At 42.2% G+C, this 57671-nt stretch carries 55 protein-coding genes, 1 pseudogene and 1 riboswitch (1 of these 57 running past the window's edge); of the genes and pseudogenes, 38 read left to right on the top strand and 18 right to left on the bottom strand.

The window, feature by feature from the left end; genetic code table 11:
• The first annotated feature begins 134 nt into the window (after positions 1-134).
• The 8 genes and pseudogenes from argC (at position 135) to L1D51_RS02430 (ending at position 8093) form a co-directional block, all read left to right on the top strand.
• Positions 135-1145, top strand: a complete 1011-nt coding sequence (argC, locus tag L1D51_RS02395; RefSeq protein WP_054560943.1) for an N-acetyl-gamma-glutamyl-phosphate reductase — start codon at positions 135-137, stop codon at positions 1143-1145.
• The gene (argB, locus tag L1D51_RS02400) at positions 1145-1906 is read left to right on the top strand and encodes an acetylglutamate kinase (protein WP_239962459.1); all 762 of its coding nucleotides are present in this window, start codon (positions 1145-1147) and stop codon (positions 1904-1906) included. The genes argC and argB overlap by 1 nt, the downstream gene beginning before the upstream one ends.
• Positions 1907-1913: 7 nt before the next feature.
• Positions 1914-2834, top strand: a complete 921-nt coding sequence (locus L1D51_RS02405) for an ornithine carbamoyltransferase (RefSeq protein WP_054560941.1) — start codon at positions 1914-1916, stop codon at positions 2832-2834.
• Positions 2835-2843: 9 nt separating this feature from the next.
• The gene (locus L1D51_RS02410) at positions 2844-4046 is read left to right on the top strand and encodes an argininosuccinate synthase (protein ID WP_054551091.1); all 1203 of its coding nucleotides are present in this window, start codon (positions 2844-2846) and stop codon (positions 4044-4046) included.
• A 53-nt stretch (positions 4047-4099) separates the two neighbouring features.
• Positions 4100-5964: pseudogene (gene argH / locus L1D51_RS02415) on the top strand (argininosuccinate lyase).
• A 251-nt stretch (positions 5965-6215) separates the two neighbouring features.
• Entirely contained in the window at positions 6216-6422 is a 207-nt protein-coding gene (locus tag L1D51_RS02420) for a hypothetical protein (protein ID WP_239962461.1), read from the top strand.
• Positions 6423-6440: 18 nt separating this feature from the next.
• Entirely contained in the window at positions 6441-6971 is a 531-nt protein-coding gene (locus L1D51_RS02425) for a hypothetical protein (protein ID WP_138599670.1), read from the top strand.
• Positions 6972-7622: 651 nt separating this feature from the next.
• Positions 7623-8093, top strand: coding sequence for a hypothetical protein (locus tag L1D51_RS02430; protein WP_239962463.1), 471 nt, complete (start codon positions 7623-7625; stop codon positions 8091-8093).
• A 10-nt stretch (positions 8094-8103) separates the two neighbouring features.
• Here L1D51_RS02430 and L1D51_RS02435 read toward each other — a convergent pair whose 3' ends face one another.
• Positions 8104-9480 (bottom strand): capsule assembly Wzi family protein, encoded by a 1377-nt coding sequence (locus tag L1D51_RS02435; protein ID WP_239962465.1) that lies wholly within the window; start codon positions 9478-9480, stop codon positions 8104-8106.
• Positions 9477-9959, bottom strand: a complete 483-nt coding sequence (coaD, locus tag L1D51_RS02440) for a pantetheine-phosphate adenylyltransferase (RefSeq protein WP_054551099.1) — start codon at positions 9957-9959, stop codon at positions 9477-9479. The genes L1D51_RS02435 and coaD overlap by 4 nt, the downstream gene beginning before the upstream one ends.
• Positions 9960-10177: 218 nt before the next feature.
• On the opposite strand from coaD, the gene L1D51_RS02445 reads away from it, so the two are divergent.
• Positions 10178-10831 carry a TetR/AcrR family transcriptional regulator gene (locus L1D51_RS02445; protein ID WP_054560933.1) on the top strand — a complete coding sequence of 218 codons (654 nt, stop codon included), beginning with the start codon at positions 10178-10180 and terminating at the stop codon, positions 10829-10831.
• Between the two features lie 108 nt (positions 10832-10939).
• Complete coding sequence (gene thiI / locus L1D51_RS02450; RefSeq protein ID WP_239962473.1) at positions 10940-12397, top strand: tRNA uracil 4-sulfurtransferase ThiI; 1458 nt, start codon at positions 10940-10942, stop codon at positions 12395-12397.
• A gap of 171 nt (positions 12398-12568) precedes the next feature.
• On the opposite strand, the gene L1D51_RS02455 is transcribed toward thiI, so the two are convergent.
• Positions 12569-13462, bottom strand: a complete 894-nt coding sequence (locus tag L1D51_RS02455; protein ID WP_239962475.1) for a ketopantoate reductase family protein — start codon at positions 13460-13462, stop codon at positions 12569-12571.
• Positions 13455-13805 carry a VanZ family protein gene (locus tag L1D51_RS02460; RefSeq protein ID WP_055021578.1) on the bottom strand — a complete coding sequence of 117 codons (351 nt, stop codon included), beginning with the start codon at positions 13803-13805 and terminating at the stop codon, positions 13455-13457. The genes L1D51_RS02455 and L1D51_RS02460 overlap by 8 nt, the downstream gene beginning before the upstream one ends.
• 158 nt (positions 13806-13963) lie before the next feature.
• Here L1D51_RS02460 and L1D51_RS02465 point away from each other — a divergent pair, with 158 nt between their 5' ends.
• From L1D51_RS02465 to L1D51_RS02475, 3 genes are all read left to right on the top strand, one after another.
• A complete protein-coding gene (locus L1D51_RS02465; protein WP_054551104.1) occupies positions 13964-14446 on the top strand; it encodes a YajQ family cyclic di-GMP-binding protein in 483 nt (160 codons plus the stop codon).
• A gap of 143 nt (positions 14447-14589) precedes the next feature.
• The gene (locus L1D51_RS02470) at positions 14590-14829 is read left to right on the top strand and encodes a hypothetical protein (protein ID WP_054551105.1); all 240 of its coding nucleotides are present in this window, start codon (positions 14590-14592) and stop codon (positions 14827-14829) included.
• A 162-nt stretch (positions 14830-14991) separates the two neighbouring features.
• Positions 14992-15147, top strand: a riboswitch (cobalamin riboswitch).
• 34 nt (positions 15148-15181) lie between these two features.
• Positions 15182-17035, top strand: coding sequence for a TonB-dependent receptor domain-containing protein (locus L1D51_RS02475; protein WP_239962477.1), 1854 nt, complete (start codon positions 15182-15184; stop codon positions 17033-17035).
• A gap of 148 nt (positions 17036-17183) precedes the next feature.
• Here the strand turns inward: L1D51_RS02475 and msrA are convergent, their stop codons facing one another.
• From msrA to L1D51_RS02490, 3 genes are all read right to left on the bottom strand, one after another.
• Complete coding sequence (msrA, locus tag L1D51_RS02480) at positions 17184-17717, bottom strand: peptide-methionine (S)-S-oxide reductase MsrA (RefSeq protein WP_239962485.1); 534 nt, start codon at positions 17715-17717, stop codon at positions 17184-17186.
• Between the two features lie 84 nt (positions 17718-17801).
• Positions 17802-20900 carry an efflux RND transporter permease subunit gene (locus L1D51_RS02485; RefSeq protein WP_239962494.1) on the bottom strand — a complete coding sequence of 1033 codons (3099 nt, stop codon included), beginning with the start codon at positions 20898-20900 and terminating at the stop codon, positions 17802-17804.
• Positions 20901-20902: 2 nt separating this feature from the next.
• Entirely contained in the window at positions 20903-21955 is a 1053-nt protein-coding gene (locus L1D51_RS02490) for an efflux RND transporter periplasmic adaptor subunit (RefSeq protein WP_054561193.1), read from the bottom strand.
• A 241-nt stretch (positions 21956-22196) separates the two neighbouring features.
• Here L1D51_RS02490 and L1D51_RS02495 point away from each other — a divergent pair, with 241 nt between their 5' ends.
• From L1D51_RS02495 to L1D51_RS02510, 4 genes are all read left to right on the top strand, one after another.
• The gene (locus L1D51_RS02495) at positions 22197-22904 is read left to right on the top strand and encodes a DUF2982 domain-containing protein (RefSeq protein ID WP_239962496.1); all 708 of its coding nucleotides are present in this window, start codon (positions 22197-22199) and stop codon (positions 22902-22904) included.
• A gap of 33 nt (positions 22905-22937) precedes the next feature.
• The gene (locus tag L1D51_RS02500) at positions 22938-23270 is read left to right on the top strand and encodes a hypothetical protein (protein WP_054560926.1); all 333 of its coding nucleotides are present in this window, start codon (positions 22938-22940) and stop codon (positions 23268-23270) included.
• Between the two features lie 83 nt (positions 23271-23353).
• Positions 23354-25030 (top strand): Lcl C-terminal domain-containing protein, encoded by a 1677-nt coding sequence (locus tag L1D51_RS02505; protein ID WP_239962498.1) that lies wholly within the window; start codon positions 23354-23356, stop codon positions 25028-25030.
• 3 nt (positions 25031-25033) lie between these two features.
• Positions 25034-25555, top strand: a complete 522-nt coding sequence (locus L1D51_RS02510; protein ID WP_239962500.1) for an Lcl C-terminal domain-containing protein — start codon at positions 25034-25036, stop codon at positions 25553-25555.
• On the opposite strand, the gene L1D51_RS02515 is transcribed toward L1D51_RS02510, so the two are convergent.
• On the bottom strand, positions 25543-26652 hold the full coding sequence (locus tag L1D51_RS02515; protein WP_239962502.1) for a tRNA nucleotidyltransferase/poly(A) polymerase-related protein: 1110 nt from the start codon (positions 26650-26652) through the stop codon (positions 25543-25545). The two genes, L1D51_RS02510 and L1D51_RS02515, sit on opposite strands and share 13 nt — an antisense overlap.
• A gap of 125 nt (positions 26653-26777) precedes the next feature.
• On the opposite strand from L1D51_RS02515, the gene L1D51_RS02520 reads away from it, so the two are divergent.
• Entirely contained in the window at positions 26778-27695 is a 918-nt protein-coding gene (locus L1D51_RS02520; protein ID WP_054560922.1) for an ExeA family protein, read from the top strand.
• A gap of 13 nt (positions 27696-27708) precedes the next feature.
• The gene (locus L1D51_RS02525) at positions 27709-28761 is read left to right on the top strand and encodes a general secretion pathway protein GspB (protein ID WP_239962503.1); all 1053 of its coding nucleotides are present in this window, start codon (positions 27709-27711) and stop codon (positions 28759-28761) included.
• An 18-nt stretch (positions 28762-28779) separates the two neighbouring features.
• Here the strand turns inward: L1D51_RS02525 and L1D51_RS02530 are convergent, their stop codons facing one another.
• Positions 28780-29988, bottom strand: a complete 1209-nt coding sequence (locus tag L1D51_RS02530) for a cyclic di-GMP phosphodiesterase (protein ID WP_055198241.1) — start codon at positions 29986-29988, stop codon at positions 28780-28782.
• 161 nt (positions 29989-30149) lie between these two features.
• Positions 30150-33953: a bifunctional proline dehydrogenase/L-glutamate gamma-semialdehyde dehydrogenase PutA gene (gene putA / locus L1D51_RS02535; protein ID WP_055198234.1), complete on the bottom strand. Its 3804-nt coding sequence runs from the start codon at positions 33951-33953 to the stop codon at positions 30150-30152.
• A gap of 167 nt (positions 33954-34120) precedes the next feature.
• Between putA and L1D51_RS02540 the strand changes: the two genes are divergently transcribed.
• Entirely contained in the window at positions 34121-34603 is a 483-nt protein-coding gene (locus tag L1D51_RS02540) for a winged helix-turn-helix transcriptional regulator (RefSeq protein WP_054551119.1), read from the top strand.
• A gap of 48 nt (positions 34604-34651) precedes the next feature.
• Here L1D51_RS02540 and L1D51_RS02545 read toward each other — a convergent pair whose 3' ends face one another.
• Positions 34652-35251, bottom strand: a complete 600-nt coding sequence (locus tag L1D51_RS02545) for a TIGR04211 family SH3 domain-containing protein (RefSeq protein WP_239962505.1) — start codon at positions 35249-35251, stop codon at positions 34652-34654.
• Positions 35252-35464: 213 nt separating this feature from the next.
• On the opposite strand from L1D51_RS02545, the gene L1D51_RS02550 reads away from it, so the two are divergent.
• The 3 genes from L1D51_RS02550 (at position 35465) to L1D51_RS02560 (ending at position 38115) form a co-directional block, all read left to right on the top strand.
• On the top strand, positions 35465-36985 hold the full coding sequence (locus L1D51_RS02550) for a CYTH and CHAD domain-containing protein (RefSeq protein ID WP_239962516.1): 1521 nt from the start codon (positions 35465-35467) through the stop codon (positions 36983-36985).
• 37 nt (positions 36986-37022) lie between these two features.
• Entirely contained in the window at positions 37023-37631 is a 609-nt protein-coding gene (locus L1D51_RS02555; protein WP_055021548.1) for an START domain-containing protein, read from the top strand.
• Positions 37632-37710: 79 nt separating this feature from the next.
• A complete protein-coding gene (locus L1D51_RS02560) occupies positions 37711-38115 on the top strand; it encodes a diacylglycerol kinase (RefSeq protein ID WP_239962518.1) in 405 nt (134 codons plus the stop codon).
• A 52-nt stretch (positions 38116-38167) separates the two neighbouring features.
• Here L1D51_RS02560 and metK read toward each other — a convergent pair whose 3' ends face one another.
• On the bottom strand, positions 38168-39319 hold the full coding sequence (metK, locus tag L1D51_RS02565; RefSeq protein ID WP_054551125.1) for a methionine adenosyltransferase: 1152 nt from the start codon (positions 39317-39319) through the stop codon (positions 38168-38170).
• Positions 39320-39585: 266 nt separating this feature from the next.
• Between metK and tkt the strand changes: the two genes are divergently transcribed.
• Positions 39586-41577: a transketolase gene (gene tkt, locus L1D51_RS02570; protein WP_239962520.1), complete on the top strand. Its 1992-nt coding sequence runs from the start codon at positions 39586-39588 to the stop codon at positions 41575-41577.
• A 295-nt stretch (positions 41578-41872) separates the two neighbouring features.
• Here tkt and L1D51_RS02575 read toward each other — a convergent pair whose 3' ends face one another.
• On the bottom strand, positions 41873-42109 hold the full coding sequence (locus tag L1D51_RS02575) for a type II toxin-antitoxin system RelE/ParE family toxin (RefSeq protein WP_345779047.1): 237 nt from the start codon (positions 42107-42109) through the stop codon (positions 41873-41875).
• Positions 42106-42348, bottom strand: a complete 243-nt coding sequence (locus L1D51_RS02580; RefSeq protein WP_054560911.1) for a type II toxin-antitoxin system ParD family antitoxin — start codon at positions 42346-42348, stop codon at positions 42106-42108. Before L1D51_RS02580 ends, L1D51_RS02575 begins: the two co-directional genes overlap by 4 nt.
• A gap of 291 nt (positions 42349-42639) precedes the next feature.
• Between L1D51_RS02580 and ppnP the strand changes: the two genes are divergently transcribed.
• The 3 genes from ppnP (at position 42640) to L1D51_RS02595 (ending at position 45295) form a co-directional block, all read left to right on the top strand.
• A complete protein-coding gene (gene ppnP / locus L1D51_RS02585) occupies positions 42640-42951 on the top strand; it encodes a pyrimidine/purine nucleoside phosphorylase (RefSeq protein ID WP_055198221.1) in 312 nt (103 codons plus the stop codon).
• 182 nt (positions 42952-43133) lie between these two features.
• Entirely contained in the window at positions 43134-43490 is a 357-nt protein-coding gene (gene hpf, locus L1D51_RS02590) for a ribosome hibernation-promoting factor, HPF/YfiA family (RefSeq protein WP_054551132.1), read from the top strand.
• 632 nt (positions 43491-44122) lie between these two features.
• Entirely contained in the window at positions 44123-45295 is a 1173-nt protein-coding gene (locus L1D51_RS02595) for an NRAMP family divalent metal transporter (protein WP_425605530.1), read from the top strand.
• Positions 45296-45422: 127 nt separating this feature from the next.
• On the opposite strand, the gene L1D51_RS02600 is transcribed toward L1D51_RS02595, so the two are convergent.
• Genes L1D51_RS02600 through L1D51_RS02610 form a run of 3 tightly spaced genes read right to left on the bottom strand, consistent with a single transcriptional unit; the run spans position 45423 to position 47746 of the window.
• On the bottom strand, positions 45423-46610 hold the full coding sequence (locus L1D51_RS02600; protein ID WP_054560908.1) for a vWA domain-containing protein: 1188 nt from the start codon (positions 46608-46610) through the stop codon (positions 45423-45425).
• A gap of 1 nt (position 46611) precedes the next feature.
• A complete protein-coding gene (locus tag L1D51_RS02605) occupies positions 46612-47460 on the bottom strand; it encodes an AAA family ATPase (protein ID WP_055021018.1) in 849 nt (282 codons plus the stop codon).
• A 52-nt stretch (positions 47461-47512) separates the two neighbouring features.
• Complete coding sequence (locus L1D51_RS02610; RefSeq protein ID WP_371319660.1) at positions 47513-47746, bottom strand: DUF1653 domain-containing protein; 234 nt, start codon at positions 47744-47746, stop codon at positions 47513-47515.
• A gap of 63 nt (positions 47747-47809) precedes the next feature.
• Between L1D51_RS02610 and L1D51_RS02615 the strand changes: the two genes are divergently transcribed.
• Genes L1D51_RS02615 through rpoS form a run of 11 tightly spaced genes read left to right on the top strand, consistent with a single transcriptional unit; the run spans position 47810 to position 55386 of the window.
• A complete protein-coding gene (locus L1D51_RS02615; protein WP_054560905.1) occupies positions 47810-48292 on the top strand; it encodes a DUF2947 domain-containing protein in 483 nt (160 codons plus the stop codon).
• A 59-nt stretch (positions 48293-48351) separates the two neighbouring features.
• Positions 48352-48984 carry a hypothetical protein gene (locus tag L1D51_RS02620; RefSeq protein ID WP_239962524.1) on the top strand — a complete coding sequence of 211 codons (633 nt, stop codon included), beginning with the start codon at positions 48352-48354 and terminating at the stop codon, positions 48982-48984.
• Between the two features lie 22 nt (positions 48985-49006).
• On the top strand, positions 49007-49297 hold the full coding sequence (gene ftsB / locus L1D51_RS02625) for a cell division protein FtsB (protein ID WP_054560903.1): 291 nt from the start codon (positions 49007-49009) through the stop codon (positions 49295-49297).
• Positions 49287-49988, top strand: coding sequence for a 2-C-methyl-D-erythritol 4-phosphate cytidylyltransferase (gene ispD / locus L1D51_RS02630; RefSeq protein WP_239962526.1), 702 nt, complete (start codon positions 49287-49289; stop codon positions 49986-49988). The genes ftsB and ispD overlap by 11 nt, the downstream gene beginning before the upstream one ends.
• The gene (ispF, locus tag L1D51_RS02635; protein ID WP_054560901.1) at positions 49985-50467 is read left to right on the top strand and encodes a 2-C-methyl-D-erythritol 2,4-cyclodiphosphate synthase; all 483 of its coding nucleotides are present in this window, start codon (positions 49985-49987) and stop codon (positions 50465-50467) included. The genes ispD and ispF overlap by 4 nt, the downstream gene beginning before the upstream one ends.
• Positions 50464-51492: a tRNA pseudouridine(13) synthase TruD gene (gene truD / locus L1D51_RS02640; protein ID WP_239962528.1), complete on the top strand. Its 1029-nt coding sequence runs from the start codon at positions 50464-50466 to the stop codon at positions 51490-51492. Before ispF ends, truD begins: the two co-directional genes overlap by 4 nt.
• Positions 51493-52257 carry a 5'/3'-nucleotidase SurE gene (gene surE, locus L1D51_RS02645; protein ID WP_054560899.1) on the top strand — a complete coding sequence of 255 codons (765 nt, stop codon included), beginning with the start codon at positions 51493-51495 and terminating at the stop codon, positions 52255-52257.
• Entirely contained in the window at positions 52247-52885 is a 639-nt protein-coding gene (locus L1D51_RS02650; RefSeq protein ID WP_239962530.1) for a protein-L-isoaspartate(D-aspartate) O-methyltransferase, read from the top strand. Before surE ends, L1D51_RS02650 begins: the two co-directional genes overlap by 11 nt.
• An 11-nt stretch (positions 52886-52896) precedes the next feature.
• Positions 52897-53475 (top strand): YqaA family protein, encoded by a 579-nt coding sequence (locus tag L1D51_RS02655; RefSeq protein WP_054551145.1) that lies wholly within the window; start codon positions 52897-52899, stop codon positions 53473-53475.
• A gap of 42 nt (positions 53476-53517) precedes the next feature.
• The gene (locus L1D51_RS02660; RefSeq protein WP_055021015.1) at positions 53518-54342 is read left to right on the top strand and encodes a peptidoglycan DD-metalloendopeptidase family protein; all 825 of its coding nucleotides are present in this window, start codon (positions 53518-53520) and stop codon (positions 54340-54342) included.
• A gap of 60 nt (positions 54343-54402) precedes the next feature.
• Positions 54403-55386 (top strand): RNA polymerase sigma factor RpoS, encoded by a 984-nt coding sequence (gene rpoS, locus L1D51_RS02665; protein ID WP_054551147.1) that lies wholly within the window; start codon positions 54403-54405, stop codon positions 55384-55386.
• Positions 55387-55489: 103 nt separating this feature from the next.
• On the opposite strand, the gene mutS is transcribed toward rpoS, so the two are convergent.
• Positions 55490-57671, bottom strand: the 3' portion of a protein-coding gene (gene mutS / locus L1D51_RS02670) for a DNA mismatch repair protein MutS (RefSeq protein ID WP_239962532.1). 392 nt of this gene lie beyond the right edge of the window; 2182 of the gene's 2574 nt are visible here — the last part of the coding sequence; the start codon falls outside the window, past its right edge — the gene reads right to left on this strand; its stop codon occupies positions 55490-55492.

Consider the following 57671-nt stretch of genomic DNA (forward strand, 5'->3'; position numbering starts at 1 on the left):
ATATTAGTAAAGCTGTACGATGAACACGAAACGACGATAACCTGATTTCATTACTTTAGACAGTGTTTTTATTCGCAATTGAGCGAGTAATTTTAGGCGTATCGATAAACAGATTTAATAGGTAAAAGTAAGCAATGAATGTAGTGATTATTGGCGCAAGTGGTTATAGCGGCGCAGAGCTAGCAAGTTTAGTTGCTAAGCACCCAAAACTGACCCTACAAGCATGTTATGTGTCTGAAGGGAGTTTAGATAAAGGTAAATTATTAAGCGATTTATACCCTGAGCACCTTGGATTGTTAGAGTACCCACTACAACCTCTAACTTCTGAAGCGTACAAAGATATCGAAAGCAATGCTGACTATGTATGCCTGTGTACAGATCACAAGGTCAGTGTTGATCTTGCGCCGCAATTTTTAGCCATGGGTAAAAAAGTATTCGACCTATCTGGTGGTTTCCGTTTAGCTGGGAATGAGGATTACCTGACTTATTACGGTTTCGCACATGAACACCCTGATCTTTTAGAGCAAGCAGCATATGGTTTAGCTGAATGGAATGGCGATGCGATTAGTAAAGCGAACCTTGTAGCTGTAGCGGGTTGTTACCCTACAGCAGCACTTAATTCTTTAAAACCACTTAAAGAAGCAGGGCTATTAGCTGATCAAGCCATTATTGTTAATGCAGTGTCAGGTGTTACAGGCGCTGGCAGAAAAGCCAGTGTTAACACGCATTTTTGCGAAGTGTCACTTGCTCCTTATGGCTTGTTTAACCACAGACACACACCTGAGATTGAGCAGCACCTTGGTCACCCTGTGCTATTCACGCCACATTTGGGTAACTTCCCCCGTGGAATTTTAGAAACTATTTATGTGCAATTAAAACCAGGCGTAACTGCAGAGCAAGTGAATGCGGCTTATCAAGTATTAGCTAACGAGCCGTTAATTCGTTTACTTGGCAATAAAATTCCAAGCATTAAAGGCGTGGCTAAGCAACCATTTGTTGATATTGCATGGCAACAAAAAGGTGAGCAACTCATCGTTATGTCAGCGATTGATAACCTTCTAAAAGGTGCAGCTGGGCAAGCATTACAGTGCATTAATTTAGCCATGGGTGAACCTCACCATACTGGCTTAGTAGGAGCGCTGTAATGAAAACTTGGATCATTAAAGTCGGTGGTGCTGTGTTAAATAGCGCAGATGCCGCAAAAGCGCTTTTTGATGTTTTAGCCTCTGAGCAACAAGATAACTTTGTGATTGTTCATGGTGGTGGAGCCTTGGTTGATGCTTGGCTTAAAGACGCCGGATTTGTAACTGCAAAACATCAAGGCTTACGTATTAGCCCAAATGAGCAAATGCCATATATTGTTGGTGCTCTTGCCGGTTGTGCCAATAAACAATTGATGAGCCAAGCAATCAGCGCTGGCCACAAACCTGTGGGTTTAAGCCTTTATGAAGCGGGTGTACTGGTATCTGAAAAACTTAAAGTATTGGCGCAAGTAGGTCAGTGCTCAGGTAGTTGTGACAGCGTGCTACCTAGCATGCTTGAACAAGGTCGTTTACCCCTAGTGAGCTCTATTGGCTTTGGAGAAGATGGCCAATGGTACAACGTCAATGCAGATGAAGCTGCAGCGGCTATCGCTAAAGAGCTTAATGCAGAACTTATTTTTATGACAGACGTAGAAGCTGTGCTTGATGCCAATAAGCAGCCTCTACATCAACTTGATACGCAGCAAATCGAAACACTTATCCTTGAAGGAGTCATTCAGGGCGGGATGGAGGTCAAAGTAAAGACCAGCCTTCTTGCTGCCCAACATTTACGACGTGGTGTGTATATCTCAAGCTGGCTGAAGCCAGAGAACTTAGTCGCTTTATTAAAAGGCGAACATGTAGGAACGAAAATTACACCATAGGTATTTCATGTTAAAGAATTTCTTAAATGGTCTTGAGTTAGACCAAAAAGGCGCACTTAAATTACTAAACTTAGCGCAAAAAATTAAAGCAAACCCAACAGACTTCAGCCAAGCATTAGCGGGCAAATCAGTGGTTACATTGTTTGAAAAGCCAAGTTTACGTACTCGTTTATCATTTGATATTGGTATTAATAAACTGGGTGGTCACGCAGTTTATTTAGATTCACAAAATGGTGCCATGGGCGCTCGTGAATCGGTTAAAGACTTTGCTCTTAATATCTCAACTTGGGCTGATGGCATTGTTGCTCGCGTGAATGCACACAAAACACTAACCACGCTTGCTGAATATTCATCGGTGCCAGTTGTTAATAGCTTATGTGACTTATATCACCCGTGCCAAGCGCTTGCTGACTTTTTAACGCTGCAAGAAGTGCATGGCGATGTTAGCAAACTAAAGCTTGCTTACTTAGGTGAAGGTAACAACGTTACACACTCTCTAATGTTATTAGCCGCTACTTTAGGCACTGATTTTGTTGCAGTTTGTCCTAAAGGTAGCTCGCCAGATTCGCAAATTCTTAAGCAAGCAGAGCAAATTGCAGCAATGAATGGTGCCTCTGTCATGGTGAGTGACAGAATTGAGGCGGCAGTTGGCGCAAATGCAGTCTATGCTGATACCTGGGTTTCAATGGGTGATAAAACACCGCTTGAGCAGGTTAAAGCTAAATATATGCCTTATCAGCTTAACCAAGCCCTACTAGAGAAAACCGGTGCGCAAACTGTACTGCATTGTCAGCCAGCGCATCGTGAGTTTGAAATTACCTCTGAGGTAATGGATGGCCCAGCATCAAAAATTATTCAACAAGCAGAGAATCGTATGCACGCGCAAAATGCTCTACTTGTCACATTATTAAATCCAAATTTTGTTTAAGGAACACCAATGAGTTCAATTAAAAAAGTCGTACTAGCCTATTCTGGTGGTCTTGATACATCGGCAATCGTGCCATGGTTAAAAGAAAACTACGGCTGTGAAGTAATCGCGTTTGTTGCTGATGTTGGCCAAGGTGCAGAAGAGCTTGAAGGCGTTGAAGAAAAAGCCATTGCTTCAGGTGCATCGGAATGTCATATCGTTGACTTAAAAGACGAAATGGTCAGTGACTATATTTACCCAACTTTAAAAACGGGTTCTATTTACGAAGGCACTTATTTACTAGGTACGTCTATGGCGCGTCCAATCATTGCTAAAGCGCAGGTTGAAATTGCCCGTAAAGTAGGTGCTGATGCGCTTTCGCATGGTTGTACTGGTAAAGGTAACGATCAGGTGCGTTTTGAGTCATGTTTCGCAGCCCTTGCACCAGATCTAAAAGTGATTGCACCATGGCGTGAGTGGGACTTATCAAGCCGTGAATCATTACTTGATTACTTAGCTGAGCGTAATATCCCGTGTTCTGCATCAGCAACAAAAATTTATAGCCGTGATGCGAATGCTTGGCACATTTCTCACGAAGGTGGTGAGCTTGAAGATCCATGGTGCCAACCTAGTGATCAAGTATGGACTTGGACTAACTCGCCAGAGCAAGCACCCAATGAAGCAGAATATGTAACATTAAACGTTGTTGAAGGTGAAGTGGTTGCTGTAAATGGTGAATCACTTAAACCATATGACTGCCTAGTTAAATTAAATGACATTGCTGCGCCGCATGGTGTAGGTCGTGTTGATATCGTAGAAAACCGTTTAGTGGGTATGAAGTCGCGTGGCTGTTATGAAACACCAGGGGGCACTGTGATCATGGCTGCTCTTCAAGCTATTGACGAGTTAGTGCTAGATAAATCAAGCCGTAAATGGAAAGAAGTACTTGGTGGCGAGTTCTCTCACTTAGTCTATGACGGTCGTTGGTTTACGCCATTAAAAGACTCGATTCTAGCTGGTGCTGAATCACTGTCTAAGTTAGCAACGGGTGAAGTAGTGCTTAAGCTTTATAAAGGCCAAGTCACTGCGGTACAGAAAAAATCACCAAATAGCTTATACAGCGAAGACTTTGCAACCTTCGGTGAAGATGATGTATATGACCAATCACATGCAGAAGGATTCATTCGTTTATTCTCGCTATCTAGCAGAATCTCAGCACTAACGAAAAAGTAATTTAATTATTGCCCTGCAATAGCAGGGCAATAGCCGAATTTGGAGACAGTTCAATGGCACTATGGGGCGGACGTTTTTCTACGGGTCCAGATGAAGCGTTTAAACAATTCAACGATTCACTTCCTTTTGATTATCAACTTGCAGAGCAAGATATTATTGGTTCAGTTGCTTGGGCGGGGGCGTTAAAACAAGTAAACGTTCTAAACCAGCAAGAATACGATGACTTAGTTGCAGCACTTAATAAGCTGTTAGATGAGGTTAAAGCGAACCCACAAGCAGTGGCTGTAGCAGGGCATGAAGATATTCATTCTTATGTTGAATCAGCACTGATTGATAAAGTGGGTGACCTTGCTAAAAAGTTACACACTGGTCGTAGTCGTAATGACCAAGTAGCAACAGATTTCCGATTATGGTGTCGTGATACTGCTGAGCATATTCTTGAAGCAATCGCAGAGCTTAAAGGTGAGTTTATTGCCTTAGCTGAGCGTGAACTAGGTACTATTTTACCGGGTTACACGCACTTACAGCGCGCACAACCTGTGTTATTTAGTCATTGGTGTATGGCCTATGTTGAAATGCTTGAACGTGATGAAAGCCGTTTAAGTGATGCCAAAAACCGTATGAATTATTGCCCACTTGGTAGCGGTGCATTGGCAGGAACTGCGTACCCGATTGATAGGCAAACTCTTGCCGAAGGGTTAGGTTTTACCGGTGCCACACGCAATAGCCTTGATGCCGTATCTGACCGTGATTTTGTGGTTGAGCTATTAAGCTGTGCATCGATCTCGATGATCCACTTATCACGCATGGCCGAAGATTTAATTTTCTATAATTCGGGTGAAGCGGGCTTTATTGAGCTCTCTGATGGGGTAACATCAGGCTCTTCACTAATGCCGCAAAAGAAAAACCCAGACGCACTAGAGTTAATTCGTGGTAAAACTGGCCGCGTTTTTGGCGCATTCAGTGCCATGATGATGACACTTAAAGCGCTACCACTTGCTTACAATAAAGATATGCAAGAGGACAAAGAGGGCTTATTTGATGCGATGCCAACTTGGCTGGCATGTATTCATATGGCGCAAGCGTGTATCAAAGGCATTAAAGTTAATGCAGATAAAACATTAGCAGCTGCAAAAGGAGGTCACTCAAATGCGACTGAACTTGCTGACTATTTAGTGGCAAAAGGTATTCCATTTAGAGAAGGTCACCACATTGTTGGTACGCTCGTGCAAATGGCTATTGCACAAGGGAATAACTTAGAAGATTTAAGTTTAGAGCAATTTAAGTCAGTGCATAGCATTTTCGAATCAGATGTATATCCTGTATTAGAAATAGATGCCTGTATTAAAGCAAGACAAGCGCAGGGTGGTACCTCTCTTGAGCAAGTAACAAGTGCCATCAAATACGCAAAAAAAAACAGCAAATAGCGGTACGTGACGCAACCTTAAATGATGTTGAGTCCATCGCTAAGCTTATTCAGCATTGGGCTACGGTAGGTGAAAACCTACCACGCGCTAAGAGCGACATGATTCACTCAATTAATGAGTTTGCTGTCACAGAAGTTGAAAACCAAGTTGCTGGCTGTGCCTCGCTGTATATTTACGACACTGGCCTTGCTGAAATTCGCTCGCTCGGGGTAGACCCCGAATCACGAATTGCCGGGCAGGGGCGTCAACTTGTTGAACATTTGCTAAAAAAAGCCAAAAGCTTGGCGCTTAGTCGGGTAATTGTCCTGACAAGAGTGCCAGAGTTTTTTGCAAGCCAAGGTTTCAGCTTTTGTAGCAAAGACAGTTTGCCAGAAAAAGTGATCAAAGATTGTGAGCTTTGCCTTCGCAAAGAGAACTGCGATGAAGTGGCAATGGAATATATTTTAAAGCCAAGTAATAGCGCGGTGATCCCGTGTAAACACGTGGCTTAAATTCCCTGGATGAGAAAAACGCACGGTTACCCCTGTGCGTTTTTTTATGCCTGAAATTTAGATTTGCTGACTTTTATGATCAAAAAGATCAAAATTTATAAAAGTTGGATCGTTAATTGCTTTTATTATCAGCGCGGTGGCAACGTCGCGATGAAGTATAAAAAAGCGTCAAAAATATGAGAACGCTTAACTCAGCTTACAAGCTATTGTAAGCTGTACTGAAAAAACAATTAACTTAAAGGAATTAACTTATGCAAATTTCAAACAATAGCCAATTGCAAATGCAAGCATACAGCCAAATGCAACAAACAAAGCCTGCTTTGGAACAAACTACTAGTAATAAAACCCTGCAATCTGATACAGTAACTTTATCAAGTGAAGCGCTGGCTTTATCTGGTGGTGCTGAGATCCAACGCGGTGGTATCATTGTATTAGATCCGGATAAACGCCCAAATTAATTACACTATGAGTAAAAGATGTATTTAACAGAACATTTTGGTTTATCTCTTCCTGCAATGGTTGTATGGGGATTAATGATGGCATTTTTCTTTAATGCCTTTCTCTGGATTGCAAATGCTAAAAGAAATAATGTTCTGTTAATGCTATCGCTCGTGGTTTTTGCATCTTACTTTACAAGTGATCATTTATTCTCTTGGTTCGATAATTCAAGTGTTTACCTAAGTTGGGCTATCTATGATGTAATTACCTTAGCTGTAATTTTTAGTTGTACCTACTTCATTAAGGGTGTTAAGTCACCAGCATTTACCTATGTAATTTTTGTACTTTGCTCAAATACGATTCTTCAATTATTGATGTATTATGACTTACATATTACTGGTAATGTTAACCCTTGGTTTCTATGGGATTTTTACTCTTTCACTGTCTACTTACTCGATTTTACTATGATCATCGCACTCATAGTTGATAGAGATATCTTGGGTCTAAATACCTTAAAGAATCGTTTTTTACGTACAAGTAAGTCAAAACACCTTCAAAAGCAGTTATAGAATTTAAAGATGTATATAGATGCTTTTTTGGGGGACTTATTAGGGGCCTTCATAGAGTGGGGCTTTTTGATGGCCTTCTTATTTAACTTAGCTATTAATATCAATAAAACAGATAGTCGAGTTCTTGTTATATCTTTTATTATGATGATTTCATACTTCATCAGTGGCTTCGTTAAGCTTTCTATCTATAGCTATTTGAATTGGTTGTATTTTGACTTATTAACGATTTTTGTAATCTTGGCTTGGATGTATTTTGCTAAAGTAGTTAACTTTTGTGGAACAACATATATCCTCTTCGGGCTCACTCTCAATTCCATTCTAATGTTATCGATATACATCGATATTTTTATATACGAAAACAAGTCAGAGTGGTTTCTTTGGACGTTGTACTCATTTGGCGTAAATACTGTAGATGTCTCGATGATTCTCGTATTACTAGTTAATAAAGATTTTCTATATCTTCACAAAGCATACACAAGAATGTTTGAAAAATTTTCAAACATTAATTCAATGAATGAACGACACTTACTTAAAAATAAATAAGGCTGTGTTCTACCTACTTCTCTTCAAATCTAAGGTCTTCAAATGTTAGCTCTCATACAACAAAATTTCGGCTTTTATGTTGCCACCTTAGTTATGTGGGGATTTTTAATGGCATTTCTTTTTAATTTAGTGAAAAAGTCTGCGGCAGCAAAAAGTGACACAACACTTATGCTCATGTCCCTTGCGCTATTTTTATCATATTTACTGGCAGATCCTTTATTGAGCTTAACTCTAGGCTTTGAGATATTCGCGACAAGTGACGGGTATTTAGTTTGGGCTCTATTTGATTTTTTAACTGTACTTGTAATTTTCTTCATTAGTAAGAATAGAACCTTGCAAGAAGTACCTGCAAAACTTTATGTGTTCACTGGGTTATCGACAAACATGGCAATTTTTTTAGTTATGTATGTAGACATTCAATACTCTGAACCTTACGTGTATTGGTGGTTTTGGGACTTCTATACAGTTACTGTCAACTTAATTGATATCATGATGCTCATCGCACTTTTCAGTAATAAAGACTTTTTAGGGCTTGTGAAGCTTTATAGGCGAATTCGAGGTCAAGCTGAACCAACTTGACCTCAATTAGTTAAAAGCGGTATTCCCAACTGGTTCTAAGTGCTGTTTTTGTTTCTGACTCATCACCAATTTCATCCTTTGAAATAAGCCCTGTCACTTTCCACAGGCCGTTAAACACAGATTGCTGATAACCGAGTTCTAACTGCAGCTGACTCATATCTGACGCGAGCTCAGCGTGTGTGGTTTCGCTTTCAATCCAACGAAGCTTAGCATGGCCACCATAACCGTTTAGAGTGTGGTAATAGGCGCCAAGGATAGCCGATTTACTTTGTAGCGGTGTTGAACTGCCAATTAAGCGCGAGCGTTGTGTATAGCTACCAGAGCCATATACGCAATCGCTAATTTGCTCACAAGTTTGCTCTGTATTTGAATATTCAAAGTAACTTTTTAGTAGGCTCTCTTTCGAGCCAAAATAGCTTTCAACACCCAACGTATAAAATGGCTCGCTTGGTGCTAAGCCACTTTCATTTCGACCCATTACTTCAGCATAAAATGCCACTGGTTGAGCTGCTAAAGTGGTTGAGTACTTAACATCTAAACTCGTTAAACGGTGTGTTGATTCATTGCTTTCGAGTGTAACAGGGTCAATTTCTAGGTTAGTTAAATAATCAGAGCCTGCACTGTTAATTGCTATTTCAAGGCCTGTTAATGGGGTACTTGCAAATCGGAGCGCCCAAAAGTCACCGTCATCTGAGTTATTTAGATATGGCTTTTGTTTGGCGTAAATACCCGTTAACTGCCAGTTACCGATAAATGATAACCAACTTGGGCCGACATATTGTGTATTTGCTCTGGTAAAGCGCACGCCTTTCATTGGCGCCGCATTATTTGATAGTAGTAGGGCGTTATCGTTACTTGGCCCCCACCTATGGCTTACTTGCTCCGCACTAAGTGACCAATTACCCAGGAGTACGGCTAAATAGCTATCTTGGTAAGTAACATGCTGCTTATCAAGGGCGTCATCGGCGTAATTTACACTGACTTTAGCGCTAACACGCTTCCCTGTGATTGAACCATAACTATTTATACCGCTTTCTTGCTGGTGGCGTTTACCAAACCCTTGCTGAGCGAGAGGTTCGCTGTTGTAGTTTAGGCGAATACCTGAGCTGCTTTTTTGTTTAGCATTATCAAGGGCATGCTTAATATGCTGGTAGGCAAATAAGCTTTGCTCATCTAGTTGGCTTGTATTGGCAACGTCTAGGTCGCGTGCGATACCTTGCCACATTAATGGGTAGCTATTAATAGGCTGTTTAATAATGCCTTGGTTAAATAGCATTTCGATTGAAGCGCGAAGTAACGGGTCGTCACTTTCTATCCATGGCCCAGCAACACTTGGTGCAGAGATCATTAGTAATGCAGTTAAGCTAATGAACTTTTTTAATTTCATCCGTGAATTTTATCCTGTAAGGCTTTAGCTACAATAGGGTCAACAAACTCGCTCACATCGCCATTGTGGCGTGCGACTTCTTTGACGAGAGTCGATGAAATAAATGAATTTTTTTCTGCCGGTGTTAAAAATACACTTTCTAGATCTGGATTCAGGCGACGATTCATGTTCGCTAACTGAAATTCATAGTCGAAGTCAGACACCGCACGAATACCACGAATAAGCACTTCGGCTTTATGGTCCCGAGCTAAATCAGCTAATAAGCCTGAAAAACCAATTACACTCACATTATCAAGATGCGCCAAAATTTTATTAGCAAGCTCAACGCGCTCATCAAGAGTAAAGCAGGGTTGCTTACTTGGGTTATGCGCAATGGCAACAATTACTTTATCGAACATTTTTGCCGCGCGATGAATTAAGTCTGTATGGCCATTTGTAAGTGGGTCGAAAGTGCCCGGATAGATTGCAGTAACGTTCATAACTATCAGCGATTTATAAATTTGCCTGCTATATTAACAGTGTTTTCTCGACTATGCAGCTTAGAAAATACGCGTATCGGATTAGGAGCATTCACCTATATAAGGTACTAAGCCGATTGAGGTTAATATTTTTCAAGGTAGTATTTAATTGTCGCGCATTTGTTTATACTGCTCGGCTGGGGACCGTAATAATCATAAAAAAACAGAGTAATTAGGCTATGAGCACAAAGGACAAGATCATACACACCAGCATCGAGTTATTTAATCGCCACGGTGAGCGTGCCATAACAACCAATCATATCGCTTCGCATATGGGGATAAGCCCAGGTAACTTGTATTATCACTTTAAAAATAAAGAAGATATTATTCGTCACATATTTGCTTTGTATAGCGACCACTTACACACACACTTTAAGCCTTTGACGCCTGATGATGATGCGCTAGAGAATCTAGCCGGTTATCTAGATTCACTGTTTGAATTAATGTGGCGTTTTCAGTTTTTCTACGACAACTTAGGCGATATTTTATCTCGTGATGAAGAGCTGAAAAAAGGCTACATTGCGTTTCAAGCTGAGCTTTTAGAGCAAGTCAAAGATGTGCTGTTTGCATTACGTGAAGGTGGTGTTATTTGCATTGAAGACGAAGATGTTACAGAACTTGCGCATATGCTTAAAATGACCGTGAGCTTTTGGACGCCTTACATCAAAGCTCGTCGCTTAAGTGGTGAACTTGCCAGAGCTGATATTTATAACGGTATTTTAAAAGTATTACTGCTTTTAAAAGCTCATTGCACTGAGCAACACCTAGAGCAAGTTAACCAATTAAGAGCTAAGTATTTAGCCCTTGCTGAAACAGAGCAAAGCGAACAATAATCCCGCAAAGCAGTTTATTTCCTAGACGCTATAATTTTTGTTATAATCGCGCGCCCTTGAGGTTGCTATACCTCAGGGCGTGTGAAATCCACAGTCTAAGAGTGAACTATGCTTAAATTTATCGTCAAATTACACCCTGAAATCGCGATCAAGAGTAAATCTGTTCGTAAGCGTTTTACCAAGTTATTAGAAAATAACATTAAGATCGTTTTGCGTCGTGTTGACGAAAAAGTTCAGGTAAGAAACAACTGGGACAATATCTCTGTTGTTAGCTTGCTAGAATCTGAGCAAGTTCGCTTAGATATTATCGATGGCTTAAAACGCATTCCAGGTATCGTACAGTTTATTGAAGTAACAGAAACAGACTTCGACTCAATCGACGATATTTACCAAAAAGCACTTGAACTAATCGGCCATACGATTGCGGGCAAAACCTTCTGTGTGCGTTGTAAACGTTCTGGTAAGCATGATTTCACATCGAGCGATGTAGAGCGCTACGTAGGTGGTGGTTTAAACCAGCATGTTGAAGGTGCGCGCGTTAAATTATCTCACCCTGAAGTGACTGTTCGCTTAGAAGTACGTGATGATAAAGCATACATTGTTACTCAAACTCACTTAGGTATGGCGGGCTTCCCGCTGCCAACACAAGAAGATGTATTGTCGCTTATGTCGGGTGGTTTTGACTCTGGTGTTGCAAGCTACCAAATGATCCGTAAAGGTGCACGTACTCACTTCTTGTTCTTTAACTTAGGTGGTGCTGCGCACGAAATCGGTGTTAAGCAGGCGAGTTATTATATCTGGAAACAGTTCAGCTCTACTCATAAAGTGAAGTTTGTTACTGTTGATTTTGAACCTGTTGTAGCAGAAATCTTAGAGAACGTTGAAAACAGCCAAATGGGTGTTGTGCTTAAGCGAATGATGATGCGTGCCGGTAGCCAAGTTGCAGAAAAACTAGGTGTACAAGCACTAGTAACTGGCGAAAGTATTGGTCAGGTATCAAGCCAAACATTGGCTAATTTGAGTGTGATTGACCGTGTGACGGAAACTTTAATCATTCGCCCGTTAATCCAACACGACAAGCAAGATATAATCAATATTGCGCGTCAAATCGGCACGGCTGAGATGGCAGAAAGCATGCCTGAATACTGTGGTGTGATTTCTAAAAAGCCAACAGTTAAAGCTAAAATAAAAACGATTCTTGCTGAAGAAGCTAAGTTTGACTTCGACGTGCTAAATACAGTTGTTGAAAATGCGCGTGTGATGGATATTCGTGATATCGACACCGAAGCAAAAGAAGAAGTGAAAGAAGCTGAGTCTGTATCTGATTTACCAAAAGGAGCGGTTGTTGTTGATATTCGCTCACCTGATGAAGAAGATGCAAACCCACTAGAGCTTGAAGGTATTGAAGTTGTGCATTTACCTTTCTTCCGCTTAGCGACTAAATTTGGTGACTTACCAAAAGATAAAGAATATTACTTATACTGCGCTAAAGGTGTGATGAGTCAGCTTCAAGCGCTGATCTTGCACGAAGAAGGCTTTAGCAACGTAAAAGTGTATCGCCCGTAAGAGATACTGATAAAAGCGCGACATGTTCGCGCTTTTTTAATGTCTGAAATAATTACGAGAAACGAGAAACGAGAAACGAGAAACGAGAAACGAGAAGCTAGTAACTTTACTCTTTCTCCTTTCCCCTTGTAGCTTAACTTTTTACTCTTTCCCCTAGTAACTAGCAGCTAATTAACTTTTTATTTTTATCATGCTCAGCATGGCCTGATTATAGGGAGTTTTTACCCCTAACTTAGCGCCTTGCTCGCACACATAACCACAAATTGCATCAATTTCAGATTCTCGATTATGGCTGATGTCTTGCTGCATAGAAGAAAAGTTTTCAGCGGTGGCTGTCATCACAGAATAGGCTTGATCCAGCGCCTCGCTGAGTTTTACTTTAACCCCTTGTTTATTGGCGACTAGGCACGCTTCATTAAGTAAATTAATAATGCGCGTGCTAAATTGCGGTGCACGTAGCTGGCCATTTTTTACGTTATGAATCGCTGTTAACGGGTTAATAGCAATATTCACTAACAGTTTTTGCCATCGTAATGAGTGAATATCATCGCTCACATAAAAGTGTGGTAAGTAACTAAACTGCTGCTTAAGCTCACCGAGATTTTTGCTTGCAGCTGCATTACATGCACCTAACACACTTTCGCCATTACCTGTATGGCTCACACTATAAGGCGTTGTTTTAAAACCAGCTAAACGCGTTGTTAAAAACGCTAACCCTTGCGTTTTTAAAAGCAGAGCATTCAGTTCATCAACATTCCCCATGCCATTGTGAGAAAGAACTATTTGGCATGTTTTACTGAGGTAAGGTTTTACTTGTCCAAAGGCAGTTTGCACCTGAAATGCTTTTACTGTTATTAACACCAAGTCAAAGGGGGCGGATTGACTTAGCTCTTTGTGATTAATGATACGGGCTTTGATAGGGTGTGATTTACCATTACTCGCTTGATAAAAACGCGTGGTCAGGGTCGGCTTACGGGTCAGTAATGTAATGTCATGTTGCGCAGATAAAAAATGACTAAACAACAAGCCAATCGCACCGTCGCCAACAATTAAAATGTTAGCCATTACGTTGTTTACTACCTAAATGAAAACCAAGTTTAATGATAAAGTAGCTAACTGCACCGATAAAATCAGCGACAAAATCCCCAACCGAAGCTTGACGGTAAGGCAGCATATCTTGCATAAACTCTATGGCTGCACCATATCCGGCTAACAGTAAAATTTGCACCATAAGTGGCAATTTAAAGGCTTTGTCCATCACCATGGCCAGTACAAAGAAAATACCAAAATGCGCCACTTTATCAACGTGTGGAAATAGGTTGCTCACCCCTTTAATTTCTTTGGCAAATAAAATTGTAAAGCCAATAATGCTGGCTAAAAAGATAACTTGGTAAACACGCCTTGTCACAATAAACCCTAAAAAATGCCGAAATTGAATGGCCAGTATATCAAACAATTTTTGCATCGCACCTGAACAAGCCGGATAAAAATAGAAAGAATCGACAAATAAGCGTTATAATTGCCAACCATAAATGAATTTAAAAAAGACTATGTTAGGAGAACCCCATGCCTTCATTTGATATTGTTTCTGAAGTAGAAATGAACGAAGCGCAGAATGCAGTAGATAATGCAAAGCGTGAACTAGAGACGCGTTTTGATTTTCGTGGTGTTGATGCATCAATCGAACTAAGTGACAAGGTAATCAAGTTAAAAGCAGAAGCACCACAACAAGTTATGCAACTTTTTGACATTCTTGCTGCGAAAATTTCAAAGCGTGGCTTAGATGTATCTAGCCTTGAGCTTAAAGATGAGTCGCGTAGCGGTAAATACGTAATGCGTGACGTTGCTCTCAAGCAAGGTATCGAAAAAGACGTAGCGAAGAAAATCGTTAAGTTAATCAAAGATTCAAAGATCAAAGTACAAGCTGCCATTCAAGGTGAAGAATTACGTGTAACTGGTAAAAAGCGTGATGATTTACAAGAAGCAATGCAAGTTGTTCGTACTGCTGATTTAGGTCAACCATTCCAGTTCAAAAACTTCCGCGATTAATACTCTATGTTTTTAGCTTTAAGCTGTAAGTTTTAAGCTATAAGCCTACAAGTTTCTGAACTTTACAAGGAGCGTATTTTGAGACAAATATTAGGTTACAGAGAAAAAGATATCTTCTAGCTATTTTCAGCTAGAGGATATTTATGTCAGTAAAAAACAAAGCAATAGATCGTAATAAACACGGTAAAATAAACAGAAAATACACCGGCCCACACAGTACTTATTTTTACCAACAAACACCAAGTTGGTGGGTGAAAATGACGATGACCAAGCCAAGAAGACGTTTAAATAAAGCTCTTTGTAAGCTTGTGCTGAATGGTGCTGACCCAGAAGGAATTGTTTTTCCGTTAGGAAACTCGAAACCTCATGAGTATTTCTGGTAATCATTGTTTTAAAAAGCCAATCAGCCATGCTGATTGGCTTTTTTACTTTCGGCTTACAGGTTAAAGCTTAAAATTTCATTTTAGCAGTATAGCCGTCCATTGACTTTCTTCCCCAAAATCATCACAATAACGGCCTATTTTCGAGGTGCTTGCTGTATCTTCAGATACGTTTTATTTCAAAGGGTGAAATAGTCGCAAGATAATCGGGAAGTCGGTGCGTTTTCAGGGAGAAAACAATGCCAACACTGCCCCCGCAACGGTAATGTATATGCCATGCATTTACAGAGTCCGGAGACCGGCCTTGAAGTAACTTACTATTCGCGTGTGCGGTGGGCACAGGCTAGGGGATATCATGCTAAATAAATCTGCGTTAGGCGTAGCGGTTGCTGCTGCGTTGTCTTTTTCTGTATCTGCTGACGAGCAATCGATCGAGCATATCACAGTTACTGCCAATAAATTCGAACAATCAATTAATGATGTATTAGCCAGCGTTACTGTTATAGACCGTGCTGATATTGAAGCAAGCTATGTTCGTGACTTACCAAGCTTACTAGCCACTCAGGCAGGCTTTCAAATTAATGCCAATGGTGGTTTTGGGCAAAGCTCAGGTGTTTCATTACGTGGTGCAAGTTCTCGTCACACGCTTATTTTAATTGATGGTGTGCGTACAGGTTCTGCAACACTTGGCTATAAAAGTATTAGCAATATTCCTTTAAACAGTATTGAGCGTGTTGAAGTAATTAAAGGCTCACGTGCTGCTGTATATGGTTCTGATGCGCTAGCTGGTGTGATAAATATCATTACCCGTAAAGCACAAAACACGACCTTAGATGTTACTTTTGGCTCAGATTCTTACCAAGAGTACCAAGTGGCGACAGGTGGTCAGGTTGCGGGTGTTGATGTTGCCGTTAATGCCGGTTATGAAAAAACAGATGGGTTTGATGTCCTTCAAGGCTTAGCGCCAGATGAAGACGGCTACGAGAACAAAAACCTTGGCTTTAATCTAGGTTATCAAAATGAGCAGTTAGGTGAGTTTTTAGCGCAAGCACAATACTCAGAAGGCGAAGCAAAATACGATAGCGCTTATAGCCCTGCAGACAGCACCGTAGAAAAAGGCGAGTTCGAAAATTACCAAGCTTCATTAGGTTGGAAAAAGGCTTTCGAAAAACACAGCCATGCCATTGATATTGCTATATCAAGTGACAGTTCAGATGACTCACGCATTGATTACACGGGCGCAACGGTGGTTGATAAGTTTGAAACTGAGCGTGAGCAAATTGATTACAATGGCCAATACTTTTTCAATCAAGCGCTGACTCTTAGTGGCGGTTTGAATTGGTATAAAGATGAAGTGAATACTAACTCAGGTACTTATTTAAAAGATAGCCGTGAAGTATTCGCTGCGTTTGTTGGCGCTTATTATGACGACGAACACGTGCTGGCAAACCTAACCGTTCGCCAAGATGATGATCAGCAGTTTGGTGATGAAACAACTTACACCGCAGCTGTTGGCTATCACTTAAATGACATCGCTACATTTCGCGTAAGTCAAAGTACGGGTTTTAAATCTCCAACATTTAATGACCTATATTACCCTGGCTCAGGTAACCCAGAGTTAAACCCTGAAACATCAGATAACCAAGAGCTTGGCTTATCACTCAATGTGAATGATATCAGCCTTGATATTGCGATTTTCCGCAGCGAAATCGACAACAAAATCGCTTGGGCACCAAATGCATCAGGGCAGTGGATCCCAACCAATATAAACGAAGCTCGCCACGAAGGTGTTGAGTTTAGCTTTAAAAACCAAGTGTTTGGCTTTGATCACAGCTTTAACTTTACCTATCTTTCAGCGGAAGATACTGAGACAGGTCAGTCACTAACCTATGTGTCAAATCACAGTGTGAATTGGTCATTAAACAAAGCATGGGGGGATTTTGATGCCGGTATCGATATGCAATACCGTGGTGACCGTGATGGCAAGTTAACGCACTTACCTTCGTATACGTTATGGAATTTAGTAGGTCACTACCAAGCAACTGACAACTTAACTGTGTCACTACGTGTAGAAAACCTATTCGATAAAGAGTACAACGCCGTTGATGCCTATGGTACAGACCTAGATGGTGATTACATCAACGACGAATTTTATTACTACAACACGGCCGAGCGTCGCCTGTTTGTAGGTGCCCGCTATCAGTTCTAATAACTCTTAAAGTCAGCTGAGTTGTTTACTTATAGCTAGTAATTGACATTAATTTGCCCGTTGATGTCATTAGTCTTAAGTTAAAACAAACTCAGCGTTATTATTAGTTCTGCGTCTAAAAGCTCGCTACCTACTTAGCGGGCTTTTTTCATTTTAGTTTATCTGCGTAATACTGTTCGAACTTTGCAAGCTTAGGGGCAATAAGAATACTGCAATAACCTTGATTTGGGTTTTCATTGTAATAGTCTTGATGGTACTGCTCTGCAGGGTAAAAGTTTGTAAGCGGGCTAAGCTCGGTGACAATCGGCTCATGAATTTGCTTTTGTAAGGCATCAATCATGGCTTGAGATTCTGCTTTTTGCTTTTCATCATGATAGTAAATAACACTTCGATACTGGGTGCCGACATCATTACCTTGGCGGTTTAACTGTGTGGCATCGTGTAAAGTGAAGAACATTTCAAGTAGGGTGTTATAGCTTACAATACTGCTGTCAAAATCGAGCTGAACCACTTCAGCGTGACCCGTTAAGCCAGTACAAATTTGCTGATAACTTGGGTTTTCAATCTCACCGCCGGCATAGCCAGAGCTGACATTAAGCACGCCTTTTACACGTCTAAATGCAGCATCAATACACCAAAAGCAGCCGCCGCCAAAAGTGGCGATTTGTATGTTGTTATCCATATTTCACTCCCTTACCGTTTTGCTGACTATAGCCGAAAAAACAAAACGCCGTAAAGACGGCGTTTTGTTAAAGCTTAAGCTCGTTTAAATTTCTTCTAACGGCTTGTCTTTTGCTTGTTGTTCTAACTTGCTCTGCAAGTACTCAGGCGACTGGGTATTTCTAGCAAGTGCGCTGTATGCTGCAGGTACTACGAACAAGGTTAGTAAGGTTGCAACAATAACACCTGTAAATACCACCACACCAATTACCATGCGACTTTCTGCACCTGGGCCACTTGCAAGAACTAGCGGTACCGAGCTCATCACTGTGGTCAGTGAAGTCATAATAATTGGGCGTAAACGTTGTGTCGCAGCTTGGCTAATCGCTTCGTTAAACTCAACGCCTTTATCGCGCAGCTGGTTGGCGAACTCAACAATCAAGATACCGTTTTTCGCACTTAAACCTATCAGCATTACGATACCAATTTGGCTGTAAATATTTAGAGTAAGTCCGGTGTACCACAAGCCAAATAACGCACCCACTAAACCAAGTGGCACAGTAAGCATGATCACAAATGGGTGAATAAAGCTTTCAAATTGTGCTGCAAGTACTAAGAAGGTCACAGTCAGTGCCAGTATGAATACATAGGTCATTGCCGATGCACCTTCATAGAACAGCTGCGATTCACCCTTGTAGTCGATTGCACCGTCGATGTCGTTTTCTTCTGCTGCCACTTGATTTAAGAAGTTAAGCGCTTCTTCTAGGGTATAACCATCTGCTAAGTTAGCACTTAACGTAATTGCGCGCATACGGTTATAACGGTTTAAACGCGATGCGGTGGCTTCTTCTTTTAAGCTAATTAAGCTATCAAGCGGTACTAATTCGCCACTACGTGATTTTAAATAGATATTTGAGATATCAGTCGGGTTAGCAAAGTCTTCTTTGGTGCCTTTTAAAATCACATCGTATTCTTCACCACGATCGATAAAGGTCGTTACGCGGCGTTGCCCTAACATGGTTTCTAGCGTGCGACCCACATCCGATACAGAAACCCCTAAATCAGCGGCTTTGTTTTTATCAATGTTGATTAAAAACTGCGGGAATGTTTCTTTGTAATCATGATCGATTCTTACCAAGCCTGGGTTTTTCTCAGCACGCTTAATAATACGGTCTCGCCAATCGGCTAGCTGGTCGTAATCGTTACCTTGCAGTACAAATTCAATCGGACGAGATGAACCGCCGCCACCAATACCACGGCGCATAATGGCAAACGCACGCACATCGGTCACTTCAGTCATTTTACCGCTGATTTCGTCCATTACTTCCCATGTAGAGCGCTTACGCTTATCCCAGTCAGCCATACCAATGATAGCAACACCACCTTGGCCTCCCCAGCCAGGTACACGAACAAGCACTCGGCTCAATTCACCAGACTCAGAGTAAGGCATTAAACGTTCTTCAATTTTTGCCATGTTTGCAGCGTTATTTTCATAACTTGCGCCCTCAGGGCCACTCATCATGATAAAGAAAGTACCGCGGTCTTCTTTTGGCGTAAGCTCTGAAGGCACTTTTTGAAACAGCATAAAGCTGGCAACACCAGCCAAAATCATAGTCAGTAGTAAGCTCCACTTACGACCCATATTTGAAGCCAGCGAGTTACGATAGGCATTTTCGATTTTGTTAAAGGTTCTATCCATCCACTGGCTAAACTTACTTTCTTTTTCTGAAGCTTTTAACACTTTAGAGCAAAGCGCCGGAGAAAGCGTTAACGCCGTAATACTCGAGAAGAACACCGCGGCGCTTACTGCCATCGCAAATTCGGTAAAGAGGGCACCGATACGGCCATCCATAAACACCAGCGGTACGAATACCGCAATCAATACGAGGGTAGTGGCAATAATTGCAAAGCCAACTTCACGGGCACCACGGAACGCAGCAAGCAGTGGCGGCTCACCCAACTCTATACGACGATGAATATTCTCAAGCATTACAATCGCATCATCTACCACTAAACCGATAGCAAGCACGAGTGCCAGAAGAGTTAACAAGTTGATTGAGTAACCCATAGCCAGCAAGAACATAAAGCTGCCTACTAACGCCACTGGTACGGTTACAGCAGGTACTAGGGTTGCGCGGATATTGCCTAAAAATAGGTAAATAACCAAGACAACTAGCGCCATTGAAATCCCAAGGGTTCTATACACTTCATCAATAGACTCTTTGATGAAAATTGATGAGTCATAGCTGTCTTGAATGGTGGTGCCTTCTGGCAGGTTACGCTTAATTTTTTCAAGCTCTGCGCGGGCATTATCAACCACGGTTAGGGTATTGGCTTTGGCTTGTTTTACAATACCCAAACCAATCATATTACGGCCATTACCACGGAATAAGCTTTCGTCGTCAGCAGCTTCTAAGTGAACATCAGCCACTTCACCTAAACGTACTAAATAGCCATCATTGCCACGTTTGATTACTAGGTTTCGAAAGTCTCGCTGATCTTTATAACTACGCGCGGTACGTACTGTAAAATCACGGTCGATAGATTCGATTTCACCGGCAGGTAATTCAACGTTTTCAGTGCGTAAGGTGTTTTCAATATCGCTACTGGTAATACCGCGTGCTGCCATCGCTTTACGGTTTAACCAGATTTTCATTGCGTATTTACGCTCGCCACCAACGCGTACGTTAGAGACACCATCAACAACGGCTAATCGGTCAACAATAAAGCGCTGTGCGTAATCAGATAACTGCAATGAATCCATAGTGGTACTGTTTAGTACAAACCAGGCAATTGGGCTTTCATCACTATTTGACTTAGAGACCTCTGGTGGGCGAACTTGCTCTGGTAAGCTATCAAGGGCACGGGCTACACGTTCGCGTACATCGTTTGATGCGGCATCGATATCGCGGCTGATATTAAACTCAATGGTGATATTTGAGCGACCATTTCGGCTTGATGAGTTAATACTTTTAATGCCTTCGATACCCGAAATGCGGTTTTCGAGTACTTGGGTGATTTTCGTTTCAATAATCTCTGCGCTGGCACCTGTGTAATCAGTGCTAACGCTGACAATCGGTGTTTCAATATCTGGGTATTCGCGCAGTGGCAGCATAGAAAATGCCACTAAACCAAAGGTAAGTAACAACAGGTTTATTACGATCGCAAAGACCGGGCGTTTAACACTAGTATCAGTAATTTTCATGTTTAGCCCTTGATACTTACTTTGCTGCCAGTACGGATTTTAATGATGCCTTCAGTCACGACTTGCTGACCATTTTCAAGGCCTTTATCAATAGCTACCCAGCCATTGTGACGACCCGCCACATGTACTTCGACTTTGTTAGCAACGCCATCTTCAATTTGGAACACGTAGTGTTTGTCTTGCTGAGGGATGACGGCTTTCTCTGGTACCATAAGCGCTTGGTTTGAACTTAACTCTAATGCGGTGTTTAACAGCATACCTGGGCGTAATAGGCCTTTTTCATTGATAAAGCTTGCTGTCACTTCAACGCTACGAGTGACTGAATCGATACGCGAGCTAATATGCGTCACTTTACCGTTAAAGGTTTTATCTGGGTAAGCATCGTTTTGGGTCATCACTTTCATTCCTAGCTGTAACTGCGCTAGGTATTTTTCTGGTACTTTAAAGTCGACTTTAATGATGCTGATATCATCAAGGGTGGTGATGTTTGTAGTATTGCTAACATAAGTACCAATTGAAATTTCACGCTTACCAAGTAAGCCAGAAAAGGGGGCTTTAATCGTCATTTCGGCAAGTTTTGTTTTAGCGCTTTCAAGTTGTGCTTCGGTTGCGTCTACGCGTGATAGCTGCTCTTCTAGTAACGATTTAGCCGTAGCCTGTGAGCGAGATAGCTCAGTAAGGCGTTCAAGTTGACGGCGTTCTTCACGTAAATTAATGCTTAGCTCTTTCACTGCTAACTCTTCTTCTTGAGATTGCAATTGAACCAGTTTTTGACCTTTACTTACTAAGTCGCCATCATTGAAAAAGATATCGGTAACATAATCGCTTTGTGCACTGCGAATATAAATAGCTTGGTTAGCACGAGCACTACCAATTGCTTCTATTAGCACAGCATTTTCTTCGGCTGTAACAGTGTGCGCTGTCACTTGAGTTGCACGGTCGCCAAAGTTGCTTTGCTCACCTTGGCTTGAAGGTAAATACAAATAAATACATAACCCTAGTAAAAGGGTAATAATAAAAGGAAAAAGTGCTTTACCAGATTGTGTAGAATACATCATCGTGTTACCAGAAAATTAGTTGAGTGTAGTGTACAAAATTAGTACGTGCCCCGTATGTCAGGTATCTCATAAATTTGTGCATTTGGCGTAAAAGTTAAAAGTTCGGCTAGTTTGTTCCTTTATTGTGACTAAAAGAGAGGTTTTAGTATGGGTAAAGAGCCAAAATGTAATTATTGTTTAACGCTTAGAAAGATAGTTTTGGTCACAATTGTGATGTTTATTTTTTACTTTTCTGTTTATGGATAAGAAACCTCCTGCACTTAGAGTGCGCGCACAAGCATCCCGCCATGGTAGTGAGTTTTTAATTGTGGGCGGTATTGGGTTAATCATTATTATGCTAGTTAACCTATTGAGGCCCGGTGAAATTAGCATTGTTGAGATTTTTTTAGCCACAACCTGCATAGCGGCAATTTTTGTTGGCTTTTTAAAAACTCAAGAACCATACTTTAGCCTAACATTTACTCAGAATTTACTTATTTATCATCATAAAGTTGGGAATTGGCAGCTAAATCATGCTAATTTTCATCATAGTGGTATACCAAAAGTGGAACAGGGCTTAGAATACCTTGAGTTAAATGCAGTTGGTATTAAACTCAATAACATAGATGAATTTTTAACACAGATTCACCCAAGAGTTGCCGGACGATTACTAATGGAGCAGCGCCATTTATTTATGCAAGTTATTCAAAAGCATTGCAAAAATGGTGATTGCCCATCAAAATGGTTAATAGAAGAGACGGACTACACTGCCCCAAGTGGTCAGCTTTACAAAGGATTGATTGCCATGTTTGCCAATCGTACGCAGCATTTAAGGCAGTTGACAGGATACGACTTATTATTGCCTGCCAATGTACTTGATGTTGATATTTGGCAATTTAGTGCTGATTTGAATCGTTGGAAACTGAATCCTAGTGAGTTTATAGAGACTCGCTTACTTAAAAAGTAAGCTATAGGTGGCAGTAAGTAGTAGGAAAAGGCTATGAGTCAAGAACGTTCTTTTATTAAAAGCGGTCGAAACACAATTATACATAAAGATAAAAAACTCGACTTAGTGGTTGTGAATGGTGAGAACCATCCACGCATTAAAGTTACTCAAAACGGTTTAGAGCCGTTTAAAGAAGATCTGCCAAAAAACCGTCGTGAAGCCAAAGAACGCTACTTAGAGATGGTGTATGTATCAAGCCCAGATGTATTTGCAGAAGAAAAACGTTTGTTGTTTATTCAAGCCCTTGATGGCAGAGAGTACAAAGTTGATTACAGTAAAATAGGCACTAAGCTCTTCGTACGTATTCACCAAGATAGTTATTTATAATTCCTAGTCTGGCACTTTAATTGCTTGTTATTAGCTTATTTGGCAGTCGGCCATGACCGACTTTGCATTTTAAGGTGGTAAACATGAGATTAGTGCCTCTTACCCTAGTTGCATTAACGACATTAACAGCCTGTGGCGGCGGTGGTGGTTCGAGTGATTCGAACCCAGTCGCAGCAACAGTTAATGCAGGCTCAGATCAGCAAATTATTGAAAAAAGTGAATTTACTGTCTCTGCCCAAGGCTCCCCAGCTGATGGCACCTTTACTTGGGAGCGAGTCAGTGGCCCCGCACTAGAAGGTTTTCCTGCAGAGGGCGCAGAACAAACCATTACCGCGCCTGATATTAAACTCGACTCTGAACTTGTTTTAAAAGTGAATTATCAAACCGATGGGCAACTTGTTTCCGATCAGGTCAGTATTTTTATTACATCAAATAATCAACTGCCTGTTGCAGTGATCACGCAAACAGCTCCAGAAGAATTGCCATCACAATATAATGATGTGATCACATTAAGTGGCGAGGAGTCTGCTGATATTGATGAAAATGGCTCAGTTGACAGTTACTTGTGGACTCAACTTGATGGCCCAGATTTAACGGCTGACAGTTACAACAATCAAACCATTAGCTTCACTCACCCACTACTTGAATCAAATACAGCGATGACATGGCGTTTAACTGTAACGGATGATGAAGGTGGCTCAGCAAGCACTGAAGCATCGTTTACCTTAAACAAAACCGTTGAGGTAATTATTGCGGATGCAGGTGAAGATCAGCAGGTTATTGAGTTTGATACCGTAACCCTTGATGCCAGCAATAGTGAAATTGTGACGGCAACAAAGTCATGTTTTTGGGAACAATTAACAGGCGAAACTGTGACCTTGGCAAACCAGAACCAGTGTACCACGACGTTTGTAGCCCCAGATGTTGATACCGATTCAGAGCTGAGTTTTGAAGTTACCGTGACTGACAGTAAATCGCGAAGCGACACAGATACTGTGATAATTGATATTAGCCCAAAACCACTTGGTTTAATTAACGATACAGGCATGAGTGATTGCTATAACAACTCACAAAAAATAAATTGTGACAGCGAAGACTTCCCAAGCCAAGACGCCGATGTAGGTCGTGATAGTGTCGCAAACCAACTAGATAAAGTAGGTCAGGGCGACTTAGCGTTTGATTTTACTAAAATGAATGAATTTGCCGACGAACTCCCTGATGATGCTACCAGCTTTAGTTGTGTTCGAGATAATGTGACGGGCCTTATTTGGGAAGTAAAAGAAGCCAGTTCAACATTACCACCGTCGACAGCTGATCGTGCAGCAACAAACCATTATACCTGGTATTTAAATGGTTCAAGTGGTGTGCAAACGGGTAGTGTGCAAGGGGCTGCCGGCTCTACTTGCCCAAGCACCAGTGACTGTGGCCTGCAAACTTACATTAATGATGTGAACAGCAGCGATTTTTGCGGTGGTACAAATTGGCGTGTGCCAACTTACACCGAATTATTAGGGTTATTAGATTATGCCAAGCAAGGTGAGCCTACATTGCTTAATAGTGATTTCTTCCCTAATCAACCAAGTGATACTCAGCTAAGCAGTGATAGTAGCTCATTCATGCCTTATTGGACTTCACAAACAGCGGCAGATGGTACGAGTTTATCGCAAGCTTATATTATCGATATGAGTAGTGCTAATGACTTAGCATATCCAAAAAGTAATACCGCCTTTGTGCGCTTAGTTAGAACGCCGGGAGAGTAAAATATGCGAAAGTTACCTTTAATCACAGTAGTTACCGGTATTGCTCTGCAATCGGGTTTTGCTGCTGCGCAAGTATGTTACAGCGCCGTCAATGAGACGACCCCTGATAGCCGTTTTGTAATTAACGAAGATGGCACTGTGAGTGATAGCGAAACGGGTCTTATGTGGCAACGTTGTACGTTTGGTCAAAGTTATGATAGTGACACGGATACTTGCGAGGGCACGAGCCAGCAGCTTACATGGGGCGAAGCTTTACGCGGGGCTGAAAATGCAACCTTTGCTGATTACAGTGATTGGCATGTGCCAAATGTTAAAGAATTAGCAAGTATTTTAGAGCATAGTTGTGTGCAGCCTAGTATTAACGAAAACGCATTTTTATCGACTAAGCTGCAAAACTACTGGAGTAGCACTTCAGGGATCAGTCGCACTGATCTAGCTTGGGTGTATCAATTTGATAAAGGCATCAACAGCCTTCACGCAAAAACGTCCGATGTTTATTTGCGTTTAGTGCGCTACGAAAAGTAGCCTTTAATAATCTCTAACCGCGCTTGCTCAAGCGCGGTTTTTATTTCTGCGCCTTTAATACCTTGTGCAATAAACTGTTGCGGGTTGACAGCTCGTGCTTGCGTGGCTGCATTTACTAAAGAGTCATAGCTGGCTACTGGCTGTTGCTGGCTTATCTCTAACACCTTTAATACTTGCTCAAAACGTTCAGGACGACGCCATAAATCAAGTTGGTTAAAGCAAGCAAAAACGGCCTCGCTAGATGGTTTTTCTGCACTTAACGTTGTTTGGTGTGTTTGGCTAAATAGCGCTAAATCGCGCACTTCATTAGGTATGCGTATCTTACTAGCCATCGCTTTTATCTCGTCGCTTGAAAGCGCTAAGGTAACTTGGCTAAATAATAACGCAGTGTCACTAACTTGCAGTTTATTCGCATAGGCAAAGCGAGCTTGTAAAGTATGGTAAAGCTCATCACACCATTTACTTTCAAGCTCAGAGCTAATTACATGCAGGCCGCCAATGCTGGCAAGTACATTTAAAAACTCGCAAAATGCGCCATCGCTTAGAGATTTTTCGCATTCTAACCAAACGCGTTCAGCTGTTAGTGTGTTTAGCTCTTTGGCTTTGACCATATCAATTAAAAGCGCCTTGGTTTCTGGCGCAATAGTAAAGCCGAGGTAATGGTAACGAGCAGCAAAACGGGCTACGCGTAATATGCGTAGAGGGTCTTCACTAAAGGCATCGGAGACATGACGTAACACACGATTCTCAAGGTCTTGTTGGCCAGAAAAAGGGTCAACTAAGCTGCCATCTTGAGCTTGAGCAATGGCATTTACGGTGAGATCTCGACGAATTAAGTCTTGCTCTAATGTGACATCTGGCGTGAAATCACAAATGAAGCCGGTGTAACCTTGGCCTTGCTTTCGCTCGGTGCGCGCTAGCGCATATTCTTCTTTACTTTGTGGGTGTAAAAATACCGGAAAATCTTTACCAACTTGTTGATAGCCTTGGCTGATCAGTTGCTCAGGCGTTGCACCAACTACCACATAGTCGCGCTCTTTAACGTCACGACCAAGTAGGGCGTCTCTAACTGCGCCACCGACTAAATAAACCTGCATAAAACACCTATAATTTTGCCTTTTCGCTATTTTACGTTATTTAGCCAATAAAATGTAAACAAGGTTTTAAGTAGCGATGTTTTTTGCCATTATAGACCGTGATTTTAAACGCAAGGAATAACACGGTGTATTTAAGCTATTTTGGCTTGTCAGAAAAACCCTTTTCGATTGCCCCAAATCCTGAGTATTTATTTCTTAGTGAGCGCCATAAAGAGGCGTTAGCGCACCTTACCTATGGATTAGGTGAAGCGGGTGGCTTCGTTTTGTTAACAGGCGAAGTGGGTACAGGTAAAACAACACTAACAAGAAGTCTGCAAGAGCAGTTACCTGAAAACACCCAAGTGGCACAAATTCATAATCCGGCTTTGTCACAGCTTGAACTGCTTGCCAGTATTTGTGATGAATTAAAGATTGAGTACGACGGTACTAATGCGACTCTGAAGACCCTAACTGATGTGATTAAAAAGCACCTTGAGGCAAACAATCAAGCGGGCGGTCACACCATCTTAATTATTGATGAAGCACAATTACTCGCACCTGATGTGCTAGAGCAGCTGCGCTTGTTAACCAATATCGAAACAGATCATAAAAAGCTGCTGCAAATTGTATTAGTAGGGCAACCTGAGCTTCAAGAACTACTAAAACGCACTGAATTAAGACAACTTGCCCAGCGTATTACTGCGCGTTATCACTTATTACCACTCACTGAAGGACAAGTGTTTGCCTATGTTAAGCACCGTTTATTTAAAGCGGGCACAGAGCAAGCATTGTTCTCAGGGGATGCGTTAAAAGCGATTTATCAGGTTACTCAAGGCGTACCAAGATTGATCAATTTATTATGTGAGCGCTGTTTAGTGGGAGCTTTTTCACAGCAAAAATTGAGTATCGACAGCGAGCTTGTGATGCGCTCAGCCGCAGAAGCACTGCCGCCAACCAGCACTCCTGTTGCTGTAGCAAATAAAGAGCCGAGTTATGTTTGGCTTTACCCAGTTTCATTTTTAGCCGTATTAGGAATGGGTATTGGTTTATCCTACCTAATATAACGAGTGTTCATTTATGTCATTATTACTAGATGCAATTAAACAATCTGATCAGCACGCACAAACTGCCGTTGATCATGACCAAGCCGCACTTGCGCTCAAACAACAGCAAGAATTAACACGGTATCGACGCTTAGCTTTTTCATTTGGGCTATTACTGGCGGCAATATTGACGCTTATGGCAGGATTTTCGATTGGTAAATGGTTACAGCAAACTAAACCTGCTGCTGAGCAGCCAAAGCTTGTTAATAACAGCAATGAAACCACAGAAAGCGTTGCCACTGAGGCTCAGGCAAGTCCTGAAACACAGCAACCCGCTAAGCAACAGCAAGTAGCGCAAAGCCAAAACCCGCAAGCGACCAATAACCCAGCCCAAGTAACAGCGATGCAACAAGGACAAGTGCAACAATCTGTACCGCAACAAATGATGCAGCAGGTGCCAGTGCAAGGTCAGCAATATCAGTGGGTACAAGTTCCGGTAAATTCAGCCCCTATGTATGCAAATCAAGGTTATCAAGTACAACCTCAGTACCAGCAACAAGCTGTGTATCAAAATCAGCCAGTGTATCAATCACAGCCACAGTTTTCGCAGCCAATGCAACAAATCAACCCGCAGAAAATGAGCAGTAATGGTATTGATTTAAGTAAATACAAGGTGCTAGGCAAGCCACTTAATGGTCAGCCAACTCAACCAGCTTCTCAATCATCAACAAATGATGAGCTCAAAGATGTACCAGATACATTGAAAGATGCTTTTGCTAAAGCGGTTGAAGATGTTGATAACAAACATAGTGTTGATATTACCCGTAGCACTAAAAATACGTCTTATGCAGAGCCAATTGAGCTCTTGCCTGATGCATTACAAAGTCTCATTCCTACCATTAAATACCAAGCGCATATTTATGCTTCAGAAACATCGAAGCGTTGGATCAAGTTAAATGGGCGTGAGTTATACGAAGGCGATAACATAGGTGTGTTATCAGTAATTGAAATCACTCCAGAGCAGAGCCTACTAAGCTACGATGGCTATGAGTTTACGTTAAAAGCATTGCAAGACTGGCCTGAGTAGCCAGTCTTTATTTTAGGGCTAAGGTAGAATCGCACTCTTAAAAAAGCGGATCAGGTCGATGTTAAAGTCTCTCGGCCTGACTGCTGATTCTAAGCTATCGTGACAACGGCTGTTAGCCAAATCAATATCTTGCACTTCGGTATAGCGTGCATGTTTAGCGTTATAAAACACTTTCACTTGAGGTTTTAAAGGACTTGTAGGGTTACTGTGTGTGACCAAACCTAATTTTTGGCTTTCAAGTTTAACTAAGGTACCAACCGGGTGAACACCGATGCACTGAATAAACTTAGTGACTAGATCTCCGTCAAAGCTATCTGGGCAGCCATCTTTGAGTATTTTAAATGCTTTAATTGGCTCCATTCCTGCTTTGTAGACCCGCTCAGCGGTCAATGCATCATACACATCAACAATTGAAGCCATGCGTACGTACAAGCTTATCTCGTCACCACTTTTACCAAACGGGTAGCCACTGCCATCTAAACGTTCGTGATGGAAGCCTGCTATATCTACAGCAATCCCGCTCAAGCCTGCTTGCTCTAAAATTTCTTTACTGAAACGAGCATGATCTTGAATAGCTTTGTACTCTTCGTCGGTTAACTTGCCAGGCTTATTGAGTATCTCATCGGGAATATTGATCTTACCAATATCGTGAAGTAAAGCACCGGTCGCAAGCTCTTCAATAACGGCTTTTTCAATACCTAAGTGTTTAGCAAAAATACTCATCAAAATTGATACATTGATAGAATGCTCAAGTAGGTAAGCATCTTTTTCACGCATTCGAGTGATACAGGCAAGCGCATCTTGATTACGAAAAACTGAATCAATAAAGCCACTTGCGAGTTCTTTAAAAGGGGCAATATCAATTTTGTTGCCATCGCGGATATCGTCAAAGGCTTTGCTTTGCAATGATCTTGCTTCGTTATATAAGCTGTTTGCTTTGCCCATTTCTGCAGACACACTGTGAGTAGTGTGCCAAGGGTCAAAAGCGCTAGTCTCGCCAACAGGTTGCGGATTATGTTGCTGCTCAACCACTTTATTCTCACTGTCTAAGGTCAGTGTTTTGTCTGGGTCTATCGCTATTTCTAATATGCCAGCCTTGATCAGCTTGTCTATGCTTCCCTGTGTTTTTACCCAACCTTGGTTTTTTATACGGATCTTGCCTTTTTGTTTTGTCACACTTTGGACAAACATGCCGGGCTTAAGTTGATTGATAGGGAGTGTTTTCAAAGCCTTTACTTCTAGTCGAATACATTACTATAAAACTAGCAGAAAATTTGTAGCTCGGTAAACAAGAATAGTAAAAAGGTATCTGTAAAAATCAAAAGCCCCCGCAAATGCGAGGGCTTTTAATTAACTCAGGAAAGCTTAATTTCCTTTAATTTATACGATTACTCGTCGTCTTCAACCAAGGTCATTAGTGATGTGTTACCACCTGATGCGGTTGTATCAACACTGATTGTTTTCTCAGTGAGTAAGCGCTTGATTAGCGTGTCGTAGTACTCAGAGCTGATCACTGGCAGGATTGCACCTTTACGTTGTGCTAGCTGCTGGCTAAAGTAGCCTAAACGTGATGAACGAGCTGCAACAACCGCACCTGCAAGGTGAGGGTGCGCCAAGATAGCTTGTAACTGATTAGGTTTAGCAACTTGGAATACACCTTCAGCAATACCTGTTGAGATAAACTTATCTTTAAACGCAACCGCTTCGTCAAAGAATAACTCAGAAGCAACCGTGATTACTGTGTTACCAGCAGCAAGTGCTGTGATAATCGAAATTGCCCAGAAGTTAAATGACGTACTCTTATCAGCATAACAAACCACACAGCCACGAGGCTCTAAGTGAAGTGTGTTTGACTCACCCGTTGGTCCAGGTAACACAGTGTGCTTACGCATGTGTTTTTCAAGACGGTTAAGTTGCGCACGGGCATCAGCTAGCGTTAATGCTAAATCATCGGCAAGCTCGTCGATAATTTCTACAGTTGCTACTTTTGCAAGTAATTGACGTACAGCAGAAACTCGGTCGTTCAGTGGTGTTGCGCGCCAGATTTTCTCGTCGCGTAATGAGTTATCCATTAGCGTAGCAACCTGCTCAGCTGCACCTGAATAGTGGTGAGTATCTAGCTCATCAGGTGTTAGGTTAGTCATTTGCACGTTATCTGGTGATGCTTTTTCTTTCACTAGACGTTGTAGGTAGTTAGGGCCACCCGCTTTAGGACCAGTACCAGATAAACCACGGCCACCGAAAGGTTGTACGCCAACAATCGCACCGATCATATTACGGTTGATGTAAACGTTACCTGCACGTGACATTTTCGCTAGGTATTCACAGCGCTCTTCGATACGCGAATGCACACCCATTGTTAAGCCAAAGCCTGTGCCATTGATTTGGTCAATCACGTTATCAAGCTCTGTGCCTTTAAAGCGGATGATATGTACACATGGGCCAAATACTTCGCGCTTAAGTACAGATAAATCTTTGATTTCGTATAAACGAGGCGCAAAGAAGTAAGCACCATTTTCATTGTTATCAGGAATAGCACACTCATAGTGAAGTGTTGCATTACCTTTTAAGTATTCAACATGGTCATTTAAATTTTTCAGTGCTTTTTCGTCGATAACAGGACCGATATCAGTTGAAAGCAATGACGGGTCGCCAACGTGAAGCTCTTTTAAAGCACCTTTGATCATCTCAATGATGCCATCAGCAACGTCTTCTTGTAAGAATAATACACGCAGTGCAGAACAGCGTTGACCAGCACTTTGGAAACCTGAACTGATCACATCGTCAACAACTTGCTCTGGTAGAGCGGTTGAGTCAACGATCATACAGTTTTGACCGCCTGTTTCAGCGATAAGCGGTACTTGAATATCATTACGCGCAGCAAGTGTTTGCGAAATAACAGTACCTGTTTCTGTAGAACCTGTGAACATAACAGCTTGAATGCGCTCATCAGGAACGATAGTTTTACCTACTTCGCTACCACGAGCAATAACAGGTTGTACAACGTGCTCTGGTAAACCTACAGATAGCATCAGTTCAATGGTACGAAGTGCGATTAAGCTTGTTTGCTCAGCAGGTTTAGCAATAACTGTGTTGCCAGTCACGATTGCTGCAGCTACTTGACCTAAGAAGATTGCAAGTGGGAAGTTCCATGGGCTGATACATAAGATCACCCCACGTGCTTCAAAGCGCTCATCTTCAGAAAGTTCTTCAGCGCGTGCCGCGTAGTAGCGGCAGAAATCCACTGCTTCACGAACTTCATCGATACCATCTTGGGTAATTTTACCAGCTTCTTTAATACAGATAGCAACAAGCTCATCGTGGTGACGTTCTAAGATGTCAGCAACACGACGTAATAAGTTTGCGCGCTCTTTTACAGGCGTTTGTGACCATGACTCAAATGCTTTTTCTGCATTTTCTAAAAGAGCAGTCATTTCGTCAGAAGATTGTAGTTTCACATGACCAATAATCTCTTTGTGATTTGCAGGGTTCTTCACAGGAAGAGAGCCTTCTGGCACATCGCTTAATTCAATGCGGTGCTCATCAAACCAGGTATCAAGGTTTTCTTTAAATGGTGTGATGACGTTGATATCAGTTAAGTCCATACCTTTTGAGTTAGCACGTTCTTCACCGTATAAATCAATTGGCATCTTGATTTGCGTGTTGTACTTGTTACGTAAACCTTGCAGTGTTTCTACAGGGTCAGGTAATAGTGATTCAACAGGCTTAGTCGTATCAACAATCGCATTAACGAATGACGAGTTAGCACCGTTTTCTAATAAACGACGTACTAAGTATGCAAGTAAGTCTTCGTGTTGACCCACTGGTGCGTAAACACGACATTGAATTTTCTCTTGGGTTACGATTTGGTCGAATAACGACTCACCCATACCGTGCAGGCGTTGGAATTCAAAACCTTCGTTGTCGCCTTTTGCAACTTCTAAGATTGTTGCTGCAGTGTATGCGTTGTGTGTAGCAAATTGCGGATACAATACATCGCGTGCTTCTAGAAGCTTAATAGCACAAGCTTTGTAAGAAACGTCAGTGGTCGCCTTACGTGTAAATACCGGGTAATGATCTAAACCATCTTGTTGAGTGGTTTTGATTTCTGTATCCCAGTATGCACCTTTTACAAGGCGAACCATTAGTTTACGACCAACGCGACGAGCAAGTTCTGCAACCCACTCAACGACAAAAATAGCGCGCTTTTGGTATGCTTGAACTGCTAAACCAAAGCCGTTCCAGTTACCTAAATCGTCATCACTGAATACCGCTTCAATAACATCTAAAGAGATATCTAAACGGTCAGCTTCTTCAGCATCAACAGTAAAACCGATATCGTAGCTTTTCGCTGCAAGCGCAAGCTCTTTTAACTTAGGTACAACTTCAGCAATAACACGTTCGCGGTGAGTGAATTCATAGCGAGGGTGAATCGCAGAAATTTTAACTGAGATACCAGGGCTCTTGATTGGTCCACGGCCATTTGCTGCTTTACCAATCGCGTGGATAGCTGTCATGTAGCTGTTGAAGTAACGCTCTGCATCTTTCATTGTGCGTGCGCCTTCACCTAGCATATCGTATGAGTAAACGTAGCCTTTTTGCTCTTTTTCTGCTGCACGTTCAATCGCTTCGTCGATAGTACGACCCATAACGAATTGCTTACCCATGATCTTCATCGCGAAGTTCACAGATTTACGAATAACAGGCTCACCTAAACGACCAATTGTTTTCTTAAGTACACCGAATTGCTGCTCTTTTGACTTGTCGCTGTAGTTAACCATTTTACCGGTTACTAACAGACCCCAAGAAGAGGCGTTTACAAATAAAGAATCGCTGCTACCTAAATGCGAGCTCCAGTCACCTTTAGCAAGTTTGTCACGAATTAGTGACTCTTGCGTTGCTTTATCTGGAACACGTAATAGTGCTTCTGCAAGACACATTAATACAACGCCTTCTTCACTTGAAAGTGAGAATTCATTTAATAGTGCATCTACACCGCTTTGACCATCCTGATCGCGACGGATATTTAAAACCATTTGACGAGCACGTTCCCACGCTCGGCTACGCGCTTTCACGCCTACTTCAGCCAAAGGCAAAATATGATCAATAACCGCATTTTCGTCAATACGGTAGAAATCACGGATCTTTTGTCTAATTGGACATTCAGTTGTCAAATCGCCATTAAATAGCATATGTAACCCTCTGGTATGTGGAGTCTAAAAAATGAACTAATTGCATTTCTTACCATTGATATAATTCGTGCATTCTAATTAAAATCCAGCAGAATATGCTGGTTAAATTTTTCGATTTACGATAATTTACAGGGCATACCGTTAACTTAGCCGCATAAAATTCTGTTATGACCAGTCCGAATAGATTACGCATGTTAGATCGCATCGATTTAGCAATTTTAGACGCTCTGCAAAAAAATGGCAGAATATCGAACGTAAACCTCGCAAAACAGGTAAATCTGAGCCCAAGCCCGTGTCTAGATCGTGTAAAACGTTTAGAGCAAGAAGGCTACATCGAAGGCTATTACGCAAAGCTTAGCGAAGCAAAGCTTAACCAGAGCTTGTTAGCACATGTACAGGTCTCGTTGGTGACTTCGAATACATCGGTATTTAAAGTCTTTCGTGAATATATTTTAAATATTCCACAAGTAGTTGAATGCGACATGGTTGCTGGTGGCTATGACTACTTATTAAAAGTACGTGTGTCTGATATGGACGAATACCGTCAGGTGCTGGGGGATTTAGTTGATATACCAGGGGTAGGTACGCATCACACCTATATGGTGATCGAAAAAATTAAACAAGATACCGGACTAAGGTTCGATATATAGATACAAAAAAAGCACCATCAGGTGCTTTTTTATTGACTATTTAGTGGCTTATGCCCAGCCGTCGTAACGTTTACGGCGAGATAACACCACGGTTAAGATAATACCTAACAGTAAGCCGATAAATGCAATTGCGCCGCCATATGTAAGTAGCTGACGCTTCTCTTTAGCACTGGCTGTTTGCTTTGCATTGCGCTCAGACTCAATGGTGTTCTTAAGTGTTTCGATTTGCTTGCTAAGAGCTAGGTTTTGCTCTGTTAGTGATTTGTTCTGCTCTTGTAGTTGTGGCAACTCAATTTCAGCTTGGCGAAGCTGCTCTTGCATTACTGTCATGTCGTTATTCAGTGCTTGAAATTGTTGTTGAATACCCGCGTTTTCAGTAACAAATTTTGACTCAACCCAACCTTCACGATCTTTATCATCACGAATTTTAAAGTAGCCATTATCTTCACCTGACAACAACACAACTTGCGTACCTGCATCAACTGAACCCAAAATGCGGTAGTTTTTGCTTGGGCCTGAGTGCATAAAGGTATACAGGTTATCGACTATGTATGCGGTGTTTTGGCTGTCGCTGCTTGGTGCTTCTTCTGCGTAGCTAATAAAAGTGGTGGCCGCAAGGAGCAACCCAAAAATACACTGTTTTAACATCAATCTACCTTGTTAATGTGATCTTGCCTAGAAGTGGCTAAATTTATAATTTCTTTATGTATAGAGATAGTAGGGATTTCAACTATTAATAGCAAGGCTGATATTGTAATCCGTGCGTGGGCTTAACCGTAAAAAACAGGAAAAAATTTGCATTAACAGTCTGCTTTGTTTATTTTGATCACTTATTTATTTTAAATGTACTCCGCAAAGCGAATGGATACTGAGATAGAACTGAAGTTTTTGGTGTCAGATGCCGTTGTTCCACTGATCCCCGCATTAATTACCCAATTTGCAAAAACCGTTACTAACAAACCGTCACGCAATTTACAAAATGCTTATTACGATACGCCAAGCCGAGAATTACGCGCTTTAGATATTGGCCTTCGTACTCGCTGTTGTGATGGTGAGTGTGAACAAACTATCAAGCTTGCTGGCGAAGTGGTTGGCGGCTTACATCAGCGCCCAGAATACAACTTACCACTGTCAGGTAACCGCCCTGATTTACTCGCATTTGATGCTGCTATTTGGCCGCATGGCATGCAAGTGTCTGGTATTGCTGAAAACCTATACCCAATTTTTAGCACTAACTTTATACGCCGTACTTGGTTACTCGAAACCGAAAATGGCGCAAAAATTGAAGTGGTATTAGATAAAGGTGAAGTTGCTGCCTCGGGTCAGGTTGAGCCAATCTCTGAACTTGAAATCGAACTGATTGAAGGTAGTCGTAATGAGTTGTTTGCTTTGGCAGATAAACTGGTTAGTGAAAGCCATATTCGCTTAGGGCTTTATTCTAAAGCTGCTCGAGGTTATCGTCTTGCAGATGACAAACCATTAAAAGCAAGCAAATCAATTGGCTTTGTGCCACTAAAACGTGTTGCAACCCAAGAACAAGCTTTAGTAGAAAGCATTAACTACGCGATTCGCTTTGTACAAAAACATGAAGCCTGCTATTTCATAAAACCAAGCTTAAAAACCCTTAAGCGTGTCACAGACGGTATTCGTTTAATTCGCCATACATTTTGGCTGTTTGACGATATTGTTAGTAAAGACGATACCGACTCATTGCGTACAGAGTTAAAGTGGTTATTGAGCGAATTAGCGTGGGTTGAAAATGCTATTCAGCTAAAAACCTACACATCTAAGCGCCACGCATACTACAAAAAAATCAACAGTGCGCCTGAGCTCACACAAGTTATTAATGACCTAAAAGAGTTACAGCCAAGCATTGATGATATTGAAACTCTTTTTCATAGCACCCGATACAACCGCTTATTATTACAATTAACAACCTGGTTAATTGAAAAACAGTGGCGCAAATCATGGGGGCAGGCTGAGTTTCAGGCTGCAGAAAAACCAGTTGCCGATATTGCTAAGCGTTTATTTGCTAAAGATTGGCACGACATGCACGAGCTTATTCCTGAGCAGCAAGTGTTTACAGATAAAGACTATTTGGCACTGCGCACCCGCCTTGAAAACTCATTACTCAGCGGCAACTGCTTAGGTGCCTTGTTCGATAAAGAAGATAGAAATGAGTTTCGTATGCCGTGGCTTGATATCTCTCATGGTATTTATGAGTTAAGCACCCTTGAGTACTTAAAGCAGTTATGTGCAGGGCAAGACGACTTAGAGCTGACCAAAATTCAATCATGGCTTGATCAAAAGTCAGAGTTTTTGGTTAGTGCGATGGAGCAAAGTCGCCACGCGTCATTTAATACAGACCCTTATTGGTTTTAAATAAATGCGCTTGTGCCTATGGATAGGGTTAGCATGTTTGAGTCTCTCGGCAGTAGCTAACCCTATTGAATGGCAAACCTACAAACAGCAAGACGGCATAAAGGTTAGCTATAAAAAGCATAAAACCGGTATTATTGAAATTAATGCTTCTGTGCTAGTAAAAAATGCCAAAGCCAGTGACTTTATGGCATTACTCAGTGATACCGACAATGCTGCTAACTGGCTTGAAAATGTCAAAAGCGTGACGCTAATGGAGCGCTTAAGCCCCTCAGAAACCCTTGTTTATACTCATTTTAATTCACCTTGGCCGGTGTCAGATAGAGATTTAGTTAGTTACTCTTGTTATCACGCTTTAGATGAGCACAAAACCGAGTTACAAATCAAAAGCCAACCTTATGCAAAAGCCGAAGTCTCTGGTGTTGTGCGTATTAAAGACCTCACCGCCTATTGGCGTTTAGAGCAGCAACAAAGTAATTTGTTGGTCAGCCATCAAGCCTATGCTGATCCAAGTGGTTCAATTCCGCATTGGTTAAGTAACAAGGTATCGCTAAAAAGCGTTTATAAAACGCTACAAGCACTGAGAGAACAATTAACTAATAATCAGTTTTCCCGCGCAAACACCAGCAGTATTCCAGGTGATTGCTAGCGTTTAATCAAGCGTATTTGGGTGACAGAGTAAGAATTTATTATTATGATCAGGCTAATTCTGAGCGGGTAGGTAAAAAATGAAAGAACCAAAAATTCCCCTAGTTAATAAGCCAAATGGTATTGGCTTTGGGCGTATTTCAAAAGCAACCAAGTGTTCTATTAAAGGCTTTAAAGCGGCATTTAAAGAAGAGTCGGCATTTCGTTCTGAAATCTATTTAGGGGTGTGTTTATTACCCTTGTCAGTGGTTCTTGCGCAGTCATTAAATCATTGGTTAGTGTTGTTTATTCCTTACTTGTTATTATTAATTGTTGAGTTACTGAACTCGTCGATAGAAGCGCTCACTGACCGAGTAGGGATTGAGTATCATGTATTATCGGGACGAGCTAAAGATATGGCTTCTGCGGCAGTGACATTGAGCTTGCTAATTCTAGCCTTAGTTTGGGGTGTCGCAGTTTACGAAAAGATAGTTACCTACCTTTAAAACAGACATAAAAAAAGCGCCAAAAGGCGCTTTTTTCATTTTATCAAACCTATTACAGGCCAGCAGCTGCGCGAAGTGCGTCTGCTTTGTCTGTACGCTCCCAAGGGAACTCATCACGACCGAAGTGGCCGTATGCCGCAGTCGGTTGATAGATAGGACGCTCAAGATCAAGCATTTGGATTAAGCCGTAAGGGCGTAGGTCGAAGTGCTCACGTACTAATTCGATTAGGCGCGCTTCTTCTAATTTACCTGTACCGAATGTCTCGATGCTGATAGATGTTGGCTCTGCAACACCGATAGCGTAAGAAACTTGTAGCTCACATTTGTCAGCAAGGCCAGCAGCAACCACGTTTTTAGCAACGTAACGAGCAGCATATGCAGCTGAACGGTCAACTTTTGATGGATCTTTACCAGAGAAAGCACCACCACCGTGACGAGCCATACCACCGTATGTATCAACGATTATTTTACGACCTGTAAGACCACAGTCACCCATTGGGCCACCGATTACGAAACGGCCAGTTGGGTTGATGAAGAACTTAGTTGCGCTTGAGATTAGCTCAGCAGGAAGAACCGGCTTAATGATAGTTTCCATTACCGCTTCAACTAAGTCGTTTTGTGAGATTGAATCACAGTGTTGAGTTGAAAGAACAACTGCATCAATACCAACAGGCTTGCCATTTTCGTATGCAAACGTTACTTGAGATTTTGCATCTGGGCGTAACCAGTTAAGCTCACCGCTTTTACGAACTTCAGCTTGGCGCTGAACTAGACGGTGCGAATAAGTGATAGGTGCAGGCATTAAAACGTCAGTTTCATTACATGCGTAACCGAACATTAGACCTTGGTCACCAGCGCCTTGCTCTTCAGGGCGAGCACGGTCAACACCTTGGTTGATGTCTGGAGATTGTTTACCGATAGTGTTTAGGATCGCACAAGAGTCAGCATCGAAACCCATGTCTGAGTGCGTGTAACCGATTTCACGTACTGTTTTACGTGTGATTTCTTCGATATCAACCCAAGCGCTAGTTGTGATTTCACCACCAACCATCACCATACCGGTTTTAACGTAAGTCTCACATGCAACACGGGCATGAGAATCTTGCTCAAGGATAGCATCTAGAACCGCGTCAGAGATTTGGTCCGCGATTTTATCCGGATGACCTTCAGAAACAGATTCAGAAGTAAATAAATGTTTTGCCATTGTATTTCTGCTCACAAATATTGCGCTTCACAAACGTCGGTAATAGCGCTAAAAAATTAAGGGGCGTATTTTATCTAAAACAAATATGTTTGCATAGTAATTTTACGCCTAGACGTCTATTTAAAATTACTAATAACGTATTGTTCTTAACAAACGCCCATAATTGGTGCATTTAATGCGGATTTTTAATTGCACTGTACCCTTACAATAAGTAAGAATGGGGCTTCATAAACAACCAGCGCAAATACATAAAGGTAGGAGAATTCATGCCATCACGCAAAGAACTTGCAAATGCTATTCGCGTCTTATCAATGGACGCAGTACAACAGGCCAAATCTGGTCACCCTGGCGCCCCTATGGGCATGGCAGATATCGCAGAAGTACTATGGCGCGATTATCTAAAGCACAATCCAACGAATCCAGAGTGGGCAGACCGAGATCGATTTATTCTTTCTAACGGCCACGGTTCAATGCTGATCTATTCTCTACTGCACTTAAGTGGCTATGACTTACCACTAGAGGAAATTAAAAACTTCCGTCAAATGCACTCAAAAACACCAGGTCACCCAGAGTATGGGTATGCACCAGGTATTGAGACTACTACGGGTCCATTAGGTCAAGGGATCACAAATGCAGTGGGCATGGCTATTGCCGAAAAAGCGCTAGCTGCACAGTTTAACCGTGAAGGCCACGATATTGTTGATCACTTCACGTATGCATTCATGGGTGATGGCTGTTTAATGGAAGGTATTTCACACGAAGCCTGTTCATTAGCCGGTACATTAGGCCTAGGTAAACTAGTTGCGTTTTGGGATGACAACGGCATCTCAATTGATGGTGAAGTAGAAGGTTGGTTCAGCGATGACACACCAGCGCGCTTCAAAGCATACGGCTGGCACGTAGTAAGCGATGTTGATGGTCATAACCCTGATGCAATTCGCGCCGCTATCGAAGAAGCGCGTAGCATCACTGATAAGCCATCATTAATCTGTTGTAAAACAGTGATTGGCTACGGTTCACCTAACAAATCAGGTAGCCATGATTGTCACGGTGCACCACTAGGTGAAGACGAAATTAAAGCATCTCGTGAATTCCTAGGTTGGACTGGCGATGCATTTGAAATCCCAGCTGATATCTACAGCGAGTGGGATGGCAAAGAAAAAGGTAAGCAACTAGAAGCAAGCTGGGACGAAAAGTTTGCAGCATACGCAAGTGCACACCCTGAACTTGCTGCTGAGTTTAAACGCCGTACAAATGGTGAGTTACCAACTGATTGGGCTGAAAAGTCACAAGCTTACATTGAAGAGCTACAAGCAAACCCAGCAAACCCAGCAACACGTAAAGCATCACAAAATGCATTAAATGCGTTTGGCCCGTTACTACCAGAATTCATGGGTGGCTCTGCTGACCTTGCAGGTTCTAACTTAACACTTTGGGATGGCTCAAAAGGCCTAGAAGCAAACGATGCTAGCGGTAACTACATTTTCTACGGTGTACGTGAATTTGGTATGTCAGCGATTATGAATGGTATTGCATTGCACAAAGGCTTTATTCCATACGGTGCAACATTCCTAATGTTCATGGAATACGCACGTAACGCAGTACGTATGGCGGCATTAATGAAGCAGCCAAGCATCTTCGTTTACACACACGATTCAATTGGTTTAGGTGAAGATGGCCCAACGCACCAACCGGTAGAGCAAATTGCAAGCATGCGTTTAACGCCTAATCTAGTGAACTGGCGCCCATGTGACCAAGTTGAGTCAGCGATTGCATGGCAACAAGCAATTGAGCGTAAAGATGGCCCAACATCACTGATTTTCACTCGCCAAGGCCTTGAGCAACAAACGCGTACTGCACAGCAGTTAGCTGATGTGAAAAAAGGTGGTTACGTACTTAGCTGTGACGGTGAGCCAGAGCTTATCCTTATTGCAACAGGTTCTGAAGTACAGCTTGCACAAGATGCCGCTGCAGAACTGCGTTCACAAGGTAAAAAAGTACGTGTGGTATCTATGCCTTCAACTGATTTATTTGATGAGCAAGACGCTACGTATAAAGAAAGCGTATTACCAGCAAGCGTAACACGCCGCGTAGCAATCGAAGCGGGCATCGCAGACTACTGGTACAAATACGTAGGCCTAAACGGCGCAGTAGTTGGTATGACGACCTTCGGTGAGTCAGCACCTGCAGGCGAGTTATTCAAGCACTTTGGTTTCACTGTTGAAAACATCGTAAACAAAGCAAACGCCTTGTTCTAAGCTTTAGTCGCTAAAATTTAAAAGCCCGCCCTGTATAACCACAGCGCGGGCTTTTTTATTCCCCCGTAGGTTGAGTAGAACGGAGTGAAACCCAACGCACTCAGAGCTGGTAGCTTTCAGCCATCAGCTGTCAGTTTTAAATACCTCACTGTAAGCGTGAAATTTATTTCGCGTGAAAGTTATGCTTTTTGATTGAATACCAGAAGCCAAATTTAAGTTTTTAAGATGAGAGTTATGCGCCAAAAATTGGATTCACATCCATACTTTTGTGGAGGATACGGATGATCTCGATATTTTAACTGCCGATTTGACGATAAAAGATTACGTGGCTTCCTTGTGGGAATTTCCTATAGCCATCGCGAATCTCGTCACAGGCTTTACCAATGTCAGGGTTTTCGGCTAACAGCCAGAATGAGTCATCAAATTGTTTTAGATAAATGTTTCGCTGTTCACGACCCCAGCGTCGAGAGGTAAACAAGGCTACATCTTTTAAATCAGATTTTGCCTTGTTAGTTAATTGAAAGGGCTTCATTTTCTTTCTTCGTTGTCTAACTCATTGATAAACGAATCAAGGTCATAATCCGCAACTCCACTATTTTCACCTTCAACAAGTAATTGGCGTAAAGTGTTCATTTTCGTCTCCTGGCTTTCAAGTAAACGTAAAGCGGAGCGTATGACTTCACTCGCCGAGCCATAGCGACCACTTTGAATTTGATTTGCTATAAAACTGTCAAAATGGTCACCCAAAGTAATACTAGTGTTTTTAGCCATGATTTAGCCCTTAATACCAATAGATACCTAATTATGGTATCAGTTGAGCTTGGATGCAAGGTATGTAACAAAGCGTTCAAGCCATATTTTTGAACTCAAACTAAAGTAAGAAGGATGTGCTTATCATGCTGATACTCGTGCTAAAGCACGACCTACCACAATTGCACCTTCGGCTTAAAACTGACAGCTTACAGCTATCCCGACTTGATTATTTCTCACCCAGCTCCCCTTGAATGCTAAACCGACAACTGGCACTGTCTGTAACTTAATAATAAAACAACAGGAGTGAGGATGTCTCAGTTTGATAATGTAAGTGTGCTGAAAAAAGCCAATGTGTATTTTGACGGTAAAGTGTCTAGCCGTTCTGTGGTATTTGCTGATGGCAGCACGAAGACGTTAGGCTTTATGCAACCAGGTGAGTTTGAGTTTGCTACGAGCAAAAAAGAGTTGATGGAGCTTAACGGTGGCAGTTGGCAAGTGCTTTTACCCGGTGAGAGCGAATGGCAAACAATGCAAGCTGGAGAGTCATTTACCGTTGATGCAAATGTTACCTTCTTAGTAAAGGTCAGCGAATTTGCTGATTACTGTTGTTCGTATAGTTAACGAGCAGTTGTTAACCTCTCTGAAAAGCCCGTGTGATGCGGGCTTTTGCATATTTTATCCGCAACGCATGATCTAAATCATCTGTGGTTACAATCAATTACTAATTATCTGCAATTTTCGCTTGTGTTAATTCAATTCGCCCCCAATACTAACTGTGAGGTAACAAGAAAAAAGGATACCCTATGAAGATTAATATTTCTGGTCATCATGTTGACGTTACTGAGGCTGTTAGAGCTCATATCAACGAGAAGTTCTCGAAAATTGCTAGCCATTTTCCATCATTAATATCACTCGATATTATTCTTTCAAAAGAGCACAATAAGTATCAGGCTGAGATTAGTACAACCTATGAAGGCGCACGTTTATCAGTAAAAGCTGAAGATGATGTGATGTACCCAGCTATCGCAGGTGCTGCAAAAAAACTTGATGCATCACTTAAACATCGTAAAGGGCAAATGAAAGCCAAACTACACGAAAAGCCGGTCAGTACAACACCGGAAATTGCCCACGAAATCATTCAGGAAATGAACCTGAGCTAATTACAGAGCACTAGCCTAAGCGGCTAGACTTAAAACCAAAAAAGCCAACCGTTGCGAAACGCTTGGCTTTTTTGGTTTTAATATTTAACTATTAGCCGTCAGCCGTCAGCCGTCAGCCGTCAGCCGTCAGATTGAAGTTCCAAAAGTTAGCGAGTTACTAGGGGAAAGAGTAAAGTTAGTGAGTTAGAAAGAGTAAAGTTAGTGAGTTAGAAAGAGTAAAGGGGAAAGTTTGCGAGTTAGAGACGTAGGAGGCGTTTTAACGCCGAATAAAAATGGAGATATTAGATATCAGTCGTTAGAAGTCAGATTAAATAAACAACGGCTTGACAAAAGTGGTAGGCAGTCTAGTGTTGCTAACTTGCTAACTTGCTAACTTGCTAACTTGCTAACTTGCTAACTTGCTAACTTGCTAACTTGCTAACTTGCTAACTTGCTAACTTGCTAACTTGCTAACTTGCTAACTTGCTAACTTGCTAACTTGCTAACTTGCTAACTTGCTAACTTGCTCTGCTTCCAATCTCACACAAAACGCTGTAAGTTGCTTGTTACTAAGAATAAAACACACAAAGCATATGCAAGCAGCAGTATCAAATTGGCAGTCTAAATTAAATGCTTTAGGGCCGGGGATTTTAATGGCTACAGCCGCCATTGGTGGCTCACATCTAGTAGCATCAACACAAGCAGGATCGTTATTCGGCTGGCAGCTATTTTGGCTAATCATAGTAGTAAACCTATTGAAGTACCCATTCTTTCGATTCGGTATGGAGTACACCCTTGCAACTAAACAAAGTTTAGTTGAGGGCTACAAGCAAAAAGGGCCGGGGTATTTCTATAGTTTTATTGCGCTTAATATTGTCGCTGCGGTAGTAAATACTGCGGGGGTTTTATTATTAACGGCCAGCCTGCTGCACTATGCATTACCTGTCACTGTTTCTGTGACCTTATTATGCTGGCTGATTTTAGCTGTGTGTTTGCTTATTTTGTTGCTGGGGCATTTTAAGGCGCTCGATAATGTCTCAAAGCTCATTATGGGGCTGTTAACGGTTACAACTGTGGCAGCGTTGGTAGTGGCAATTAATAATGGTGCTATGGCGCCAGTTGACTATGTGGGTCCGTCGCCGTATGAGCTTGCTATGCTCGGCTTTTTGGTCGCGCTTATGGGCTGGATGCCTGCGCCTATCGAAATATCAGCAATTAGCTCATTGTGGCTAAAAGAAAAACAGCACCAACAACCAGTGACAAAACAACAAGGCTTGTTTGACTTTAATTTGGGCTACTGGCTTACCGCAGCACTTGCGCTCGTGTTTTTCTCGTTAGGTGTGTTAGTGCAATATGGCCAAGCACAAGCTGTGCAATTAGGTGGAGTCGCTTTTGCAAAGCAGCTAATTGATATGTATGCCCTCACTATGGGCGAGTGGGCAAGGCCACTGGTTTCAGGTATCGCTTTTTTATGTATGTTTGGCACCACGCTAACAGTGCTTGATGGCTATGCCAGAACATTAAATGAGTCACATAAACTGCTACCGATTAAACAATCTAAACACAGTTTAAATATGTGGTTATTACTACAAGCATTTGCAGGTATGGCCGTGATTCTATTCTTTAAATCAGCCCTTGGCCCAATGCTTACTTTTGCTATGACCCTCGCTTTTGTAACCACTCCCGTATTTGCATGGCTGAACTTTAGTTTAGTACGCTCAGAACCCAGCATTCATCACTCACCTTTATTACGCACCCTCAGCTGGCTAGGTTTGGTTTATTTAGTGGGCTTTGCGCTGGTGTTTTTAGTTTGGAAACTCGCTTAGTTAGCGAGTTACAAGGGGAAAGAGTAAAGTTAGAGCTGTCAGATTGACAGTTAGCGAGTTACTAGGGGTAAGAGTAAAGTTTTCGAGCTGCTTGACTTAGATAGTGGCCAGTTTAGACTTTCTAGCTTTAACTCAACTCCCTAATCGCATTACTAATCCCATCTAGCGTGAGTGGGTACATGCGGTTGTCCATTAACTGCTTTATAAAATCAATTGATTGATAATAGCGCCAATGTTCAACGGGTTGCGGGTTGAGCCAAGCGACTTTATCAAAGTGATTGGTTATGCGGTTTAGCCAAGCGCTGCCGGGCTCTTCATTCCAATGCTCAACGCTGCCACCGGGGTAGGCTATTTCGTAGGGACCCATGGTGGCGTCACCAACAAAGATCACCTTGTAGTCGCTGGTGAACTTGTTAATCAAGGTCATGGTATCAATTACGTTAGAGTGACGACGTTCGTTGTCTTGCCAAACATGCTCATACAAACAGTTATGAAAATAGTAAAACTCAAGGTGTTTAAACTCGCTGTGGGCGGCACTAAATAACTCTTCGCAGGTATGAATGTAATCATCCATTGAACCACCGATATCAAACAGCATCAATACTTTTACGGCATTATGGCGCTCTGGAGCCATTTTTACATCGAGCATGCCGCCTTGTTTTGCAGTAGCGCGAATTGTTTCGGTTAAATCGAGAGTATCGCTGGCGCCAGTACGGGCAAATTTACGCAGTTTTTTTAGAGCAAGTTTAATGGTGCGCGAGCCGATTTCACGGTCACTATCAAGGTTTCGGTAGCTGCGTTTATCCCATACTTTTACCGCACGGCGATGTCGGTTACCGTCTTGGCCTATGCGAACACCTTCAGGGTTATAGCCATAGGCACCAAATGGCGAAGTACCACCGGTACCCACCCACTTATTACCTCCAGCATGGCGCTTTTGCTGCTCTTCAAGGCGTTGCTTGAGGGTTTCCATGAGTTTATCAAGGCCGCCCATGGCTTGTAATTGCGCTTTTTCTTCTTCGCTTAGGTGCTTTTCAAACTCTTTGCGTAGCCAATCATTAGGCAAGTCGTGTTGCTGTTTTAAACTTTCGAGCAGATCAAGGTCGGCCACGCCACTAAAGTAATCTGCAAAGGCTTTATCAAAACGATCAAAGTGAGTTTCGTCTTTTACCATGATGGTACGCGCCAAATAATAAAACGCGTCAACGTCGGCAAAAATAACCCCTTGCTTGAGCGCATTGATCAAATCAAGTAGCTCTCGCAAACTAACAGGTAAGCGGTATTCGCGAAGCTTGAAGAAAAACGCAATTAACATATTAACGGCGGCTCATAAACGCAAGTTTTTCGACTAAGCTAATGTCTTGCTCGTTCTTTAATAACGCGCCAAACATGGGCATTAAGCCGCCTTTTTGGCTTTTATCATGCAGTGTTTTAGCGTCTATATCTTCGGCCATCAGTAGCTTTAACCAATCAAGCAACTCGCTGGTTGATGGTTTTTTCTTAATGCCATTAACTTCACGTAGATTAAAGAACACCTCAAGTGCTTGGCGAACTAAATCTTGTTTAACGTGAGGGTGATGCACATCGATAATTTGTGCCATTTCTTCACTACTAGGGAAATCAATGTAATGGAAAAAACAACGACGTAAAAAGGCGTCTGGCAGTTCTTTTTCGTTATTTGACGTAATGATCACAATCGGACGTTGCTTAGCAATAACTCGCTCGCCGGTTTCATAAACATGAAACTCCATTTTATCGAGCTCTAGTAGCAAGTCGTTGGGAAATTCAATATCGGCTTTGTCGATTTCATCAATCAATAGCACAGGGCGTTTGTTATGTTGCTCACCATAGGTAAAGGCTTGCCATAATTTCCCTTTTACAATGTAGTTGCTGATATCGTGCACACGCTCATCACCTAACTGGCTGTCGCGAAGACGCGATACCGCATCATATTCATACAGGCCTTGCTGCGCCTTAGTGGTTGATTTGATGTGCCATTGAATTAGCGTAGTGTCTAAGCTTTTTGCAAGCTCCTCGGCCAGCATGGTTTTACCTGTGCCGGGCTCACCTTTTATTAGCAACGGTTTTTCGAGCAAGATCGCTGCGTTAACCGCTTGTTTTAATGAGTTACTGGCAATGTAGTTATCGGTTGAATTAAAAAGCACGATGTCACCTTATCTGGTCTGAGCAGTGATTAATAACGTCATGATGCCACAGTTAGTCGGCGTCTGAAAGGTATGCAAAACGCGGTATTGTTTTACCCTCGACAGTGACGGTTTCTGTAAACATACTAAGCGGGCGTGCCCACATGCCAAATTCGCCATATAGCGCTTGATAAATTACCAGTGGCTCATTCGTTTCGCTGTGGGTGGCAACATATTCAACTTTGTATTTTGGACCTTTGTAATGTTGGTAAATACCGGGTTTGATTGTCATGTGTTTATCTCGCATCTTGGAGTCATTTGGGTATAATTGCAGTTTGCACATTTTACGCTGAAACAAACTGCCTAAACTATGAATTATATTTCGTTAGATGAATACAAAAAAGCCTGGGTTTTTCGTCATAAAGATATGCCGATAAGCAGCGAAGACGCAGCACAAATTAAACCAATGAGCGCTGAACGCGCTGCGGTTTTATGGACTACTATGGTGAGCCGCGAGCATGATCACCCTGACTTTTTTGATAAAACAGATTGGTGCGGCAAAGACGACAGCTTTTCAGAGACCATTAACTGGGAAAGTGCATGGGAAGCTGGCGATGAGCAGTTACCAGAAGAAATCCTTAACCACTTAGAGTGGGAAGCAAACACCACTGTTTATTTTTGCATGGCTCGCGACAACATCATTGAAACCAGCTTTGCTGTTTTTAAACGTTGTTGGCAAAACTTTATGTTTTTAGCTGATGGTAGTTTGCTACTAGGTAAAAAGCGTGATGCAATGGTGCAGTTTTTAGAAACTGGTAATGCAAAATTGGGTAAAAAAGGCGCAGTAAAGTAGCGCTCAATAAACGCTCTATGCTATAAAACAGTCAAGCAATTGTTTTATAAGAGCGCGCATTGTCTAAACCAACTCCACAGAGCGAACACTCGCAACAAGCCGAAATTTGGCAAACTGATGCCGAGAGAGCTTTGTATGCGCAGTTATGTAATGCATTTTATGCTCGTGAGATCCCGCGTTTAGTTGATGAACCTGATACAGCAAGGCTAAAACGTTTATTAGCAAGCCTGCCTTACTATATTGAGCGTTTAGCTATGCGTATTGTCAGTGGTGATGCGCCACTACAGCTCGATTCACAAAATGGCAGTTGGCTTGAAAAACAAAAAACAACGCCGCCTGTTTATAATAAAAAAGACTCAAAAGACTTTTATAGTCAACATGCTAAGCGCGGGTTAATTGTTCCCGTGCTAATTAATGACGAGCAATGTACAACCGTGCGCATAGACAGCTTAGATCAAGTAAGCGACAATAAGGTACATTGCAACGAGCTTGGTTGGTTTGATACTTCCGGTGAATCGCTAGAAAACACGCATATTCAATTGCTTAAGCCTGCAAAGGCGGTGATGGCTGCGGCGTGTTGCGGTCATCAATGGCAATTTAATAAACGCATCACACCTAAGCGTTTGTCATTAAGAGAAATGCTGTTAGCAAGCAATATAAATTGGCGTAATTTAAAACGCCCTTTGACTTAATTTAACCGCGAAGGAGTGTTCAATGCGGGTTTTTCAATTCGCCTTGTTGTGTTTGGCTTTATTTATTCAGTACCGCTTATGGTTTGGCCATAATGGGGTGCAAGACTACACTCGTTTAAAACAAGCGGTTACCTCTCATCAAGACACCAATGCGAAATTATTAAAGCGCAATAAAGTGCTCAAAGCCGATATTGAAGACTTAAAGCTCGGTCAAGAGGGCATTGAAGAACGGGCGCGTAATGAATTAGGAATGATTAAACCTGGCGAAACCTTTATTCGCGTATTACCAGGTCAACAGCAAAATGAACACTAAGCAATCTATCACCGCCATTGTTCCCGCTGCGGGAGTAGGGAGTCGAATGCAGCATTCGGCGCCAAAGCAGTATATTGAACTTGCGGGTAAAACTATTTTAGAACATACCCTAAGTAAACTTGCAGAACTTAACGAATTAAACACCATCAAAGTAGCAATTAGCGATGATGACGGCTACTTTGCTGATTTACCACACATAGATAAGCGTATTGAGCGCGTGTCTGGTGGTAAAGAGCGCGCTGATTCTGTGCTTAACGCCTTGCTATCACTTGCTGGCAACCCACCTGATTGGGTGCTTGTTCACGATGCGGCAAGGCCGTTAGTGTGTCTTGCTGATATTCAGCGTTTAATAACTGAATGTATCGCTGCCAATGAAGGCGGTATTTTAGCGTCAAAAGTAAAAGACACCATTAAGCGCGGTCATACCCACAGTGAGCAAACGGTGCCACGTGATGATTTATGGCAGGCACTCACCCCTCAGCTTTTCCCTTATCAAGCGCTGACTAATGCGCTATCAAGTGCCCTTAAAAATGGTGTGACTATCACTGATGAGGCATCGGCAATTGAATGGGCTAAGCAGCCTGTTAAGCTGGTTGCAGGTCGCAGTGACAACATTAAAATCACCACCCCAGAAGATTTAGATTTAGCAGCATTTTTACTGCAAAAACAACAAAACGAGAGTACCTCATGATTCGAATTGGCCATGGCTTTGATGTACACAAATTTGGCGGCGAAGGCCCGTTGGTAATTTGTGGTGAAAAAATAGATTACCCACAAGGCTTTTTAGCACATTCAGATGGTGACGTTGCTATTCACGCATTGTGTGATGCCATTTTAGGCGCATTGGCAATGGGTGATATTGGCAAGCATTTCCCTGATACTGCGAGCGAATACGAAAATATTGATAGCCGAATTTTACTACGCCACGTGGTTGGGCTTGCTAAAGAGCAAGGTTATATACTTGGCAATGCCGACGTCACGATTGTTGCGCAAGCACCAAAAATGTTGCCACATATTCAAGCTATGCGTGAAAACTTATGCCAAGACCTTGAAGCTGATATTTCACAAGTTAATGTGAAAGCAACAACCACTGAGAAGCTTGGGTTTGAAGGCCGCAAAGAAGGTATCTCAAGCCACGCTGTGGTGATTATGAGCAAACAAAGCGCATGAGCGAGTTAAACTACCTATACGGTAAACCTCTTTCTAAGGCTGACTTTAAAACTCACGCTGAAGACTTCATGGTTGATGAAGATTTAGGTATTGAGTTTACCGGTTCTGGTGAACATGTTTGCTTGCAGGTTGTAAAAAAAGGCGAAAATACTCAGTTTATTGCGAAACGCATTGCCGAAAAAGCGGGGGTATCACCTCGTGATGTAAGTTATGCGGGCTTAAAAGACCGTCATGGCGTGTGTACCCAATGGTTTAGTGTTCCCGTGCCAATTAAGAAGCACATAGAATTTAGCGAACTGAATAACGATCAGTTTTTTGTAATATCGCAACAGCGCCATAACCGTAAGCTCAGAACCGGTTGTCATAAAGGCAATCGCTTTACCATTACATTACGTAATGTAACTGAGCCGCTGGATATTTTGTGCCGTATCAACGCGGTGCGTGCAGGGGTGCCTAATTACTTTGGTGAGCAGCGCTTTGGCCATGGTGGTCACAACCTTGAAATGGCAAAGCGCATGTTTGCTGGAGAGCGTATCCGCGATAAAAAATTGCGTGGCTTAGTTATTTCAGCTGCGCGCTCTTATGTTTTTAATGAAATCGTGAGTATGCGGGTTGCCGAGCATGGCCTTGCGAAAACAATGCACCGCGAAGTGTTTATGCTCAGCGGCAGCAATGCTTTTTTTGAAGACAACATTAGTGATGACAATATTGCGCGCTTAGCGTCTGGCGATATTGTGATGTCGGCACCTATGGTTGGTAAAGGCGAAAAAGGCCTGGCCGAAACCGAAAAAGTGTGGCTCGAACCTTATCAGTCTTGGATAGATGGCCTTAGCGAACTTGGCCTTAAGAATGAGCGTAGAATGTTACGACTTATTCCTGATTCATTAGCTGTTGAAACGATTGATGAAACTACTTTAAAGTTAAGTTTTGGTTTACCAAAAGGCTGTTTTGCTACCGCCCTGCTGCGTGAGCTGGTGGACTATCAAGATGCAAGCCCCAGAGAACAAAAACAAAAGGATGCGTAAATGAAAATCTTATTGAGCAATGATGATGGCGTACATGCTAAAGGGATTGCGGTTTTGTATCATGCATTGACGCAAATAGCAGATGTGACCTTAGTAGCGCCAGATCGTAATTGTAGTGGCGCAAGTAATTCATTAACGCTCATGAATCCACTTCGTGCAACCACCCTTGATAATGGCTTTATTTCGATTAATGGCACGCCGACTGACTGTGTGCATTTGGGAGTTAATGAATTAGTCGAGCAGCAGCCAGATCTAGTGGTTGCAGGAATAAACCACGGCGCCAACCTAGGTGATGATACCTTGTATTCAGGTACAGTAGCAGCGGCCACTGAAGGGCGCCACTTAGGACTGCCGGCGATTGCTGTGTCGTTATGCTCTAAAGAAGGAAATCACTTTGAAACTGCTGCAGCGGTTGCGGTGAGTATTATCAAAGAGTTGGCATCGCACCCGTTACCGAAAGATCAAATCATCAACTTAAACGTGCCAGATATTCCGCTTACTGAGCTAAAAGGAGTTAAGGTAACCCGTTTAGGTTCGCGTCATAAAGCTGAAACCATGACGAAACAACAAGACCCATGGGGCCGTGACATTTATTGGTATGGTACCCTTGGTGCTGAAAGTGATGCAGGTGAAGGCACTGATTTTTATGCCATTAATAATGGTTATGCATCAGTGACCCCGCTTAGTGTTGATATGACGGCGAAAGAGAGCTTACAAGCCGTCGATAGCTGGTTAGCAAATATGGAGATTAATAGTGCTGACTAATTATAATCGCAGTGCACTGGCATTAGCAGAGTTATTGAAACGCGAAGGTGTAGAAGACAGTACTGTGCTTGAAGCGATAGCCTCAACACCCAGACATATTTTTATCGATGATGTTTTGCAACACAAAGCTTATCAAAATACCGCACTGCCAATCGGTCAAGGACAAACGATTTCGCAGCCATATATTGTCGCACGTATGACTGAGCTGCTCCGCTTAGCGGGTGTACGTGATAAAGTGCTCGAAATTGGCACAGGCTCTGGCTACCAAACAGCAATACTGGCAAAAACCTTCTCTAAAGTGTGCTCGGTAGAGCGTATTAAAGCATTGCAATGGCAAGCAAAACGTCGTTTGCATAAGCTTGATTTATATAATGTCACCATGAAACACGGTGACGGTTGGCAAGGCTGGCAGTCGCAAGCTCCGTTTGAGGGGATTATTGTCACAGCAGCTGCGGCTACTATGCCAAAAGGACTTCTGGCACAACTTGCTGATGGGGGCGTTATGATTGCACCTATCGGTGAGCAAGATCAGCAATTAATGATGGTCGTTAGAAATGGCGACACTTTTACAGAACATAAAGTTGCACCAGTACGATTTGTACCTTTGGTACCTGGTGATATTGAATAGGACGTTATACTTTGAAGTTGTTTACTAAGTTATATGATATGGCGCTGGTATGGGCTAAACACCGTCATGCGGAGCGTTATTTAGCAGGGATGAGTTTTGCTGAATCTGTTTTTTTTCCGGTGCCACCGGATGTCATGCTAGCCCCTATGTCGCTTGCTCAGCCAGATAAAGCATGGCGCTTTGCCAGCTTTACGACTATTGCTTCAGTGATTGGTGGTATTTTAGGTTATTTACTTGGCTTTTGGTTATTCGAACCGGTAGTTGAACCGCTGATTGCGCAAATGGGTTGGCAAGCTAAATTTGACACAGCGCTAAGTTGGTTTGAAAACTATGGTGTATGGGTGGTGTTTTTAGCGGGCTTCTCTCCTATACCTTATAAGGTTTTCACCATAGGTGCAGGTTTGATGCAAATGGCATTCTTGCCATTTTTAATTGCCTCGGCAATAGGTCGTGGCGCGCGTTTCTTCTTAGTGTCGGCTTTAATGAAGTGGGGCGGCGTTAAAATGGAGCAAAAATTACGTCAATATGTTGAAGCGCTTGGCTGGGGATTAGTTGTTTTAGTTGTGGTTGCGTACTTTTTACTACGATAACCCGTAAAACCATTAAACTAGTACGATAAGGAGCATTTTACGATGAGCAGGCAGTTAACAGTCTATGTTACTTTGTTTCTTAGTATTTTGCTCTTTGGTTGTACTTCTCGCGAAGCACCGGCACCGGTTAGTAGTTTAGATAATAAAGTTAAACCCGCCACACGCAAAGTAAATATCTCGGGCTCAAAATATGTAGTCAAAAAGGGCGATACTTTGTATTCAATTGCTTTTAGCGCTCAGCAAGATTTTCGAACCCTCGCAAAAATAAACGATATTCCAGCACCTTATACCATCTTCCCTGGGCAGAGTATTTCGCTCACAAAATCGGCACAAAAATCAAAAAAGACGAAAAAATATACGAATTCGAGTAAAAAGTCTACTGTTTCTATACAAAAAAATAACAAAAAATTAAAGAAAGGGCTTGATCAGCCAAAACAACGAGAGTATGTTCAGAAACAAGCCAACAAAATAATTAGTGAAAAAAAGCGTAATTCTAATGCTAAAGTTGTATGGGGCTGGCCTGCAAAAGGTAAAGTCACAAAACGCTTCTCTAACAAAGAGAATGGCTTTAAAGGATTACAGATCACTAATAAACAAGGGGCTTCTGTTTTAGCTGCTGCACATGGAACTGTGGTATACGCGGGCAACGCATTGAGGGGATACGGTAATTTAATCATATTGAAACACAATGATGATTACCTAAGCGCTTACGCGCACAATTCAAAGTTGCTTGTAAAGGAAAAACAGGAAGTAAAGGCAGGGCAGAAAATAGCAGAAATGGGCAGTTCAGACTCTTCGGTTACGGCTTTGAGATTTGAAATTCGTTATCGGGGTCAAGCAGTCAATCCTGCTAAGTATCTACCTTAGCCATTTAGGGTATTGATAAAGTGATTTAGCTCAATCACATATTTGCTCGGGAGGACGCTTATGGGTCACACAGCAAAACTAGAGAAAAAAACTGACGCGATTGACGATAAATTTGATGACACGGTAGTCGAAGAAGAGTCTTCTGAATTACTTGAAGAAGTCGACAACGAAGATGAAATTTTTGCAAAAGAAGAAGTTGCCAAGAATTTAGATGCTACGCAGCTGTATCTTGGTGAGATTGGTTTTTCTCCGCTGCTAAGCGCAGAAGAAGAAGTTTATTTTGCTCGAAAAGCACTGAAAGGCTGCGAAGCCTCTCGCAAGCGAATGATTGAAAGTAATTTACGTTTAGTGGTGAAAATTGCCCGCCGCTATAACAACCGTGGCCTTGCGCTACTAGACCTTATTGAAGAAGGTAATTTAGGCCTTATCAGAGCCGTTGAGAAATTTGACCCAGAACGTGGTTTTCGTTTTTCAACTTATGCAACTTGGTGGATACGTCAAACCATTGAACGTGCCATCATGAACCAAACACGTACGATTCGTTTACCTATTCACGTGGTTAAAGAGCTTAATGTTTATTTAAGAACAGCCCGTGAATTAACGCAGAAACTTGACCATGAACCAACCGCAGAAGAAATTGCAGAGTGCTTAGATAAGCCAGTTGAAGATGTCACTAAGATGCTGCGTTTAAACGAAAAAATCACCTCGGTGGATACACCTATCGGCGGTGAAAATGACAAAGCGTTATTAGATATTATCGCCGATGAAAAAGACTATGGTCCAGAAGGCGAAGTACAAAATAATGACATCAACAAGCACATTGTTGATTGGCTTGGAGAGTTAAACCCGAAACAGCGTGAAGTACTTGCTCGTCGTTTTGGTTTACTAGGCTATGAGCCATCAACCCTTGAAGATGTTGGTCGTGAAATTGGCTTAACACGTGAACGTGTAAGACAAATTCAAGTGGAAGCATTACGTCGCTTAAAAGACATTTTGCAACACGAAGGTTTAAGTACAGATAGCCTATTCGACCAATTCACCTGATTTGACAACAATGAATACCTGATCAAGGGTATCGAACCCACGGGTTCAGAACACACAAAAAAGCTGACATTACGTCAGCTTTTTTTATAGCTCTTTTATTGCACTACAGTAAATCTTTTAATTGATACAGTAGTTGGTGTGCTTGTCTTGGCGTTAAGCTGTCTGGATCAAGCTGTTTTAAGGTTAATTCAAGCTCAGAAGGCTCATCATCAAAACTTAACGTTTGCTGTTGCTGCTCAATAGGAGCAGTAACAGATTGATGGTTCTCAAGCATTTTAAGCTTTTGTTTTGCTTGTTGGATCACCGCTTTTGGTACACCAGCCAAGGCAGCAACTTGTAAACCAAAGCTCTTGCTTGCTGCACCTTCAAGCACGGTATGCATAAAGGCAATGGTGTCGTTGTGCTCAATGGCATCAAGGTGCACATTTACCAGCCCTGTTTTTTGTTCGGCCAGTTCGGTTAGCTCAAAATAGTGGGTGGCAAATAAGGTTTTAGCGGCAATTTTTGATGCTAAGTAATCAGCCGTTGCATAGGCAAGCGATAAACCATCATAGGTCGAAGTACCGCGACCAATTTCATCCATCAGGACTAGTGATTGCGCTGTGGCGTTATTTAAAATTGTTGCTGTTTCGGTCATTTCAACCATGAAGGTTGAGCGTCCTGATGCTAGGTCATCACTTGCGCCAATACGTGTAAAGATACGGTCAATATTACCAATCTCTGCACTATCAGCAGGAACGTAACAACCAATGTGAGCCATTAGAACAATAAGTGCAGTTTGGCGCATATAGGTCGATTTACCACCCATATTTGGACCTGTGATAATGAGCATTTTACGGTCGTTATTAAGCTCCACAGGGTTAGCTATAAACGGGTCTTTCATTACCTGTTCTACCACTGGGTGGCGACCCTGTTTAATACTGATATTATCGTTATCGCACAGTGTTGGCTTAGCATAATTGAGCGCTTGCGCACGTTCAGCTAAATTGTTCAGTACATCTAAATCTGCTAAAACAGCTGCCATTGTTTGTAACTGCTCAATGTGCGGAGCAATAAACTCAAATAGTTGCTCGTAAAGCTGTTTTTCAAGCGCTAGCGCTTTTGACTGGCTACCAAGTACTTTATCTTCGTGTTCTTTAAGCTCAGGAATAATATAACGCTCATTATTTTTTAGCGTTTGACGGCGAATATAATCCGCAGGAACTAAATGTGAATTAGCACGGCTTACTTCAATAAAAAAGCCATGCACCTTGTTATAGCCTATTTTTAAGGTGCTAATGCCTGTGCGTTCACGCTCACGCTCTTCAAGCTTTTCGAGAATATCGGTAGCACCTTGGCTTAGGGCACGCCATTCATCAAGCTCACTGTTATAACCTGGGGCAATAACACCCCCATCACGAATAAGCACCGGTGGGGTTTCGATGACAGCACGTTCTAGTAAGTCTTGTAGCTCAGGTAATTGCTGCGACTTTGCAATAATTTGGCTAATACGCGGATCGTTGGCGTCCAAAAGTAATTCGTGTAATGGTGCCAGAGCTTGCAGTGCACTACGTAGGCGCGTTAAATCACGCGGGCGTGCTGTGCAAAGTGCTAGGCGTGCAATAACACGCTCAATGTCGCCAATTTGCTTTAATGACTCTTGTAGCTCACCACATAATTGCGCATCGATAATTGCACTAATTGCGTTTAGTCGAGAGTTGAGCTCTGTTTTGCTGCGCACAGGGGTATGAATACGACGCTTTAATAAGCGTGAACCCATAGCTGTGGCTGTTTTATCAAGTACTTGTGCAAGTGTGTTTTCGTAACCGCCCGATAAATTAACAGTTAGTTCAAGGTTTTTACGAGTTGCTGCATCTAAGATCACCGCGTGTTCGTTTTGCTCAAGGGTGATTGCACGAATATGCGGCAGGGCTATGCGCTGAGTGTCTTTTACGTATTGCATTAAGCAGCCTGCAGCCACTAAAGCCGCGTGTGCTTTGTCTACTCCAAAACCAACTAAATCTTTGGTGCCAAATTGGTCACACAGTAAATGCTGGGCTGTATCTAAATCAAACTCCCATTCCGGGCGACGACGTGCGCCTTTGATATGTTCAATTAAATGCACATTTGCAAATGTTTCACTATAGAGCAGCTCAGCAGGGGCTAAACGCTGTAATGTTGAGCTAAATGCTTCGTCGGTATTAACTTCTAACACATTGAATCTGCCAGAGTTAATATCTAAATAAGCAATACCATATAAGCCTTGTTTACTTTGCCAAACGCTGGTTAGCAAGTTGTCTTGGCGT

Source organism: Pseudoalteromonas shioyasakiensis (assembly GCF_022398475.1).
GTDB lineage: Bacteria > Pseudomonadota > Gammaproteobacteria > Enterobacterales > Alteromonadaceae > Pseudoalteromonas.

Coding starts and splice junctions, on each gene's coding strand:
- argC (WP_054560943.1), top strand. CDS start 135: ATGAATGTAGTGATTATTGGCGCAAGTGGTTATAGCGGCGCAGAGCTA.
- argB (WP_239962459.1), top strand. CDS start 1,145: ATGAAAACTTGGATCATTAAAGTCGGTGGTGCTGTGTTAAATAGCGCA.
- L1D51_RS02405 (WP_054560941.1), top strand. CDS start 1,914: ATGTTAAAGAATTTCTTAAATGGTCTTGAGTTAGACCAAAAAGGCGCA.
- L1D51_RS02410 (WP_054551091.1), top strand. CDS start 2,844: ATGAGTTCAATTAAAAAAGTCGTACTAGCCTATTCTGGTGGTCTTGAT.
- L1D51_RS02420 (WP_239962461.1), top strand. CDS start 6,216: ATGCAAATTTCAAACAATAGCCAATTGCAAATGCAAGCATACAGCCAA.
- L1D51_RS02425 (WP_138599670.1), top strand. CDS start 6,441: ATGTATTTAACAGAACATTTTGGTTTATCTCTTCCTGCAATGGTTGTA.
- L1D51_RS02430 (WP_239962463.1), top strand. CDS start 7,623: ATGGCATTTCTTTTTAATTTAGTGAAAAAGTCTGCGGCAGCAAAAAGT.
- L1D51_RS02435 (WP_239962465.1), bottom strand. CDS start 9,480: ATGAAATTAAAAAAGTTCATTAGCTTAACTGCATTACTAATGATCTCT.
- coaD (WP_054551099.1), bottom strand. CDS start 9,959: ATGAACGTTACTGCAATCTATCCGGGCACTTTCGACCCACTTACAAAT.
- L1D51_RS02445 (WP_054560933.1), top strand. CDS start 10,178: ATGAGCACAAAGGACAAGATCATACACACCAGCATCGAGTTATTTAAT.
- thiI (WP_239962473.1), top strand. CDS start 10,940: ATGCTTAAATTTATCGTCAAATTACACCCTGAAATCGCGATCAAGAGT.
- L1D51_RS02455 (WP_239962475.1), bottom strand. CDS start 13,462: ATGGCTAACATTTTAATTGTTGGCGACGGTGCGATTGGCTTGTTGTTT.
- L1D51_RS02465 (WP_054551104.1), top strand. CDS start 13,964: ATGCCTTCATTTGATATTGTTTCTGAAGTAGAAATGAACGAAGCGCAG.
- L1D51_RS02470 (WP_054551105.1), top strand. CDS start 14,590: ATGTCAGTAAAAAACAAAGCAATAGATCGTAATAAACACGGTAAAATA.
- L1D51_RS02475 (WP_239962477.1), top strand. CDS start 15,182: ATGCTAAATAAATCTGCGTTAGGCGTAGCGGTTGCTGCTGCGTTGTCT.
- msrA (WP_239962485.1), bottom strand. CDS start 17,717: ATGGATAACAACATACAAATCGCCACTTTTGGCGGCGGCTGCTTTTGG.
- L1D51_RS02485 (WP_239962494.1), bottom strand. CDS start 20,900: ATGAAAATTACTGATACTAGTGTTAAACGCCCGGTCTTTGCGATCGTA.
- L1D51_RS02490 (WP_054561193.1), bottom strand. CDS start 21,955: ATGTATTCTACACAATCTGGTAAAGCACTTTTTCCTTTTATTATTACC.
- L1D51_RS02495 (WP_239962496.1), top strand. CDS start 22,197: ATGGATAAGAAACCTCCTGCACTTAGAGTGCGCGCACAAGCATCCCGC.
- L1D51_RS02500 (WP_054560926.1), top strand. CDS start 22,938: ATGAGTCAAGAACGTTCTTTTATTAAAAGCGGTCGAAACACAATTATA.
- L1D51_RS02505 (WP_239962498.1), top strand. CDS start 23,354: ATGAGATTAGTGCCTCTTACCCTAGTTGCATTAACGACATTAACAGCC.
- L1D51_RS02510 (WP_239962500.1), top strand. CDS start 25,034: ATGCGAAAGTTACCTTTAATCACAGTAGTTACCGGTATTGCTCTGCAA.
- L1D51_RS02515 (WP_239962502.1), bottom strand. CDS start 26,652: ATGCAGGTTTATTTAGTCGGTGGCGCAGTTAGAGACGCCCTACTTGGT.
- L1D51_RS02525 (WP_239962503.1), top strand. CDS start 27,709: ATGTCATTATTACTAGATGCAATTAAACAATCTGATCAGCACGCACAA.
- putA (WP_055198234.1), bottom strand. CDS start 33,953: ATGCTATTTAATGGCGATTTGACAACTGAATGTCCAATTAGACAAAAG.
- L1D51_RS02540 (WP_054551119.1), top strand. CDS start 34,121: ATGACCAGTCCGAATAGATTACGCATGTTAGATCGCATCGATTTAGCA.
- L1D51_RS02545 (WP_239962505.1), bottom strand. CDS start 35,251: ATGTTAAAACAGTGTATTTTTGGGTTGCTCCTTGCGGCCACCACTTTT.
- L1D51_RS02550 (WP_239962516.1), top strand. CDS start 35,465: ATGGATACTGAGATAGAACTGAAGTTTTTGGTGTCAGATGCCGTTGTT.
- L1D51_RS02560 (WP_239962518.1), top strand. CDS start 37,711: ATGAAAGAACCAAAAATTCCCCTAGTTAATAAGCCAAATGGTATTGGC.
- metK (WP_054551125.1), bottom strand. CDS start 39,319: ATGGCAAAACATTTATTTACTTCTGAATCTGTTTCTGAAGGTCATCCG.
- tkt (WP_239962520.1), top strand. CDS start 39,586: ATGCCATCACGCAAAGAACTTGCAAATGCTATTCGCGTCTTATCAATG.
- L1D51_RS02575 (WP_345779047.1), bottom strand. CDS start 42,109: ATGAAGCCCTTTCAATTAACTAACAAGGCAAAATCTGATTTAAAAGAT.
- L1D51_RS02580 (WP_054560911.1), bottom strand. CDS start 42,348: ATGGCTAAAAACACTAGTATTACTTTGGGTGACCATTTTGACAGTTTT.
- ppnP (WP_055198221.1), top strand. CDS start 42,640: ATGTCTCAGTTTGATAATGTAAGTGTGCTGAAAAAAGCCAATGTGTAT.
- hpf (WP_054551132.1), top strand. CDS start 43,134: ATGAAGATTAATATTTCTGGTCATCATGTTGACGTTACTGAGGCTGTT.
- L1D51_RS02595 (WP_425605530.1), top strand. CDS start 44,123: ATGGCTACAGCCGCCATTGGTGGCTCACATCTAGTAGCATCAACACAA.
- L1D51_RS02600 (WP_054560908.1), bottom strand. CDS start 46,610: ATGTTAATTGCGTTTTTCTTCAAGCTTCGCGAATACCGCTTACCTGTT.
- L1D51_RS02610 (WP_371319660.1), bottom strand. CDS start 47,746: ATGCGAGATAAACACATGACAATCAAACCCGGTATTTACCAACATTAC.
- L1D51_RS02615 (WP_054560905.1), top strand. CDS start 47,810: ATGAATTATATTTCGTTAGATGAATACAAAAAAGCCTGGGTTTTTCGT.
- ftsB (WP_054560903.1), top strand. CDS start 49,007: ATGCGGGTTTTTCAATTCGCCTTGTTGTGTTTGGCTTTATTTATTCAG.
- ispD (WP_239962526.1), top strand. CDS start 49,287: ATGAACACTAAGCAATCTATCACCGCCATTGTTCCCGCTGCGGGAGTA.
- ispF (WP_054560901.1), top strand. CDS start 49,985: ATGATTCGAATTGGCCATGGCTTTGATGTACACAAATTTGGCGGCGAA.
- truD (WP_239962528.1), top strand. CDS start 50,464: ATGAGCGAGTTAAACTACCTATACGGTAAACCTCTTTCTAAGGCTGAC.
- surE (WP_054560899.1), top strand. CDS start 51,493: ATGAAAATCTTATTGAGCAATGATGATGGCGTACATGCTAAAGGGATT.
- L1D51_RS02660 (WP_055021015.1), top strand. CDS start 53,518: ATGAGCAGGCAGTTAACAGTCTATGTTACTTTGTTTCTTAGTATTTTG.
- rpoS (WP_054551147.1), top strand. CDS start 54,403: ATGGGTCACACAGCAAAACTAGAGAAAAAAACTGACGCGATTGACGAT.